Annotated in this window: 51 protein-coding genes (2 of these 51 cut by a window edge); 31 read left to right on the forward strand and 20 right to left on the reverse strand. The window is 64.8% G+C overall.

Annotated features, from left to right (window positions below):
- Together N0K08_RS14805 and N0K08_RS14810 are read left to right on the forward strand one after the other, a co-directional pair.
- A protein-coding gene (locus N0K08_RS14805) for a CMD domain-containing protein (protein WP_261501161.1) crosses the window boundary here: on the forward strand, window positions 1-947 show its 3' portion. Its footprint begins 184 nt before the window's first position; 947 of the gene's 1,131 nt are visible here — the last part of the coding sequence; its start codon lies off the left edge, out of view; it ends in the stop codon at window positions 945-947.
- Between the two features lie 61 nt (window positions 948-1,008).
- Window positions 1,009-1,509 carry a GNAT family N-acetyltransferase gene (locus tag N0K08_RS14810; RefSeq protein WP_261501162.1) on the forward strand — a complete coding sequence of 167 codons (501 nt, stop codon included), beginning with the start codon at window positions 1,009-1,011 and terminating at the stop codon, window positions 1,507-1,509.
- Window positions 1,510-1,521: 12 nt separating this feature from the next.
- Here the strand turns inward: N0K08_RS14810 and N0K08_RS14815 are convergent, their stop codons facing one another.
- The 4 genes from N0K08_RS14815 to N0K08_RS14830 all read right to left on the reverse strand — a co-directional run bounded on the left by N0K08_RS14815 (window position 1,522) and on the right by N0K08_RS14830 (window position 4,205).
- Window positions 1,522-2,355 carry a GNAT family N-acetyltransferase gene (locus tag N0K08_RS14815; protein ID WP_261501163.1) on the reverse strand — a complete coding sequence of 278 codons (834 nt, stop codon included), beginning with the start codon at window positions 2,353-2,355 and terminating at the stop codon, window positions 1,522-1,524.
- A gap of 87 nt (window positions 2,356-2,442) precedes the next feature.
- The gene (locus N0K08_RS14820) at window positions 2,443-2,691 is read right to left on the reverse strand and encodes a hypothetical protein (RefSeq protein ID WP_261501164.1); all 249 of its coding nucleotides are present in this window, start codon (window positions 2,689-2,691) and stop codon (window positions 2,443-2,445) included.
- Window positions 2,692-2,700: 9 nt separating this feature from the next.
- The gene (locus tag N0K08_RS14825) at window positions 2,701-3,333 is read right to left on the reverse strand and encodes a DsbA family protein (RefSeq protein ID WP_261501165.1); all 633 of its coding nucleotides are present in this window, start codon (window positions 3,331-3,333) and stop codon (window positions 2,701-2,703) included.
- Between the two features lie 5 nt (window positions 3,334-3,338).
- Entirely contained in the window at window positions 3,339-4,205 is an 867-nt protein-coding gene (locus N0K08_RS14830) for an MBL fold metallo-hydrolase (protein WP_261501166.1), read from the reverse strand.
- A gap of 119 nt (window positions 4,206-4,324) precedes the next feature.
- Between N0K08_RS14830 and N0K08_RS14835 the strand changes: the two genes are divergently transcribed.
- Window positions 4,325-5,218 (forward strand): LysR family transcriptional regulator, encoded by an 894-nt coding sequence (locus N0K08_RS14835; protein ID WP_261501167.1) that lies wholly within the window; start codon window positions 4,325-4,327, stop codon window positions 5,216-5,218.
- A 69-nt stretch (window positions 5,219-5,287) separates the two neighbouring features.
- Here N0K08_RS14835 and N0K08_RS14840 read toward each other — a convergent pair whose 3' ends face one another.
- Complete coding sequence (locus N0K08_RS14840) at window positions 5,288-6,178, reverse strand: LysR family transcriptional regulator (protein ID WP_261501168.1); 891 nt, start codon at window positions 6,176-6,178, stop codon at window positions 5,288-5,290.
- A 126-nt stretch (window positions 6,179-6,304) separates the two neighbouring features.
- Here N0K08_RS14840 and N0K08_RS14845 point away from each other — a divergent pair, with 126 nt between their 5' ends.
- The 23 genes from N0K08_RS14845 to N0K08_RS14955 all read left to right on the forward strand — a co-directional run bounded on the left by N0K08_RS14845 (window position 6,305) and on the right by N0K08_RS14955 (window position 32,122).
- The gene (locus N0K08_RS14845; protein WP_408642958.1) at window positions 6,305-7,270 is read left to right on the forward strand and encodes a tripartite tricarboxylate transporter substrate binding protein; all 966 of its coding nucleotides are present in this window, start codon (window positions 6,305-6,307) and stop codon (window positions 7,268-7,270) included.
- 46 nt (window positions 7,271-7,316) lie between these two features.
- On the forward strand, window positions 7,317-8,378 hold the full coding sequence (locus tag N0K08_RS14850) for an isocitrate/isopropylmalate dehydrogenase family protein (protein ID WP_261501169.1): 1,062 nt from the start codon (window positions 7,317-7,319) through the stop codon (window positions 8,376-8,378).
- A gap of 44 nt (window positions 8,379-8,422) precedes the next feature.
- Window positions 8,423-8,863, forward strand: coding sequence for a ribonuclease HI family protein (locus N0K08_RS14855; protein WP_261501170.1), 441 nt, complete (start codon window positions 8,423-8,425; stop codon window positions 8,861-8,863).
- A gap of 432 nt (window positions 8,864-9,295) precedes the next feature.
- Window positions 9,296-10,024 (forward strand): hypothetical protein, encoded by a 729-nt coding sequence (locus tag N0K08_RS14860; protein ID WP_408642964.1) that lies wholly within the window; start codon window positions 9,296-9,298, stop codon window positions 10,022-10,024.
- Window positions 10,025-10,133: 109 nt separating this feature from the next.
- Window positions 10,134-12,899 carry a magnesium-translocating P-type ATPase gene (mgtA, locus tag N0K08_RS14865; RefSeq protein ID WP_261501171.1) on the forward strand — a complete coding sequence of 922 codons (2,766 nt, stop codon included), beginning with the start codon at window positions 10,134-10,136 and terminating at the stop codon, window positions 12,897-12,899.
- An 87-nt stretch (window positions 12,900-12,986) separates the two neighbouring features.
- Window positions 12,987-13,625, forward strand: a complete 639-nt coding sequence (locus N0K08_RS14870) for a DUF4124 domain-containing protein (protein ID WP_261501172.1) — start codon at window positions 12,987-12,989, stop codon at window positions 13,623-13,625.
- 177 nt (window positions 13,626-13,802) lie between these two features.
- A complete protein-coding gene (locus N0K08_RS14875) occupies window positions 13,803-14,696 on the forward strand; it encodes a phosphatase PAP2 family protein (RefSeq protein WP_261501173.1) in 894 nt (297 codons plus the stop codon).
- Between the two features lie 273 nt (window positions 14,697-14,969).
- Entirely contained in the window at window positions 14,970-15,482 is a 513-nt protein-coding gene (locus N0K08_RS14880; protein ID WP_261501174.1) for a GlsB/YeaQ/YmgE family stress response membrane protein, read from the forward strand.
- A 66-nt stretch (window positions 15,483-15,548) separates the two neighbouring features.
- On the forward strand, window positions 15,549-16,040 hold the full coding sequence (locus N0K08_RS14885) for a hypothetical protein (protein WP_261501175.1): 492 nt from the start codon (window positions 15,549-15,551) through the stop codon (window positions 16,038-16,040).
- A gap of 53 nt (window positions 16,041-16,093) precedes the next feature.
- Window positions 16,094-17,257, forward strand: coding sequence for a cytochrome c oxidase subunit II (locus tag N0K08_RS14890; RefSeq protein ID WP_261501536.1), 1,164 nt, complete (start codon window positions 16,094-16,096; stop codon window positions 17,255-17,257).
- 27 nt (window positions 17,258-17,284) lie between these two features.
- On the forward strand, window positions 17,285-19,042 hold the full coding sequence (gene ctaD / locus N0K08_RS14895) for a cytochrome c oxidase subunit I (RefSeq protein WP_261501176.1): 1,758 nt from the start codon (window positions 17,285-17,287) through the stop codon (window positions 19,040-19,042).
- Window positions 19,039-19,677 carry a cytochrome c oxidase subunit 3 gene (locus tag N0K08_RS14900; protein ID WP_261501177.1) on the forward strand — a complete coding sequence of 213 codons (639 nt, stop codon included), beginning with the start codon at window positions 19,039-19,041 and terminating at the stop codon, window positions 19,675-19,677. Before ctaD ends, N0K08_RS14900 begins: the two co-directional genes overlap by 4 nt.
- Before the next feature lie 13 nt (window positions 19,678-19,690).
- Complete coding sequence (locus N0K08_RS14905) at window positions 19,691-20,404, forward strand: heme-copper oxidase subunit III family protein (RefSeq protein WP_261501178.1); 714 nt, start codon at window positions 19,691-19,693, stop codon at window positions 20,402-20,404.
- An 8-nt stretch (window positions 20,405-20,412) separates the two neighbouring features.
- On the forward strand, window positions 20,413-20,724 hold the full coding sequence (locus N0K08_RS14910) for a cytochrome C oxidase subunit IV family protein (RefSeq protein ID WP_261501179.1): 312 nt from the start codon (window positions 20,413-20,415) through the stop codon (window positions 20,722-20,724).
- Between the two features lie 152 nt (window positions 20,725-20,876).
- Complete coding sequence (dusA, locus tag N0K08_RS14915) at window positions 20,877-21,899, forward strand: tRNA dihydrouridine(20/20a) synthase DusA (protein ID WP_261501180.1); 1,023 nt, start codon at window positions 20,877-20,879, stop codon at window positions 21,897-21,899.
- Window positions 21,900-22,047: 148 nt separating this feature from the next.
- Window positions 22,048-23,514: a polyhydroxyalkanoate depolymerase gene (locus tag N0K08_RS14920; RefSeq protein ID WP_261501181.1), complete on the forward strand. Its 1,467-nt coding sequence runs from the start codon at window positions 22,048-22,050 to the stop codon at window positions 23,512-23,514.
- 13 nt (window positions 23,515-23,527) lie between these two features.
- Complete coding sequence (gene rsxB / locus N0K08_RS14925) at window positions 23,528-24,214, forward strand: electron transport complex subunit RsxB (RefSeq protein ID WP_261501182.1); 687 nt, start codon at window positions 23,528-23,530, stop codon at window positions 24,212-24,214.
- Window positions 24,215-24,449: 235 nt separating this feature from the next.
- A complete protein-coding gene (gene dapC, locus N0K08_RS14930; RefSeq protein WP_261501183.1) occupies window positions 24,450-25,655 on the forward strand; it encodes a succinyldiaminopimelate transaminase in 1,206 nt (401 codons plus the stop codon).
- 7 nt (window positions 25,656-25,662) lie between these two features.
- On the forward strand, window positions 25,663-26,487 hold the full coding sequence (dapD, locus tag N0K08_RS14935; RefSeq protein ID WP_261501184.1) for a 2,3,4,5-tetrahydropyridine-2,6-dicarboxylate N-succinyltransferase: 825 nt from the start codon (window positions 25,663-25,665) through the stop codon (window positions 26,485-26,487).
- A gap of 139 nt (window positions 26,488-26,626) precedes the next feature.
- The gene (locus N0K08_RS14940; protein WP_261501185.1) at window positions 26,627-27,805 is read left to right on the forward strand and encodes a PilT/PilU family type 4a pilus ATPase; all 1,179 of its coding nucleotides are present in this window, start codon (window positions 26,627-26,629) and stop codon (window positions 27,803-27,805) included.
- A gap of 39 nt (window positions 27,806-27,844) precedes the next feature.
- A complete protein-coding gene (dapE, locus tag N0K08_RS14945; protein ID WP_261501186.1) occupies window positions 27,845-29,041 on the forward strand; it encodes a succinyl-diaminopimelate desuccinylase in 1,197 nt (398 codons plus the stop codon).
- An 11-nt stretch (window positions 29,042-29,052) separates the two neighbouring features.
- Window positions 29,053-29,970 (forward strand): 50S ribosomal protein L3 N(5)-glutamine methyltransferase, encoded by a 918-nt coding sequence (prmB, locus tag N0K08_RS14950; RefSeq protein ID WP_261501187.1) that lies wholly within the window; start codon window positions 29,053-29,055, stop codon window positions 29,968-29,970.
- A gap of 112 nt (window positions 29,971-30,082) precedes the next feature.
- The gene (locus tag N0K08_RS14955) at window positions 30,083-32,122 is read left to right on the forward strand and encodes an ABC-F family ATP-binding cassette domain-containing protein (protein ID WP_261501188.1); all 2,040 of its coding nucleotides are present in this window, start codon (window positions 30,083-30,085) and stop codon (window positions 32,120-32,122) included.
- A 424-nt stretch (window positions 32,123-32,546) separates the two neighbouring features.
- Here N0K08_RS14955 and phbB read toward each other — a convergent pair whose 3' ends face one another.
- The 3 genes from phbB to N0K08_RS14970 all read right to left on the reverse strand — a co-directional run bounded on the left by phbB (window position 32,547) and on the right by N0K08_RS14970 (window position 36,423).
- The gene (gene phbB, locus N0K08_RS14960) at window positions 32,547-33,284 is read right to left on the reverse strand and encodes an acetoacetyl-CoA reductase (RefSeq protein ID WP_261501189.1); all 738 of its coding nucleotides are present in this window, start codon (window positions 33,282-33,284) and stop codon (window positions 32,547-32,549) included.
- 149 nt (window positions 33,285-33,433) lie between these two features.
- On the reverse strand, window positions 33,434-34,615 hold the full coding sequence (locus tag N0K08_RS14965; RefSeq protein WP_261501190.1) for an acetyl-CoA C-acetyltransferase: 1,182 nt from the start codon (window positions 34,613-34,615) through the stop codon (window positions 33,434-33,436).
- A 101-nt stretch (window positions 34,616-34,716) separates the two neighbouring features.
- Complete coding sequence (locus N0K08_RS14970; protein ID WP_261501191.1) at window positions 34,717-36,423, reverse strand: PHA/PHB synthase family protein; 1,707 nt, start codon at window positions 36,421-36,423, stop codon at window positions 34,717-34,719.
- Window positions 36,424-36,604: 181 nt separating this feature from the next.
- Here N0K08_RS14970 and N0K08_RS14975 point away from each other — a divergent pair, with 181 nt between their 5' ends.
- Complete coding sequence (locus N0K08_RS14975; RefSeq protein WP_261501192.1) at window positions 36,605-36,931, forward strand: hypothetical protein; 327 nt, start codon at window positions 36,605-36,607, stop codon at window positions 36,929-36,931.
- On the opposite strand, the gene N0K08_RS14980 is transcribed toward N0K08_RS14975, so the two are convergent.
- Window positions 36,845-37,750, reverse strand: coding sequence for a polyphenol oxidase family protein (locus N0K08_RS14980; protein ID WP_261501193.1), 906 nt, complete (start codon window positions 37,748-37,750; stop codon window positions 36,845-36,847). The genes N0K08_RS14975 and N0K08_RS14980 overlap by 87 nt on opposite strands.
- Window positions 37,750-38,415, reverse strand: a complete 666-nt coding sequence (gene maiA / locus N0K08_RS14985; RefSeq protein ID WP_261501194.1) for a maleylacetoacetate isomerase — start codon at window positions 38,413-38,415, stop codon at window positions 37,750-37,752. The genes N0K08_RS14980 and maiA overlap by 1 nt, the downstream gene beginning before the upstream one ends.
- A 184-nt stretch (window positions 38,416-38,599) precedes the next feature.
- Between maiA and N0K08_RS14990 the strand changes: the two genes are divergently transcribed.
- The 3 genes from N0K08_RS14990 to N0K08_RS15000 all read left to right on the forward strand — a co-directional run bounded on the left by N0K08_RS14990 (window position 38,600) and on the right by N0K08_RS15000 (window position 42,839).
- Window positions 38,600-39,295 carry a fumarylacetoacetate hydrolase family protein gene (locus N0K08_RS14990; protein WP_261501195.1) on the forward strand — a complete coding sequence of 232 codons (696 nt, stop codon included), beginning with the start codon at window positions 38,600-38,602 and terminating at the stop codon, window positions 39,293-39,295.
- Window positions 39,296-39,525: 230 nt separating this feature from the next.
- Window positions 39,526-40,077 (forward strand): NUDIX hydrolase, encoded by a 552-nt coding sequence (locus N0K08_RS14995; RefSeq protein WP_261501196.1) that lies wholly within the window; start codon window positions 39,526-39,528, stop codon window positions 40,075-40,077.
- Window positions 40,078-40,205: 128 nt separating this feature from the next.
- Window positions 40,206-42,839, forward strand: a complete 2,634-nt coding sequence (locus N0K08_RS15000; protein WP_261501197.1) for a chemotaxis protein CheW — start codon at window positions 40,206-40,208, stop codon at window positions 42,837-42,839.
- A 159-nt stretch (window positions 42,840-42,998) separates the two neighbouring features.
- On the opposite strand, the gene N0K08_RS15005 is transcribed toward N0K08_RS15000, so the two are convergent.
- From N0K08_RS15005 to N0K08_RS15035, 7 genes are all read right to left on the reverse strand, one after another.
- Window positions 42,999-43,811 carry an SOS response-associated peptidase gene (locus tag N0K08_RS15005; RefSeq protein WP_261501198.1) on the reverse strand — a complete coding sequence of 271 codons (813 nt, stop codon included), beginning with the start codon at window positions 43,809-43,811 and terminating at the stop codon, window positions 42,999-43,001.
- A gap of 65 nt (window positions 43,812-43,876) precedes the next feature.
- The gene (gene ligA / locus N0K08_RS15010; protein ID WP_261501537.1) at window positions 43,877-46,036 is read right to left on the reverse strand and encodes an NAD-dependent DNA ligase LigA; all 2,160 of its coding nucleotides are present in this window, start codon (window positions 46,034-46,036) and stop codon (window positions 43,877-43,879) included.
- A gap of 26 nt (window positions 46,037-46,062) precedes the next feature.
- Window positions 46,063-47,277, reverse strand: coding sequence for a cell division protein FtsZ (locus N0K08_RS15015; protein ID WP_261501199.1), 1,215 nt, complete (start codon window positions 47,275-47,277; stop codon window positions 46,063-46,065).
- Window positions 47,278-47,302: 25 nt separating this feature from the next.
- The gene (gene smc / locus N0K08_RS15020) at window positions 47,303-50,845 is read right to left on the reverse strand and encodes a chromosome segregation protein SMC (RefSeq protein WP_261501200.1); all 3,543 of its coding nucleotides are present in this window, start codon (window positions 50,843-50,845) and stop codon (window positions 47,303-47,305) included.
- A 104-nt stretch (window positions 50,846-50,949) separates the two neighbouring features.
- A complete protein-coding gene (locus tag N0K08_RS15025) occupies window positions 50,950-51,282 on the reverse strand; it encodes a YnfA family protein (RefSeq protein WP_261501201.1) in 333 nt (110 codons plus the stop codon).
- A 15-nt stretch (window positions 51,283-51,297) separates the two neighbouring features.
- On the reverse strand, window positions 51,298-53,595 hold the full coding sequence (locus N0K08_RS15030) for a putative bifunctional diguanylate cyclase/phosphodiesterase (protein WP_261501202.1): 2,298 nt from the start codon (window positions 53,593-53,595) through the stop codon (window positions 51,298-51,300).
- A 198-nt stretch (window positions 53,596-53,793) separates the two neighbouring features.
- Complete coding sequence (locus N0K08_RS15035; RefSeq protein ID WP_261501203.1) at window positions 53,794-54,486, reverse strand: ABC transporter ATP-binding protein; 693 nt, start codon at window positions 54,484-54,486, stop codon at window positions 53,794-53,796.
- Between the two features lie 20 nt (window positions 54,487-54,506).
- Here N0K08_RS15035 and N0K08_RS15040 point away from each other — a divergent pair, with 20 nt between their 5' ends.
- Window positions 54,507-55,166, forward strand: coding sequence for an arylesterase (locus tag N0K08_RS15040; RefSeq protein ID WP_408642959.1), 660 nt, complete (start codon window positions 54,507-54,509; stop codon window positions 55,164-55,166).
- Between the two features lie 88 nt (window positions 55,167-55,254).
- On the opposite strand, the gene N0K08_RS15045 is transcribed toward N0K08_RS15040, so the two are convergent.
- The 3 genes from N0K08_RS15045 to N0K08_RS15055 all read right to left on the reverse strand — a co-directional run.
- Entirely contained in the window at window positions 55,255-55,443 is a 189-nt protein-coding gene (locus tag N0K08_RS15045; RefSeq protein WP_261501204.1) for a hypothetical protein, read from the reverse strand.
- 46 nt (window positions 55,444-55,489) lie between these two features.
- Entirely contained in the window at window positions 55,490-56,296 is an 807-nt protein-coding gene (locus N0K08_RS15050) for a DUF2189 domain-containing protein (RefSeq protein WP_261501205.1), read from the reverse strand.
- Between the two features lie 111 nt (window positions 56,297-56,407).
- On the reverse strand, window positions 56,408-57,466 hold the 3' portion of the coding sequence (locus N0K08_RS15055; RefSeq protein WP_261501206.1) for a PLP-dependent transferase. It continues 174 nt past the right edge of the window; the window shows 1,059 of its 1,233 coding nt (coding positions 175-1,233); the start codon falls outside the window, past its right edge; the stop codon is at window positions 56,408-56,410.

Raw genomic sequence — 57,466 nt, forward strand, 5'->3', positions numbered from 1 at the left:
TGGCACAGACCATCTGCGAACTCAGCGGCAGCACCGCCTTGCAGCAGCACTATGCGCAGCAACTGGCGCAGCTGGCCGACAAGGCCCCGTCCAACCCCGCGCGCGAAGCCGCGCTGCAGCACTTCGCCACCCTGCTGACGAACAAGCCCGTGGAAGGCGACCGCCACAGCATCGACGCCCTGCTCGCCGCCGGCCTGCAGCCGCCCGAAATCATCGCCCTGGCCCAGCTGATTGCCTTCCTCAGCTTCCAGGTCCGCGTGGTCGCCGGTCTCAAGGCCCTCACGGACCTGGGCGACGACCTGCTGGCAGCGCCAGCCGCCACGGCCGCCGGCGAGACTTTTGTCCACCCCCACCTGCTGCCCAAGCCCGGTGAAGTGCTGCGCATCAATGGCTTCACCAGCGAAACGCTGGGCTGGAAAGCCTGGGTGCCGGTGCTCCAGCTCGAACAAGCCACGCCCGAGCAGTTGGCCATCCTCGAAGCCAGCCATCCTTCGGCCAAGACCAGCGACTACTACCTGGCGCTGATCCACCAGCCGCAAATCCTGCAGGAGCGTTCGGTGGTGTTCAACGCCATCATGTACGCCCCTGGCGGCCTGTCGCGCGCCGAGCGCGAGCTGGTCAGCGCCGTGGTTTCGTGCATCAACGGCTGCGTCTACTGCGCTTCGGTCCACGCCCAGCGCTTCGAGCAGCTGGCCAAGCGCAACGACGTGATCGCCCAGGTGTTCGAAAACCCCCATACGGCGGGCACCAACGCGCGCGAAAAGGCCCTGGTCCAGTTCGCCATCGATCTGACCGAAGCCCCGAACCAGCTCAGCGGCGAGCGCCTGCAAGCCCTGCGCGCAGCCGGCCTGAGCCACCAGGAAATCCTCGACGCCCTGCACGCCGCGGCGATCTTTGCCTGGGCCAACCGTCTGATGCTGAACCTGGGCGAAGCCGTCCACCCCTGAAGAAGCGCCGGCGCGCTTGCATACCGTGCAAGCGCGCCGCCATCCGCAGACTGGAAACACCGTGATCTCCGTACGCCCTATCACTCCCCAGGAATGGTCCACGTACCGTGATCTGCGCCTGCGCGCACTGCGTGATGCGCCGGACGCGTTTGGCAGCACCTATGCCGCGGAGGTCAGCAGGACGGACGAAGCCTGGGCCGAGCGGATCGCTGGCGCCACCTCATCCGGCAAGGACCAGGTCTTCTTCGCGCTCCACGGCGATCAGGCATGCGGCCTGGTCTGGTGCCAGCAGTCCGCCGCCGAACCCGGCATGGCCGACCTCTATCAGATGTGGGTCGCACCCGAGGCGCGTGGCCTCGGCGCCGGCCAGGCCCTGCTCCAGGCGGCGCTGGCCTGGGCACGCCAGACCGGCATGCGCCATGTGCGCCTGGGCGTCACCGCGGCAGACAGCCCCGCCATGCGCTTGTACCGGTCCCAGGGCTTTGTCCCTGCCGGCCCCCTGGCACCCTTGCGCGAAGACTCCCCACTCATGGCCCAGGCCATGGCGCTGAAACTGGGCTGACCGGACCTCGAACTACGCGCTCGCCAAAGCCTGTCTTACCCGGTAGTGGTAGCCGTATACAGGCTCGAAGCCCAGGCTCGCATAGAGCTGCTGCGCGGGCAGATTGCCGCCGCGCACTTGCAGATCGGCATGGGTGGCGCCTTGTTGCGCAGCCCATCGCAGCAGCGCCTGCAGCATCTGCCGCCCCAGCCCCTGGCCCCGGTATGCGGGGTGTACCAGCACTTCATAAATCCCCACCGCCTCACGCTCCAGCACGGCCAAGCCCCAGGCGCGGACCTGGCCTTCGCGCACCAGGCAGGCATAGGCGCATGGCATGCCTATGGACTGCAGAATCAGCCCGTGGGCGCGCTGCTGGTGGGGAGTGTGCTCGCTGGCCACGCAATAGCCTTGCAGCCACTGCGCCTGCAATGACTGGGCCAGTTGCAGGCCCTGCGCCGACTGCCGCGCGCCATCGTCGGCCTGCATGACGCGTTGCATGAACACCGAAGGCTCCACGACCTGATAGCCATGCGCGTGCAGCAGGGCATCCACCGCATCATCCGCCAGCGGGCTCAGACGGAAGATGCTGGGCAGTCCCTGGCGCGCATAGAAGGCCTCGATATGCCGCAACAACGGCGCGTTCAATGGCGCCGCGGCTTGCAAGGCGTTGGCGGAATTGGCGCGCTTGGTATAGCCTTGCGTGCTGCGCAGCAGCCAGTCGCCCACGACGGCGCAGCGCGGTGCGGGCCAGGCATTGAAACTGCGGTGTTCCAGCTGTTGCACGCTGGCCGCGCCTTGGTGCGGGCCAGCGCTGTGCAAAGGCAGCGTGGTCGCTGGATGGGGTACGGAGCGAAAGGCGGTTTCCATGGGCGTTGGCCTGCCGGTCAAGAGTTGCTGACACGCCATGGTATGACGGCCGGCATGCAGGCACGGCGAAAGAAGGCTAGGTCTTCTTCATGGACCCTCGGCTTGGGACAGCTTTTCCTCAAAGCGCTCAAGCTCCTGGGCCAGCGAACCTCGGCCGCGGAAGCTCTGATTCGCCTTGCCGTACCAGTACTCGGCATCTTCGAGATCACCTTCCTGGATATGCAGGATGCCATGCAGCCAGGCGGCCAGCTCCGACCCGTCGTCTTGCACCAGGTCGAGGGCCTCGCGCCAACGGCCCGCACGCATATGGGCCAGGACTTGGTGCAGCAAATGCATGGCGTTCTCCTATGAAATCTGTTGGAGCAGCTGATCCAAACTGCCGTACAAGGCATTGCCGCGCAGCAGCCGACTGCCATTGTCGTCCGTGACGACCAGCGCGGGCACTCCTTGCGCGCCAAAGGCCTGCATCAGCCCCTGAGCCGACTGCATGCGCGCAGCGTTGGCCTCCATCAGCTCCGCGTCGCCAGCGACAAGGCGATCCGCGGCGGCCGTCAGCCCCTGCGCTCGCAGCAACTGCGCGACCACCGATAGGGCCGTGGTGTCCAGTGCGTGCACATAGCGGGCCTCCTGCAAGATCTTCAGGGCTTCGAGTTCGCTTTGCGGCGCGGTCAACGCCACGGCAGTCAGCGCCAGCGTCATATGGGCCGAGTCGAAGCGGCTGCCCAGCTTGCCCAGCACCTGCACGCGGTAGTCTTCGGTGAAGCGCTGGCCCGTGATCTTTTCGATACGCATATCGTTCGACCAGGCGTATTGGGCAAATGCAGCGTCCAGGGTGCGCCCACCCGGTCCCGCAAACAGGCCCGTGGGGGCCAGCTCCAGACGGATGGCTGCGTGCCGGCCCAGCTGCTGGAGCACGGGTGAAGCCCCGTAGCACCAGCCGCACAGCGGGTCGAACAGATAAGTGACGGTCGTATGCATGCTGCTCACCATTTCATTTCGCCCTTGTTGACCTTGGCGCCGATGTCCAGCGACATCGCACCGCTTGTCAGCTTTGGGTACGCCTTCTTCATCGCGGCAATCAATTCCGCGCTGTTGCTGCTCGCCGCAAGCTGTTTCTCGAACGTCTGCAGGTAGTCCTTGGTGAAAGTGATGCTGCTCGCGTCCACCGGCGTGCTGGCGCTCATATGGCCGGGAACCACCAGCGCGGGTTGCAGCGCGGCCATCTCGTCCAGCTGTGCAATCCATGCGGCACGCTCGGCCTTGCTTTGGGTATCCGCGGTCCAGACATGCATGTTGCCGAACACGCCGATGTTGCCGACGATGGCATGGATGGATGGAATCCACGCGTACGGGCGGTGCGCGAGAACGCCCTGGGTGCCGCGGATCTCTATGGTTTGGCCCTCCAGCGTCAAGGTATTGCCTTCCAGGGCGCGTGGCAGCACCGGCTGGCGCGGCGCATTGGCGCCCATCTTCGGGCCCCAGAAAGCCAGCTTGCCGGCCATCTTGGGCGCGAGCTTGCCCAGCACGGCAGGCGTGGTCACCACATCGGCCTGGGGGAAAATTTCCTTGAGCGCTTCCACGCCGAAGTAATAGTCGGGGTCGGCCTGGCTCACATAGATGGTGGTGAGCTTCTTGCCGCTGTCCAGCACGTTGGCTGCAATGCGCAGCGCATCCGCACGGGTAAAGCCCGCATCGATGACCATGGCCTCCTTTTCACCGACGACCAGGGTGGAGTTGACGTTGAAACTGTTGCCGTCCGCGTTGTAGACCTTGACGCTCAGCGGCTGGGCAGCCTGGGCGCTGGTGAAGGCAATGGCGAGGGAGGCGGCGAGAAGCGTTGTGCGGATCATGGTGAAACTCCAGGTGGTTGCGGCGGGTGCTCTATGGCGTTGGCATCCACTTTAGTTTCAATATCCGCGCAGATAAACGCGATAATCCGCGCATAACTGTTTCATAAAACGATCAAATCATGGACAGATTGACCGCAATGCAGGTGTTCGTCGAAGTCGCGCGCAGCGGCAGCTTCAGCGCCACGGCCGACAAGCTCGACATGTCGCGGGCCATGGTCACGCGCTATGTGGGCACGCTGGAGCAGTGGCTGGGCGCGCGCCTGTTGCAGCGCACCACGCGCAGCGTCACGCTCACCGACGCAGGTGAAAGCTGCCTGCGCCGCAGCCAGCAGATGCTGGCCTTGATGGACAACGTGCAAGAGGAGACCCACCGCCACGACGGCGTGTTGCGCGGGCAGCTGCGCATCACCTGCAGCGTCTCCTTCGCCTATGCGCAGATGGCCGCGGCCGTGGTCGACTTCCTGCAGCTGTACCCCGCGCTCAAGATCGATCTGAATGCCAGCGAGGGCGCGCTCAACCTGGTCGAAGCGCGCATCGACCTGGCCATACGCATCAGCGCCGAGCCCGACCCCACGCTGATAGGCCGGGTGCTCGCGCCCTGCAGCTCGGTGCTGGTCGCCTCGCCCGCCTACCTGCGCGCGCACGGCGTGCCGCAACTGCCAGCCGACCTCGCCGCGCACCGCTGCCTGAGCTATGCCAACTTCGGCAAAAGCCTCTGGAAGCTGCAGCGCCGCGATGCCTACGAGGAAGTCAGCGTCGGCAGCCACTTCAGCGGCAACGAAGCCACGGCCATGCTGCAAGCTGCACTCGCCGGCGGCGGTATCGCCATGCAGCCCACCTATCTGGCCAATCCCCATCTGCGGCAGGGCAGCCTCGAAGCGGTCTTGCCGCAGTGGGCCTTGCCCAGCATGGACATCTATGCGCTCTACCCCTCGCGCAAGCACCTGTCCCCTGCGGTACGTGCCCTGCTCGACTTTCTGGTCGAACGCTTCGCGCAAATTCCCTGGGCGTGACCACACCGATCAGGTCGAGCACATGGAACTCGACCACGCACCAAGCCGTTTGCCCCTGGGGCAGCTAGCTCAATGGCGTTGCGCCGCCACCAACAGGTCATGGAACGCCTGGGCCGCGGGCATCAGCGGGTAGCCGCGCCGCCGGATCGCACCAATGGTGCGCGTGATTTTCGGCTCGACCAGCGGCACGCTGACCAGCGTTGCCTGCTGACCGCTGCGCAGCGCCAGATGCGGGACCGCTCCCACGCCGACGCCGGCTTCGATCAGGCTCACCAGCGCGGGCACATGCCGAACCTCACAGCTCCAGCTGGGCCGCTGCGACACGCCCGCCAGCGCCTGTTCGATCAGCACGCGGTTGCCCGTGCCGGGGGCCAGCGTCACGCATTCATACTGCGCCAGCTCGGCCCAGCCGACGCTGCTGCGCCCCGCCAGGGGATGGTCGGGAAGGCAGGCGAGCACGAAGCTCTCCTCCACCAGCGCCTGAAACTCCAGATCGGGCTCCTGCGTGCCCCAGTAGCTCACACCGAAATCCGCCTCCGCGCGTGAGACGGCCAACAGGATCTCGGCCGCGGTTTCGTCGATGAGCCGAACGCGGATGCGCGGAAACTGCCGGTGGAACTCGCGCACCGCGCCCGCCAGGAAGTTTGTCACTGCCGACGGCACGCAGGCCACCGTGACCTGCCCGTGAAGGCGGTCCGACAGGTCGGTCATGCCGAGCAAGGCGCTTTCCAGTTCCGCCAGCACATGCCGTGCCTTGGGAACAAAGCTACGCCCCATGGCATTGAGCTCGACCTTGCGCGTGGTGCGCTCGAGCAGGCGAAAGCCCAGCGCCTGTTCGAGCTTGTCGACACGGCGCGAAAGCGCGGGCTGCGACAGGTGCAAGGCGTCCGCCGCTGCCCGGAAGCTGCCGAGGTCAGCCACCGCCACAAAGGCGCGGAGATCGGAAAGATCGAAATTCATGCGTGCATCGTATCAATTAATCGGATTAATGCAATTTACAGAAATTCGCCCGAACTTCATGATGCAGCCTCAACCATGACACCGGAACCCGCAAGCGCCCGGAACGACAACAAAGAGAGACATAACATGAAAAACTGCTTCCTTGGCGCCTGCGTTGCGCTGACTGCCTTGCCCTGGTCGGTGCTGGCCCAGCCCGCCTATCCCTCACGCCCGATCACCATGGTCGTGCCCTTCGTCGCGGGTGGGGGCACTGACAGCATCGCTCGCGACATTGCCAAGTCCATGACGGATAGGCTGGGCCAGCCCGTGGTGATCGACAACCGCGGCGGCGCGGGCGGTGCCATCGGAGCCGATATCGTCGCCAAGGCCAGGCCCGACGGCTACACCCTGCTTTTCGCGACCTCGACCTTCGCCACCAACGCGGCGGTGGAGCCCAAGCTGCCGTATGACCCGCAACGCTCCTTTGCGCCGGTCGCCATGATCGGTCGGGGCCCGCTGCTGGTGGTGGCCTCACCGCAACTCGGGGCGAAAAACATCGCCGAAGTGATCGCCGCTGCGCAATCGCGGCCCCACGGCCTCAATTTCTGCTCGGCGGGCAATGGCAGTATCAACCACCTCTCCGGCGAGATGTTCCGCCAGAAGACCCGGTCCAACATGACCCACATTCCGTTCAAGGGCAGCGGTCCGGCCACGGTCGAATTGTTGTCCGGTCGCGTGGATCTGTTCTTCACCACGGTGCCGACCATCCTGCCGTTCCTGCGCGACGGCAAGGTGCAGGCGCTCGCCGTGACGAGTGCCAAACGCTCGCCGCTTTTCCCCACGGTGCCCACGCTGACCGAAGCCGGCGTTGCCGGATTCGACATCACCACCTGGTGGGGCGTGCTCGCGCCGGGCGGGACCCCTCCGGCGATCATCGATGCCCTGAACCGGGCCATCAACGACGCCGCGGCCGCCGAGCCCGTGAAGGGACGGCTGGTGCACGAAGGCGCCGACCCGGTGCATACCACCCCCGCTGCGTTCGGTATCGAGCTCGGCAAGGAGCTCGCGCTCTGGCGCAAGGTCGCGAGCAATCCGACGATGCAACTGCGCTAGTCCGTACCGACACCTGTTCTTTTATCCATTAGCCATATCCCAAATTATGAAAATCGTTGTTCTGCCTGGTGACGGTATCGGCCCCGAGACCATGGACGCCACTGTCAAGGTGCTTGAGACCGCTTCGCAGCGTTTTCACCTCGACCTGGAACTGGACTTTGACGTGGCGGGCCACGAAAGCCTGCGCAGCCATGGCGCGACCGTCACACCCGCCCTGCTGCACAAAGTCAAGATGGCCGACGGCCTCATGCTGGGCCCGATGGCCACCTACGACTTCAAGGACGAGTCCAAGGGCGAGATCAATCCATCGAAGTTCTTCCGCAAGGAACTGGACCTGTTCGCCAACATTCGTCCCGCGCGCACCTTTGCAGGCCTGCCGCTGCGCTTCGGGGCGTTCGACCTGGTGGTCGTGCGCGAGAACACCGAGGGCTTTTATGCCGACCGCAACCTGGAGTCCGGCGGCAGTGAAATGCAGGTCACGGCCGAGGTCGTGATCTCGCTGCGCCGCATCACCCGCCTGTGCTGCGAACGCATCGCCCGCTCGGCCTTCGAGCTGGCGATGACACGCAACCGGCATGTGAGCATCGTGCACAAGGCCAACGTACTCAAGCTCGGCGACGGCATGTTCATCGACATCTGCCATCAGGTGGCCAAGGATTTCCCCGAGGTCACCGTCGACGACTTCATCGTCGACGCGATGATGGCGCACGTGGTGCGCGCACCGCAGCGTTTCGATGTCATCGTGACGACGAACATGTTCGGCGACATCCTGTCCGACCTCACCGCGGAACTGTCCGGCAGCCTGGGCCTGGGCGGCTCGCTGAATGCCGGCACGCATTACGCCATGGGCCAGGCAGCCCACGGCTCAGCCCCCGATATCGCGGGGAAAGACATCGCCAACCCCTTCTCCCTGATCCTGTCCGCCGGCCAACTGCTGGGCTGGCACGGACAACGCAAGGGCCTACCGGCGTTCACTGCAGCAGCCCGCGCGATCGACGCGGCCGCGACCGCTGCGGTGGCCGCCGGGGAATGCACGCGCGACGTCGGCGGGCGATTGGGGACTTCGGAGACGGGCCAGGCCTTTGCCCAGCGGCTGGGCCTGCATTGAACAGGACTGGCGCAACCTGCCCCGCATGGGTAAGCTAGGAGCCCATGCATTCGCAACTCTGGACGGTCTACATCGATGGCAGCGCGATCCCCAACCCCGGGCACATCCGCATTGGCGGCATCGCCTACGCACCTGACGGGGGCTCCAGCCACTTCAGCCTGCCATCCAACCGCATAGGCTGCAACAACGAAGCCGAAGCGCTGGCCGCCATCCACGCCCTGCAGTGGCTGAGCGCACGGCAGGTACGCCAGCTCGTGCTCTACACGGACAACAGCATCCTGGCCGAGCAGATGACCCACCCCAATCCCAAGCCCATAGCGCGCTTGCTCCCCTTGTACGAGCAGGCGCGCAGCCTGTCGCGCCTGTTCGACAGCGTGCAGGTGCGCTGGATTCCGCGCCACAAGAACGCCATCGCCGATGCCTTGGCGCGGGGGGATGGAGTTGCGGTGGACGATCCATCCGAGAAGGCGAACTTCATGTATTGAGGCGCAGGCCGCATGATTCCATGCGCGTGCAATCCGCCTGAAAAACAGCCGCAATCGGCGGTTGTCCTGCCAACGCAAGCGCAGTAGAATCCCGCCATTCATCAACTGCGGAGTTCCCAAGTGGACACTTGTTCGAGTGACAGTAGTCAGCCGGTTCCTATGACCGGCACCCCCTCGGCAAGATAACGCGCAGCCTTCCCTGCCGCTGTTTCGCCGAGCGCGAGAGGCGGCCCTCGTGTCGCAGCCATAGGCTGCGAACGACTTCCCCTCCCCATGACCACTGGATGGCCGATCGCCTGGCTGTGATCGGCTGCGAACAGCGCTTGTCGCCAGCGACAAGCGGACCCGTCGCGCGCGCCGACCCAGGTAGCTCGCGACCCGTCGTGCGCACACCAAGACTTCGCTGCTATCCAAGGGGAGAGCGCTGTGCGCATTGTTCGTTTTCAACACCCCGGCCGCTTCGGCGCCGCCTATCCACCTCTGCGCCTGGCGCTGTGCGGCGCAGCCCTGCTGGCCGCCAACATCGCCCACGCCGCACGCCCCATGATCACCGACGATGCGCGCATCGTCGATGCCAAGGCATGCCAGCTCGAAAGCTGGGCCAAGAAGAACCAGGGCAGCACCGAATTCTGGGCACTGCCCGCCTGCAACTTCACCGGCAACCTGGAGCTGTCCCTGGGCGGGGCCGTCACCCGTGAGGGCGGCCACGCCCGCAACACCGACGTCATGGTGCAGGGCAAGACGCTTTTCAAACCCATGGACACCAACGGCTGGGGCATAGGACTGGCCGTGGGCTCCGTGCAGCATCCGCAAGCGCACACGCGCGATTGGTACGCCTATGTGCCGACCAGCTTCTCGTTTCGCAATGACCAGCTGTTCTTCCACACCAACATCGGCTGGCTGCGCGAGGGCGAGACCGGGCGCAATCGCCTGACCTGGGGCCTGAGCACCGAGGCCCGCCTCGCGGAACGCACCTGGCTGATCGCCGAGACGTTCGGCCAGAATCAAGGCAAGCCTTTTCATCAGATCGGCCTGCGCCAGTGGCTGGTGCCGGATCGCGTCCAGATCGATGCAACCTATGGCGACCGCAATGGCGCGGGAACCGGCGAGCGATGGTTTTCCATTGGCCTGCGCCTGCTCTCCGTGCCCTTCCTGCCGTGATACCCAAGCCATCACAGAACTTCCAAGATATGCCTGACCCTGAATATTACTGGCCTTCCTGAACACCCTTTCAAAGCGTGAAACAGGCAGGTTCCAGCGGAGAACATGAATGAATTTCACGCCTTTGAAAGAGTTTTTCGCAGGCTTTCTGCGCACTCGCCACGTGGCCCGGCATTTCCGCCGCCTGGCCTTGCTCGAAACACTGGTCCAGACTGGCGTCAACCGCGAGATGCCGCCAGGCCTGACCCAGACGCTGGTCAGGGCCGCAACCAGCGATACCGGCGCTTTGCTCCACCGACTGGACAGCCGGGTCGAAGGTCTGTCCGAAGAACAAGCCGAGTCCGTTCGCGCGCTGGTCGGCTTGAACGAGGTCGAACATGAGAAGCCGCTGCCCTGGTGGATGCACCTGTGGCACTGCTACAAGAACCCGTTCAACCTGCTGCTGACGCTGCTGGCCGCCATCTCCTATCTGACCGAGGACATGAAAGCCGCCGTCGTGATTGGCGCGATGGTGGTGCTTTCCACCCTGCTGCGCTTCTGGCAGGAAACCAAGTCCAACCAGGCCGCCGACGAGCTCAAGGCCATGGTGAGCAACACGGCCACCGTCATCCGCCCTGAGATGTCCGAAACCGCTGCCGCGGACTTCGGGCCGAAGGACGACGCACACCAGTCGGCAAGAGAGACCCGGCGCATCGAACTGCCGATCACGCTGCTGGTGCCTGGCGATGTGATCGTCCTGTCGGCGGGCGACATGATTCCGGCCGACTGCCGGGCGCTCTTCGCCAAGGATTTGTTCGTGGCCCAGGCGGCGATGACCGGTGAATCCATGCCGGTGGAGAAATTCGCCGTCCAGCGCGACGCCAATGCTATCAACCCGCTGGAGCTGGACAACATTCTGTTCATGGGCACCAACGTGGTGTCGGGCGCCGCCACGGCCGTCGTGCTCGGCACCGGCAACAGCACCTACTTTGGCGCGCTGGCCGCCCGTGTCACCACCACCGACCGCGGGCCCACGGCCTTCCAGTCCGGCGTCAACAAGGTCAGCTGGCTGCTGATCCGCTTCATGTTCGTGATGGCCCCGTTGGTGCTCTTCATCAACGGCTTCACCAAGGGCGACTGGATGCAGGCCCTGCTGTTCGCCCTGTCCGTGGCCGTGGGCCTCACGCCCGAAATGCTGCCGATGATCGTGACCTCGACGCTGGCCAAGGGGGCCGTGTTCCTGTCGCGCAAGAAAGTCATCGTCAAGCGCCTGGACGCCATCCAGAACTTCGGCGCCATGGATGTGCTGTGCACCGACAAGACCGGCACGCTGACCCAGGACAAGATTTTCCTCGCGCGGCATGCCGACATCTGGGGCCGGGAGTCGGACGAGGTGCTGGAGATGGCCTACCTCAACAGCTACTACCAGACCGGCCTGAAAAACCTGCTGGACGTGGCCGTGCTGGAGCATGCCGAGCTGCTGCTGGAGCTCGAACCCGCCAGGAACTACCGCAAGGTCGACGAGATTCCATTCGACTTCACCCGCCGCCGCATGTCGGTGGTGGTGAGCGAGCGCGAAGACCACCACGAACTCATCACCAAGGGCGCGGTGGAGGAAATCCTCGGTGTCTGCACCCATGTGCACCACGACGGCACCGTGGAGCCGCTCACCGCCGAACTGCTGGCACGTATCCGCGAAGTCACCGCGGACCTCAATGAAGAGGGCTTGCGGGTGGTCGCCGTGGCCGCCAAGGAAGTGCCGCCGAGCAAGGAGACCTACGGGGTGGCCGACGAGTCGGCACTCACGCTGATGGGCTATGTGGCTTTCCTGGATCCACCGAAGGAATCGACGGCCCCGGCGCTCAAGGCACTGGCCGAGCACGGAGTTTCGGTCAAGGTGCTGACCGGCGACAACGAGCGGGTCACGGCCAAGATCTGCCGCGAAGTCGGGCTGGAGCAAAAAGGCATGCTGCTGGGCGGCGACGTCGAGCGCATGAGCGACGCGCAGCTGGCGCAAGCCGTCGAGGCGAACAACGTGTTCGCCCGGCTGACGCCGGCGCACAAGGAGCGCATCGTGCGCCTCTTGAAGGCCAACGGCCATGTGGTGGGCTTCATGGGCGACGGCATCAACGACGCCCCGGCGCTGCGTACGGCCGACATCGGTATTTCGGTGGACACCGCCGTGGACATCGCCAAGGAAGCGGCCGACATCATCCTGCTGGAAAAGAGCCTGATGGTGCTGGAGGAAGGCGTGCTCGAAGGCCGCCGCACCTTCGCCAACATGCTCAAGTACATCAAGATGACGGCCAGCTCCAACTTCGGCAACGTCTTCTCGGTGCTGGTTGCCTCGGCCTTCATCCCCTTCCTGCCCATGCTGCCCATGCACCTACTGGTGCAGAACCTGCTGTACGACATCTCGCAGATCGCCATCCCGTTCGACAACGTGGACGAGGAACTGCTGAAGAAACCCCAGCGCTGGCAGCCCGCCGATGTGGGCCGCTTCATGGTCTTCTTCGGGCCGATCAGCTCGGTCTTCGACATCCTCACTTTCGCCATGATGTGGTTCGTCTTCAGTGCCAACACGCCGGAAAAGCAAACCCTGTTCCAGTCGGGCTGGTTCATCGTCGGCCTGCTGACGCAGACCTTGATCGTGCACATGATTCGCACGCCCAAGATCCCCTTCATCCAGAGCCGGGCAGCCATACCGCTGATGGTGATGACGGCGGTGATCATGGCCGCAGGCATCTTCCTGCCGATGGGGCCGCTGGCGCACTACTTCAAGCTGCAGGCACTGCCGCCGCTGTATTTCGTGTTCCTGCCGGTGATCCTGCTGGCCTACATGGCACTGACCCAGGCCATGAAGAAGTTCTATTTCCGCCGATACGGCTGGCAATGAGCGGCCGTTTCCTGCGCAGGCCCATGGTAAGCAGCCGTCCCTTTGGGGTGAGCATGTACGATTGCTCATTCGTCTATGGAGACCTCTATGCACTGGATTCCTGTCGCCGCCCTGCTCGCCATTTCAAGCCTGGCTCTGCCCGTCACAGCGCAGGTGCACAAATGCAAGGATGCGAGCGGGAAGACGATTTACGCCGATGCGCCCTGCGCTGCCGACCAATCGGGCGGTCTGATCGAGCGCAAGCGCACACAAGGTGAGATCGACGAGGAACGCATGCAGGCAGCCGAAGCGAACGAGCGTAAGTACCGCGCCCAGGCAGCCAGGCAAGAAGCGCAGGCGTTCGAGCAGCAGCAACAGCGCCAAGCCATCCCCGCTGGCGGCCAGCCAGTTGTGCAAGACAAATCCTCGTCGCCCGAATGCAAGGAAGCCACAAAGGAGCTGGAGTTCGTGAGCAGCATCCGCACAGTCACGCAAGACGAGAAACGCATGCGCACCAACGCCGCCATCGCACAAGTCAACGCACACTGCGGCTCAAACACCCAACTGATGCAGGAGCCGGCTAAGGTGATCGTGAGACCTGCACCTCATCCCGTCAACATCACCCACTGCAACACGGGCTTCTGTTACGACGACCGGGGCGGCGTTTACAACCGATCCGGTAATTTCATGACCGGCCCCAGCGGTCGCTCTTGCCATTGCGCTGGCACCACCTGGAACTGCAACTGACCGGTGCGTCGACTGCTTGACGCGCTCCGGAACCTCGCATATCTTTTGACTGCCCCTGGCAAGGCGCAGGCCAGGAAAATGGTTTGAACGGCTGGGGGGACGGGCCATGACGCCAGCCATGCAAAGCCACGGACAAGCTGTTCGATACCCAGGCCGAATTGACCAGTGGGGAGCGCAATGAACTTGATGCAGGGGACGGCCCAAGGCTGGCAATTCATCAACGCCAGAAAGCTCGCTCCCATTCTTTTTCTCGCCGCCCTGGCCGGGGGCGAGGCGGCATGGCTATATGCCCACAAATTTTCAGTCCTGGGCACTGAACCCGTCTTGTGGGCAACGCTCGTTCTGAGCGCCATCAGTTTGATCTACGGCTTGTCCGGCAGAAGCCAGAAACTCGCGGATATTTCCTACTACGCAGCCCTATGGATTGTTGCCGCGTTGCTCTGCACGCTGTTGACCTATATTTTTGCCACCCTGAATCTGCCCTTGCTGGATGAACTATTCCTGCGCGCCGATCTCGCCATGGGATTTCATTGGTTGAATTTCTATACGTTCATTCGATCCAATCAATTTGTCAGCATATTCTTCACTACAGCATATTTCAGTGCGCTACCGCAAGTTTTCTTTTCCATCATCTACCTTTCGCTCACCGGAAGAACCGATAGAAACGACGAGTTGTGGTGGTCGTCTTCCATCGCCCTGGTGCTGACGTCCTTGCTGTCAGGGCTATTCCCCGCCGGAGGCACCCTGTTCTACTATTCCATGGGTCTGGAAAACGCAGTCCACTTGCCGCATTTTCTGGCACTGCGGGATGGGAGCCTGACCAGGCTCGCATTCGACGAAATGAAGGGCATTGTGACTTTCCCTTCGTACCATACGACGATTGCCTTTCAGCTCATTTATGCGTACCGGCAGCTCAAGTTATTCAAATGGGTTCTCGCATTGAACGTCTTCATGCTGATTTCCACGCCCATCAATGGCGGGCACTATCTGGTCGACATGATCGGCGGCGGCGCTGTTTTCGTCATTTCCATCTATCTGATGAAACGCGTCAGGCTTTTGTTGGGCAGATGAATTTCACCCGTCCCCAGTACTTTCGCGAAGTGGGTACGGCAGTGAATTCCGCCCCATGGGGCGCAGTAGCCTGAGCAAAGACACCCGTCTGCTTTCGAGACGGCTCCAACGGCGTTTGCGGAACGTCGGCACTTCCAAGGCCAGCCCGCAATGAAGCACCGCCAGCAGGGCTGATGGGGCGCATGAATTTGCACTTGCTGGTGCGCAGGCGTATAAAAGAATTCGAGGGGGTTGCTAGTCCTTAAGCCGCTTGGCGTGGTTGAAGGAGGGTTTATGAGGCGAATTTACTGGCTGATACCCGATGTGGCGAGTGCTCGGCGGACGGTCGACGAATTGCTGCTGGCACGCATACCGGTGAAAAGAATCCACTGCGTTGGACGGGAAGGCATGAGCCTCTCGGATCTGCACCCCGCCAATGTTCTACAGGCGACGGACGTGATTTATGCGGCCGAATTGGGGCTCCTGGTCGGCGGCACGATTGGTGTCGTCGCCGGCCTGCTGGTGGCCATGTACTACCCCCTTGGATTCCAGTCGATGGGATGGGGCGTGGTGGCCATCCTTGGCGTGCTGGGGGCCTTGATGGGCGCCTGGTCGTCCAGCCTGATCGGCATTTCTGTTCCCAGCCGCCGACTCAAACGCTTCAAGGCCGCCATCGAGCGGGGCGAAATCCTGTTGATGGTGGATGTGCCTGGTTTGCAGGTCAAGAGAGTCGAAGCCCTGTTGCAGGCATCGCACCCCGAAGCCCGCTTTGAAGGAGAGGATCCGGACACCCCTATCTTCCCCTGACGTACCCGGACCAGGGCTCCCGTTTCCATGAACGCGGGGCCCGTTTCCTGTTTTGCGGAGGTGATCATGGACCTTCATCTGCACTCATACCCCCACCTGCGGCTGCCCGACTGGTCAGCCGCAGCCACTGCTGGCTTTGCGGCAGGCGCCGTCGTGATGGTGCTCGAATTTTTTTGGTCGCTCCTGGTCTACAGCGCCAGCCCCTGGGCGATTTCGCACCTGATCGCCGCCATCGTGATGGGGCCGGCGGTTCTGCAGTCGAACGAATTCAGCGCAGCCGTGGTGACCGTGGCACTGCTGGCCCACTATGCTCTGGGTATCGTCTTTGGCTTGCTGCTCGCGTTCGCCATCGCGTCACTGTCGCTGGATTCGAGCGTGGGCATGGTGTCTGTGGCTGGCATGGTGTTTGGCGCTTCTCTGTACCTGCTGAACTTTCACGGCATGACCCACTTCTTTCCTTGGTTCATCAATCTGCGGGGCACTGAAACCCTGTGGATACACCTGATCTTTGGTGTGACGGCGGCGCTGTTGTACTGGAAGCTCAATCGCCGGGCTTGACGCTGGCCGCCGACTGCCAAGCTGCCACGGCCGGTGGGATTACGGGGAGGCACATGCACTTTGCCGTTGTACTCATTGCCATCGTCTTAGCGTCGGTGCTGTTTCACCTTGTCAGCCCCTGGTGGACTACGCCGCTGGCATCGAACTGGCAGTCCATGGACGATACGCTGACGATCACGCTGCTGGTCACCGGCGTCTTTTTCGTCGTCATCAACCTTTTCCTCGCCTACACGCTGCTGCGTTTTCGCCACCGCGATGGCGCCCGTGCCGCCTATGAGCCCGAGAACAAGCGCTTGGAACGTTGGCTGATTGGGATTACCACGCTCGGCATCGTGGCCCTGCTGGCACCTGGCCTGCTGGTTTACGCCAACTATGTCAGCGCGCCGCGCGATGCCCTCGTGCTGGAGGTGCTGGGCCAGCAATGGCAATGGCGCTACCGCTTTCCCGGTACCAGCGGCAAGCTGGGTTTCAGCGATCCCCGCTTCGTCAGCGCAAGCAACCCCTTCGGCCTGGATGCCACCGACCCGGCCAGCCAGGCCAACATTCTGGTCAACAGCAACGAGGTGCATCTGCCTCTGGGCAAACCGGTGAAAGTGCTGCTGCGCTCACACGATGTACTGCATGACTTCTACGTCCCTCCCATTCGGGCCCGCATGAACATGGTGCCGGGCATGGTCACCTCATTCTGGTTCACGCCCACCCTGGCCGGCCGCTACGAGGTGCTGTGCGCCCAACTCTGCGGTGTGGGGCACAGCCAAATGCGCGGCGCCATGGTGGTGGAAGATGAGGCCCAATTCCAGGCCTGGCTGAAGGCCCAGCCCACTTTTGCCATGACATTGGTCGGGCCGGCGTCTACGGCATCGACATCGGCGGGGTCCGTGGGTAGCGACGCCACGAAGGTTTCCCAGGGCCAGGCGCTGTACCAATCCAAGGGCTGCGTGGCCTGCCACACCGTGGATGGCAGTCCGCGGCTAGGGCCGACCTGGAAGGGGCTGTACGGCAAGCAGGAAACCATGCAGGACGGCTCCACCGCGCTGGTGGACGAAGCCTATCTGCGAAGTTTCATCCTCGACCCGCAGGCCCGTAGCGTGAAAGGCTTTCAGCCCATCATGCCCAAGATCGAGTTGAGCGACGAAGAGCTGGCCGCACTGCTGACCTATATCCAGTCGCTCGGCGGACCGGTCCCGGCCGACACCGCGCAAAAGGCACAGCGATGAAAACCCAGCTGCCCCCAAAGGAATGCCATGGCCTATGCTGACGACACCCGGCATCACCCGCCGCAAAGCTTCTGGAGCCGCTATGTGTGGAGCCAGGACCACAAGGTGATCGCCATCCAGTACGCCATGACCGCCATTGCGGTCGGGCTGGTCGGCCTGGTGCTGTCGAATCTGATGCGCCTGCAACTGGGCTTTCCGGGCCGGTTTGAATTCATCAGCGTCGATCGCTACTACCAGTTCGTCACCATGCACGGCATGATCATGGTGATCTATCTGCTCACAGCGCTCTTTCTGGGCGGTTTCGGCAACTACCTGATTCCCTTGATGGTGGGCGCGCGCGACATGGTGTTTCCCTTCCTCAACATGCTGAGCTACTGGGTCTACCTGCTGGCAGTCGTGGTGCTGCTGTCGAGCTTCTTCGTGACCGGTGGACCCACCGGCGCGGGCTGGACGCTGTACCCGCCGCAGGCCATCCTGCCGGGAACGCCAGGCCACGACGGCGGCATCATCCTGATGCTGGTGTCGCTGCTGATCTTCATCGTCGCGGCGACCATGGGCGGCCTCAACTACGTGACCACGGTGCTGCAGGCGCGCTGCGAGGGCATGACGCTGATGCGCATGCCGCTCACGGTCTGGGGCATCTTCGTCGCTTCCATTCTGGCCCTGGTCGGGTTTCCAGCGTTGTTCGTCAGTGGCGTGATGATGCTGCTCGACAAGACCCTGGGCACCAGTTTCTTCATACCGGCACTGCTGTCCATGGGCCAGGCAACGACCTACAAGGGCGGCAGCCCCCTGCTGTTCCAGCACCTGTTCTGGTTCTTCGGCCACCCCGAGGTCTACATCGTGGCGCTGCCGGCTTTCGGCATCGTTTCCGACCTGATCAGCGTGCATGCGCGCAAAAGCATCTTCGGCTACCGCACCATGGTCTGGGCCATTCTGGCCATCGGCGTGCTCAGCGTACTGGTCTGGGCGCACCACATGTTCATCAGCGGCATGAACCCGTATTTCGGCTTCTTCTTCGCCACCACCACGCTGATCATCGCCGTGCCGACGGCGCTCAAGGTCTACAACTGGCTGCTGACCTTGTGGCGCGGCGACATACACCTGTCGGTGCCCATGCTGTTTGCGCTGGCCTTCATCAGCACCTTTGTCATCGGCGGCTTGACCGGGCTGTTTCTGGGCAATGTCAGCGTGAACATTCCCCTGTCGGGCACCTATTTCGTGGTGGCGCACTTTCACATGGTGATGGGCGTGGCGCCGCTGCTGGTGGTGTTCGGCGGCATCTACCACTGGTTTCCGAAAATCACCGGTCGCATGCTCGACGACCGGCTGGGCCGGGTGCATTTCTGGATCACCTTCCTGGGCACCTACGCGATCTACTTCCCCATGCACTACCTCGGCGTGCTTGGCATGCCGCGGCGCTATTACAACTACGACAACTACCAGTTCATCCCGGCGTCGGCACACGCGCTCAATGCCTTTATCACCGTCGCCGCGATCATCGTCGGGGTGGCGCAACTGCTGTTCATCTTCAACCTGGCTTGGAGTGCCTGGCGTGGCCGGCGGGCCGATGCCAACCCTTGGCGCGCCGCGTCGCTCGAATGGCAGCCCCCCGAAACGCCTCCAGGCCATGGCAATTGGGGGGAACACGTGCCAGTGGCCTACCGCGGGGCCTATGCCTACAGCGTGCCGGGTGCGGCGCAGGACTTCATTGCACAAAACGCGCCACCCACGGCTGGCGAGTTGAAGCCCGAAGCCCCGACCGCGAAAGGAGTGTTGACATGAATTCCACCACCCTGCCCCGGCCTTCTGCCATCCAGGCGCGCGGCCTGGACCCGCGCCTCGACATTGCCAGCCCTGCCGCAGGTATCGGCCTGTGGGTCTTCATGGGAACGGCCGGCACCCTGTTCCTGCTGTTCATTGCCGCCTATCTGATGCGCATGGAAGGCGACGACTGGTCGTCCCTCGCCATGCCGTGGCAGCTATGGCTCAGCACGGCCTTGCTGGTGGCGGGCAGCGCAGCCATGCAGTGGTCCTATGGGAGCGCGCGGCGCGGACGCTGGCGCGAGGCCCGTGGCCGGCTGTGGGCCGGCGGCGCCTGCGCCTGGGCGTTCCTGGGTGTTCAGCTGTGGGCCTGGCAGGTGTTGTCCGCCGGGCATGTGGTGCTGGCCAGCAACCCCGCCGCGAGTTTTTTCTACCTGCTGACGGCCTTGCATGGCCTGCATGTAGCGGGAGGCCTCATCGCCTGGAGCGTGACGGCCACCGGCCTGTGGCGGCAGGCGGCTCCGGTGCGTGCGCAGCAACGCATCAGGCTGTGCGCACGTTACTGGCATTTTTTGCTGCTCATCTGGATGGCACTGTTCGCCACGCTGGCTGGGCTGACGCCGCAAGTGGTACGTTTCATCTGTGGCACCGCCTGAAAGAGGCCTGATCATGAGCCTTGTCACCAACGCTCCCACCGTAGCTCTGGCACCCACGCCGGACATAGCCGCTGCGCCCGATGGTTGGCGCGGGCTTGTGGCGGACTGGTCATCCGACCGCGAAGCCTTCCGCGTGTCCTGGGGCAAGGCAATGATGTGGATCTTCCTGCTCTCGGACACTTTCGTTTTCAGCTGCTTTCTCACCGGCTACATGGCAGTGCGTGGCGCGACCACCGTGCCCTGGCCCAACCCCAGCGAGGTGTTCGCTCTGCACGTCGCGGGCGCGGACGTGCCGCTGCTGCTGATCGCGTTAATGACCTTCGTGCTCATCACCAGCAGCGGCACCATGGCGATGGCGGTGAACTTCGCTTATCGCCGCGACCGTGTGAACGCCGTCACGCTGATGGTGTTGACCGGCGCGTTGGGCGAGTTATTCGTGGGGATGCAGGCCTTTGAATGGACCAAGCTGATCCTGGAGGAAGGCGTGCGGCCCTGGGGCAACCCGATGGGGGCGGCGCAGTTCGGCTCGGCCTTCTTCATGATCACCGGCTTTCACGGCCTGCATGTGACCATCGGCGTGATCTACCTGTTCACCGTGGCCTTCAAGCTGTGGCGCGGCGACTATGAAAAGAGCGGCAATTACCAGATTGTCGAGATCGCGGGCCTGTACTGGCACTTCGTCGATCTGGTCTGGGTGTTCATTTTTGCGCTGTTCTACCTCTGGTGAGGTCTGCCATGCCATCCTCCGGCCAACAACATCCGATCAGCCTTTACCTCAAGGTATGGGGTCTGCTGTTCGTGCTCAGCACACTGTCCTATATGGTCGACTATTTCCGCTTCACGGGCTATCTGCGCTGGGGCTTGATTGTGGCGCTCATGCTGATGAAGGCCGGCTTGATCGTGGCGGTCTTCATGCACATGGCCTGGGAACGGCTGGCGCTGGTCTGCGCGATCCTGCTGCCACCGCTATGCCTTCTGGTGCTGGTGGCCCTGATGGCACTGGAGGCCGAACACACGTTTGCCATCCGCTCGCTGTTTTTCCGCTGAAAGTGGCTAAAGCCTTCCTCATGAAGGTTTGCGCCCGCATGTGCACAATACTGCCCTGATCTTTTAGACGTATCTGTGCTGTGTCCGCAGTGGTTCCGCCCGCGCGCTTCCCGGGTGCTACAGCCAGTGCCACAAGCACCCAATACCGCCCCATGAATTCGCAGATTTCCCCACAGAATCAACAAGTTGCACTGAATTGGCGCCTGTCCGTTGCGCCGATGATGGACTGGACCGACCGACATTGCCGGTATCTGCACCGGCTGCTGACGCGCCACACCTTGCTGTACACCGAAATGGTGACCACCGGCGCCCTGCTGCACGGCGATGTGCCGCGGCATCTGCGCTTCAATGCAGAGGAACACCCCTTGGCCTTGCAGTTGGGCGGCAGCGAGCCTGCTGATCTGGCGCGCAGCGCGTTGCTCGGGGCGCAATGGGGCTATGACGAAATCAACCTCAACTGCGGCTGCCCCAGCGAGCGCGTGCAGCGCGGTGCGTTTGGCGCCTGCCTGATGAACGAGGCGCCGCTGGTGGCCGACTGCGTCAAGGCCATGCGGGATGCGGTGCAGATTCCCGTCACCGTCAAACACCGCATCGGTATCGACAAAAGCGAAAGCTACGAGTTTGTGCGCGACTTCATCGGCACCGTGGCCGAAGCCGGCTGCGAAGTGTTCATCGTGCACGCGCGCAACGCCTGGCTCAAAGGCTTGTCGCCCAAGGAAAACCGGGAAGTGCCGCCGCTGCGCTACGACGTCGTGGCCCAGCTCAAGCGCGATTTCCCGCAGCTCACGCTGGCCATCAACGGAGGCTTCAAGGACAACCAGTCCGTCGCCGAGCAGCTCGAGCAGGTCGATGGCGTGATGGTCGGCCGCGAGGCCTATCACAACCCCTGGTGGCTGGCCAGTTGGGATGCGCAGTTCTATGGCGACGCGCCATCGGAGCTGACTCGCGAAGCGGTGGAAGAACAGATGGTGGACTATATGGAACGCGAAGCGCTGGCGCACGGCACCCATTGGTACAGCATCGCGCGCCACATGCTGGGCCTGCGCCATGGTCTGCCCGGCGCACGCCGCTGGCGCCAGGTCTGGAGCGACCACCGTCTCAAAGTGCTGCCGGCCCGTGAAGTCATGGCCCTGGCGCGTGCGCCGCGGTCTGAGGACGCTGGCACCCCCAACTAAAGCCCTGGTCGGCAAATAGTCAAGCAAAGTCAATAAAGGCTTTTTTGCATCCGTTTCCCCATGACGCGAGAGGCAGTTACGCAAATGCCCTGCCCCGGCTCGTCAGACAACTGCTATATTGCACTGCAACATAGCGAGGTCTTACCCCATGCTTTATCAGATGTACGAAACCCAGCGCTCCCTTGTGGAGCCCTTTGCCGACTTTGCGCTGGCAGCGGCCAAGCTTTACAGCAACCCATCGTCGCCATTCAGCCAAGCACCGCTGTCGCAGCGCATTTCGGCGGGGTTTGAGCTGTTTTATCGCCTGGGCAAGGACTACGAAAAACCACAGTTCGGCATCCCTTCGGTGACGGTGGGCGATATCACCGTGAACATCATGGAGCGTGTCGAGATCGACAAGCCATTTTGCGAGCTGCGCCGCTTCAAGCGTTTCACCGACGACCTGGAGACGCTGCAAACCATGGCCGCGCAGCCCGCGGTGCTCATCGTCGCGCCTCTGTCGGGCCACTACGCCACGCTGCTGCGTGACACGGTGAACAGCATGCTGTCGGACCACAAGGTCTACATCACCGACTGGAAGAATGCGCGCATGGTGCCGCTCGACCAGGGCGTGTTCCACCTCGATGACTATGTCAACTACGTGCAGGAGTTCATCCGCCATCTGCAGAGCCAATACGGCCACTGCCATGTGGTGAGCGTCTGTCAACCCACGGTGCCCGTGCTCGCGGCCGTGTCCCTGATGGCCAGCCGCGGCGAAGCCACGCCGCAGACCCTGACCATGATGGGCGGCCCTATCGACGCGCGCCGCTCGCCCACGGCCGTCAACAACCTGGCGACGACCCACAGCTACGAGTGGTTCGAGACCAATGTGATCCACCAGGTGCCGTCCAACTACCCCGGCGCGGGCCGCCGCGTCTATCCGGGCTTCCTGCAGCACACGGGCTTCGTGGCCATGAACCCCGACCGGCATGCCACCAGCCACTTCGACTACTTCAAGAACCTGCTCAAGGGCGATGATGCAAGCGCAGAGGCACACCGCAAGTTCTATGACGAGTACAACGCCGTGCTCGACATGGACGCGGCCTACTACCTGGAAACGATTTACACCGTATTCCAGGACTATTCGCTGATCAAGGGCACCTGGGATGTGAAGTCGGTCGACGGCCAGCCCGAGCGCGTGCGCCCGCAGGACATCACCACCAGCGCAGTGCTCACGGTGGAAGGCGAGCTGGACGATATTTCAGGCTCCGGCCAGACCCGCGCCGCGCACGATCTGTGCACCGGTATTGCGCCCGAAAATCACAAACACCTTGAAGTGCAAGGCGCAGGCCACTACGGCATTTTCAGCGGCCGCCGCTGGCGCGAGACGGTGTATCCGCAGGTGCGGGAATTCATCCTCCAGCATGCCGTGCCCAGCGTAACACCCGAGATCGTCGGCGATGACGATGGTCCCGTGCTTCAGGCCAAGACCGAAGTTGCAGTGGCAGCGCCGGCCCCGGTCGAGGAGGCTGCCCCGGCGCCCGTCGCAGCCCAAGCCGCCACGCCGCCCGCTACCGCCAAGAGCCCGGCCAAGAGCAGCAAGTCCCGCGCAACACGCGGGTCACGCCGCACATAAAGGAGGAAGCGTCATGCCCGCCTCCGCCCTACAAGGCCTGGCGGCTCGCATCGACGCCGCCTTGCCGCAAACCCAGTGCACGCGCTGCGGCTATCCGGACTGCGCCGCCTATGCGCAGGCGATTGCCGACGGCGCGGCCGCCATCAACCAATGCCCGCCCGGCGGCGCGCAAGGCATTGAGCGACTGTCCGCCATCACCGGCCTGCCGGCGCTGCCCCTGTCGGCCGAGCACGGCGTGGAAGCCCCACGCACGCTGGCCCTGATCGACGAGGCCTGGTGCATTGGCTGCACGCTGTGCATCAAGGCCTGCCCCACCGACGCCATCTTCGGTGCCAACAAGCGCATGCACACCGTGATCGCGCCGCATTGCACGGGCTGCGAGCTGTGCATTCCCGTCTGTCCCGTGGACTGTATTTCACTGATCCCGGCCAGCGGCGACGCCACCGGCTGGTCCGCCTGGTCCGAGGAACAGGCCCAGCACGCCTTGCAGCGCTACACGCGCCGCCAGGGACGACTGACCGCCAGCGGCCAGGCGGTTGCGCCCAAGGCGGCCATGGCCGCCGGATTGGGTGCGGCGCTCGCACCCAGCCCAGCGCCGGCCCCATTGCAGACAGACGCGGCCGCCCCCGTCGACGCCAAGAAGGCCGCCATCGCCGCCGCCCTGGCCCGGGCGCGGGCACGGATCAAAAGCACCCCCTGAGCCGCTTCGCGTCTTCCCCCTCTCAGCCTTCGGTGGAGGGGGACGGCACCTTCGCTGCGCGACGGCGCTTGCTCGGTGCCACTCGCTTGGGACACGCCAGTTTCAAAGGCCGTGGCCGATGACCGCGCCACCCCGCCCTATTTGCACCTCAGTCGAAGAATGAGTGAGCACCAGGCCTTATCTTCCGCTGCATTTTTTTGTTGGCGCAGCGCAGCATTCCACGATAATGTGCGCAATGAATCCCCTGCTTTCTCAACTGCAGCCTTATCCGTTTGAACGGCTGCGACAGCTTTTCGCGGGGGTTACGCCCTCGGCCTCCTATCGTCCCATCAGCCTGGGCATTGGCGAGCCTCGCCATCCCACGCCGCCGTTCATCGAAGAAGTGCTGGGCAATACGCCCGGCAGCCTGGCCAAGTACCCGGCCACGGGCGGTGATCCGCGCCTGCGCCAGGCCTGCGCGCAGTGGATGGAACGCCGCTACGGCCTGAAGCTTGATGCGGCCACCCAGGTGCTGCCCGTCAATGGCTCGCGCGAAGCGCTGTTTGCGTTTGCGCAGACCGTGATCGATCCGACCCAGGCCGGCGTCACCGTGGTCTGCCCCAATCCTTTCTACCAAATCTACGAAGGCGCGGCCCTGCTGGCCGGCGCCCAGCCGGTCTACGTGCCCAGCGATCCAGCGCGCAACTTCGCCGTGGACTGGGACAGCGTGCCCGAGTCCGTCTGGCAGACCACGCAGCTGATGTATGTGTGCTCGCCGGGCAATCCCACGGGCGCGGTCATGCCCCTGTCCGAATGGGAGAAGCTGTTTGCCCTGTCCGATCGCCACGGCTTCGTGATCGCTTCGGACGAGTGCTACAGCGAAATCTATTTCCGCGAAGAGGCCCCCTTGGGCGGCCTCGAAGCCGCGGTCAAGCTCGGTCGCAAGGATTTCAAGAACCTGGTCGCGTTCACCAGCCTGTCCAAGCGCAGCAATGTGCCTGGCCTGCGCAGCGGTTTTGTCGCCGGCGACGCGGAGCTGCTCAAGGCCTTTCTGCTCTACCGCACCTACCATGGCGGCGCCATGGGCCCGGCCGTGCAGGAGGCCAGCATCGCGGCCTGGAACGACGAGCAGCATGTGATCGAGAACCGCCGCCAGTATCGGCAGAAGTTTGCTGAAGTCACGCCGGTTCTGGCCAGCGTGATGGATGTGCGCCTGCCCGACGCGGGCTTTTATCTGTGGGCCGGCATTCCCCCTGCGCTGGGCATGGACGATGTCCAGTTCGCGCGCGATTTGTACGCTCAATACAATGTCACGGTGCTGCCCGGCAGCTATCTGGCGCGGGACGTGGCAGGCCACAACCCCGGCGCCAATCGCGTGCGCATGGCCCTGGTCGCGGAGACCGCCGAATGCCTCGAAGCCGCCCAGCGCATTGTCCAATTCATTCAAACCCCAAAGAAGTAAAGCTTCCATGACACAGCAATTGCAATCCATCATCGACGCCGCCTGGGACAACCGTGCCAACCTGAGCCCGGCCAGCGCCCCCAAGGAAATCGTCGACGCTGTCGAACATGTCATCGCCCAGCTCAACGACGGCCATCTGCGCGTCGCCACCCAGCAAGGCGTGGGCCAGTGGACTGTCCACCAGTGGATCAAGAAGGCCGTGCTGCTGTCCTTCCGCCTCAAGGACAACGTGCTGATGAGCTCCGGCAGCCTGAACTTCTTCGACAAGGTCCCCACCAAGTACGAAGGCATGTCCGAAGCCGACATCGCCGCCACCGGCGTGCGCGTCGTCCCGCCTGCCGTGGCGCGCCGCGGCTCCTTCATCGCCAAGGGCGCGATCCTGATGCCTTCCTATGTGAACATCGGCGCCTATGTGGGCGAAGGCACCATGGTCGACACCTGGGCCACGGTCGGCTCCTGCGCGCAAGTGGGCAAGAACGTCCACCTGTCGGGCGGCGTGGGCCTGGGCGGCGTGCTCGAGCCTCTGCAGGCCAACCCCACCATCATCGAAGACAACTGCTTCATCGGCGCACGCTCGGAAGTGGTCGAAGGCGTGATCGTGGAAGAGAACTCGGTGATCTCCATGGGCGTTTATATCGGCCAGAGCACCCCCATCTATGACCGCGCTACCGGCGAGATCACCTACGGCCGCGTGCCCGCGGGCTCGGTGGTGGTGTCGGGCAACCTGCCCAAGGACAATGGACGCTACAGCATGTACGCCGCCATCATCGTCAAGAAGGTCGATGCAAAGACCCGTTCGACGACCAGCCTCAACGACCTGCTGCGGGATTGAGGTGAAGCACCCCCTGAGCGACTTCGTCGCTCAGGGACGGCAGCCTCGCTGCGGGGCGGCCCTTGCTCGCTGCCCCAGGTTGAGGCACGCCAGTTTCATAGGCCGTGAGCCTTGCACACCAAACACAGAGGAAGATGTCATGAGCACCATGGAGCGAATCCTGCGCCTGATGGGCGAAAAACAGGCCTCGGACGTCTACCTCTCGGCCAACGCCCCGGCGCTGATCAAGATCCATGGCGAATGCGTGCCAATCAACAACCAGTTGCTGCCGCCCGACGCGCCGCGCAGCCTGCTGGCCGAAATCGTGCCCCCGGAGCGCATGGCCGAACTCGAGGCCACCGGCGAACTCAATATGGGCGTGCCGCTGCGCGGCGTGGGACGCTTTCGCGTCAGCGCCATGCGCCAGCGCGGCACCTATGCGGTAGTGATTCGCTTCATTGCCCAGCACATTCCAGCGATGGCCTCGCTGAACCTGCCGCCCGTGCTCAGCGAGCTGATCCTGCAAAAACGCGGCCTGCTGCTGGTCGTGGGCGCCACGGGCTCGGGCAAGAGCACCACACTGGCGTCGATGATCGACGAGCGCAACCAGAACGTCACCGGCCACATCCTCACCATCGAGGACCCGATCGAGTACCAGTTCCGCAACCAGCGCTCCATCGTCAACCAGCGCGAAATCGGCAGCGATACCGACTCCTTGCAGACGGCGCTGAGAAACGCGCTGCGCCAGGCCCCGGACGTGATCCTGATCGGCGAAATCCGCGACCGCGAAACCATGTCGGCCGCCCTGGCCTATGCCCAGTCGGGCCATCTGTGCCTGGCCACGCTGCATGCCAACAACAGCTACCACGCGCTCGGCCGCATCCTGAGCTTCTACCCCGTGGAAGTACGCGACACCATGCTCGGCGACCTGGCCGCGGCCATGCGTGCCATCGTCTCGCAGCGGCTGGTACGCACGCCCGCGGGCACACGCACACCCGCCGTCGAAGTGATGCTCAACACCAAGCTGATCGCCGATCTGATTGAAAAAGGCGACTTCTCGGGCGTGCGCGACGCCATGGAAAAGTCCATGGCCGAAGGCTCGCAGACTTTCGAGGAAGCGCTGGCCGCGCTGATCCACGCCGGCAAGATCGAGCGCAAGGAAGGCCTGGCCCATGCCGACTCGCCCACCAATCTGATGTGGCGCCTGCAAAACGATTTTTCGCCCTCGGCCAAAACGCCGGCGCCACCGCCCAGCACGGACAGCAGCGCCGCGACAAAGGCCGAAGACGACCGACCTTCATTTACAGAAATCGTGCTGGACATCGGCGCGGGCGGCTGACGCCCCTGCTGCCCCGCACACCCAACTCCCCCATTTCCCATGTCCCGCACCCTGCAACTGGCCGAGCAACTCATCAGCCTTCCTTCCGTCACCCCCGAAGATGCGGGTTGCCTGGACCTCATCGCCGCGCGCCTGGCACCGCTGGGCTTTGCCTGCGAGCGTCTGGACAGCGGCCCGGACAGCTTTCGCGTGCAAAACCTCTGGGCCAAGCGCCAGTCGGCGCGCCCTGACGGCGCAATGCCCCGCAAGACCCTGGTGTTTGCCGGCCACACCGACGTCGTGCCCACGGGTCCGCTCGAACAGTGGAGCAGCCCGCCGTTCACGCCCACCCACCGCGACGGCCGGCTGTTCGGGCGCGGCGCCAGCGACATGAAGACCTCGATCGCCGCCTTTGTCGTGGCCGTCGAAGAGTTTCTGGCCGCGACGCCCGAGCCCATGATCGATATCGCCTTTTTGCTGACCAGCGACGAGGAAGGTCCGTCGATCGACGGCACCAAGGTGGTGGTGGAGCAGTTCCGCGCACGCGGCGAACGGCTCGATTACTGCATCGTCGGTGAACCCACGGCCGTGGAGCGCACGGGCGACATGATCAAGAACGGCCGGCGCGGCACCATGAGCGGCAAACTCACGGTGCTGGGCATCCAGGGCCATATCGCCTACCCCCAACTGGCGCGCAACCCCATCCACCAGGCCGTACCGGCGCTGACCGAGCTGGCCGCCACCGTCTGGGACCAGGGCAATGCCTTTTTCCCGCCCACCAGCTGGCAGATCAGCAACATCCACGGCGGCACGGGCGCGAGCAATGTGATTCCCGGCAGCGTGGTGATCGATTTCAATTTCCGCTTCTGCACCGAATCCACGGCCGAAAGCCTGCAAGCCCGGGTCCATGCCCTGCTCGATCGCCATGGCCTCGAGTACAGCCTCGACTGGACCGTGGGCGGCCTGCCGTTTCTCACCACGCCCGGCAGCCTGGTGGCGGCCGTGCAACAGGCCATCCTGCAAGAGACCGGCCTGACGACCGAACTGTCGACCACGGGCGGCACCAGCGACGGGCGTTTCATCGCCCAAATCTGCGATCAGGTCATAGAAATGGGCCCACCCAACGCGAGTATCCACAAGATCGACGAAAATGTGGCATTGGCCGATATCGCGCCCTTGACCAACATCTACCGCCGCACGCTGGAGAACCTGCATGCCCAAGCCCTTGTGGGCTCGGCAGCATCCGCTGTGGCGTGACCGAAAGCCTCATGACAGAACCCCAAGCCGTGCACGGCACGACCATTGGCGCACTCATCGCGTCCGGTGCCAGCGCACTCACCGCCGCTGGCGTGGCCTTTGGCCACGGAACGACCAACGCCCATGACGAAGCCTCCTGGCTGGTGCTGTGGCGCCTGGGCCTGCCCCTGGACAGCGATCTGGACGATGCCACACTGGCCAGCCAGGCTGTGGACGCCGCACAGCAAGCCCTCGTGGCCGCGCTGTTCGACGAGCGCATCCGCACGCGCAAGCCCGCCGCCTACCTGACCCAGGAAGCCTGGCTGCAAGGCGTGCCGTTCTACATCGACGAGCGCTCCATCGTGCCGCGCAGCTTCATCGCCGAATTGCTGGCCGATGGCTCCGTTGACGAGTGGCTCAGCGACGAGACCCGCGACGTGCTTGACCTGTGCACCGGCAACGGCAGCCTGGCCTGCCTGGCCGCCATGGCCTACCCCGACGTACTGGTCACGGGCGCCGACCTGTCGCCCGACGCCCTGGCCGTGGCCCGCATCAATGTAGCCCGCCACGACCTGCAGGAGCGCGTGCAACTGGTCGAATCCGACGGCATGGCCGCCACGCCCGGCCCCTGGGACCTGATTCTGTGCAATCCGCCCTACGTCAACGCCGAGAGCATGGCCAAGCTGCCGGCCGAGTACCAGGCCGAGCCGGTGCTGGCCCTGGCTGGCGGCGAAGACGGCATGGACTTCATCACCCAGTTACTGCGCGACGCGCCCAGCCGCATGCGTGAGAATGCCGTGCTGATCCTGGAAATCGGCAATGAGCGCCCATATTTCGAAGCAGCCTTCCCCGGACTGCTGGTGTTCTGGCTGGAGACTTCCTCGGGTGACGAGCAGGTGCTGCTGATCACCCGCCAGGCGCTGGTGCGCTACGCGCTCGCCAACCCCTGAACGCCCGCCCGCTCCCGCTTTGCGAAGCGGCGGCGGACACCAGACCTCTTTTCTTGGCGGGCCCGCAGCGCCTGCTTACGTGGCTTTGCCACGCCCTGGACACTGAATACCCATGATTACCCTCAAGAACGTCACCTTGCGCCGATCGGCCAAAGTACTGCTCAACCAAGTCACAGCCACTATCAACCCCGGCGAAAAAGTCGGTCTGGTGGGCCGCAACGGCGCGGGCAAGTCCACCTTGTTTGCCCTGTTCACCGGCGAGCTGACCGAAGACGGCGGCGAATTCTCCAAGCCGCGCCAGTGGCGCATGGCCCAGGTCGCGCAGAACATGCCCGAAACCGACGAGCCGGCCACGCAATTCGTGCTCGCCGGCGACACCCGCCTGGCCGAAGCCCAGCAAGTGCTGGAAGAAGCCGAAGCCGGTGAAGACGGCATGGCCATTGCCCAGGCCTATTGCGACCTCGCCGATGCCGGCGCCCATGACGCCGAAGCCCGCGCCCAGGCGCTGATCCTGGGCCTGGGTTTCAAGTCCTCCGAGCTCAACAACCCCGTGGACAGCTTCTCGGGCGGCTGGCGCATGCGCCTGCAGCTCGCCCGCGCGCTGATGTGCCCGTCCGATCTGCTGCTGCTCGACGAGCCTACCAACCACTTGGACTTGGACGCCCTGGTCTGGCTGGAAGCCTGGCTCAAGCGCTACACCGGCACCATGATCGTGATCAGCCATGACCGCGAATTCCTCGATGCCGTGACCACGGTCACGCTGCAGATCAACGCGGCCCAGCTCAACCGCTACGGCGGCAACTACAGCAAGTTCGAAGAACTGCGCGCCCAGCAGCTGGAACTGCAAGGCGCGAGCTTTGCCAAGCAGCAGGAAAAGATCGCCCACCTGCAGAAGTTCATCGACCGCTTCAAGGCCCAGGCTTCCAAGGCCAAGCAGGCACAAAGCCGGGTCAAGGCGCTCGAGCGCATGGAAAAGATCGGCCCGGTGCTGGCCGAGGCGGACTTCACTTTCGAGTTCAAGGAACCGCTCAACCTGCCCAACCCCATGCTGGCGATCTCGGACGCTTCGTTCGGCTACCGCAGCGAAGACGGCAGCGAGACCACCATCCTGCGCAACGTCAGCCGCTCGGTGCTGGCCGGCCAGCGCATCGGCATTCTGGGTGCCAACGGCCAGGGCAAGTCCACGCTGGTCAAGACCATTGCCCACGAAATGGGCGCCCTGGGCGGCCAGGTCACCGAAGGCAAGGGCCTGAACATCGGCTACTTCGCCCAGCAGGAGCTGGACGTTCTGCAGCCCGCCGACAGCCCGCTGGAGCACATGATCCGTCTGGCCCGCGAGCAAGGCCCGAACAGCCGCGAGCCTTCGCGCGAGCAGGACCTGCGCAGCTACCTGGGCACTTTCAATTTCACGGGCGACATGGTCAAGCAGGCCGTGGGCACCATGAGCGGCGGCGAAAAGGCGCGGCTGGTGCTGGCCATGATCGTCTGGCAGCGCCCCAACCTGCTGCTGCTCGATGAGCCAACCAACCACTTGGATCTGGCCACGCGCGAAGCGCTGTCGATGGCGCTCAACGAGTTCGAAGGCACCGTGATGCTGGTCAGCCACGACCGGGCCCTGCTGCGCGCCGTCTGCGACGAGTTCTGGATGGTCGGTCGCGGCGCCGTGGGCCCGTTCGACGGCGACCTGGACGACTACCAGCGCTACCTGCTCGACGAGTCCAAGCGCCTGCGCGAGGAAGCCAAGCGCGACGAACTGAAGGAAGCGGCCAACCCGGCCACCACGCCGCCCCCGGCCCTGGCGCCCGTCGCCGCCCCGGTGGTCAAAGCCGCGCCTGCGCCTGCACCTGCCGTGTCGACCGTGGACCAGAAGGAGCAGCGCCGCCTGGCCGCCCTGGCCCGCCAGGAGCTGGCCGACAGCATCCGTCCTTTCAAGAAGGAACTCGAAGCCAACGACAAGAAGCTGGCTTTGCTGACGGCCGAACGCGCGGCGCTGGAAAAGCGCCTGAGCGAGCCTTTGCCTGCCGCGGAGATTGCCGAATCGGGCAAACGCCTCAAGGCCTGCAATGACGAGATCGAAGCCCTGGAAGAACGCTGGCTCGAACTCAACGACATGATCGAAGGTTTGACGGCCCAGGTTGGCAACGAAGCGTAAGCACCGCGCCCTCGACTAAAACCCTTTAAAACGCAGGCCTGGCCTGCGTTTTTTGCTATCTATTTTGATATTTTCGGGAATTCGGGCGCGAAATACGCGTTTTCGTTTCATTTATTTGCGTTTGCCTGTCAACGCCTGCTCAAGCCGTCGCGTTGTAGAAGCATTACAGGAGCTTTTTACATGAACTTGACTGCCCAAACGTCTGCCTGGCCCGAAGACGAACGCGACCGCAAACGCGCCCCCGCCCGCTACTGAGCCGGCCGCCCTGAGAAGGGGGTCCTGCTGCGCCGGCCACGCTGCCGCCAGCACATGCCCCTCACACTGGTCTGCATTCTGCTACCAGAGAGCCCCATTTCTAGAACCTGCCGTTCTTGCGGCATAAAAAAAACCCGCCTCAGCGGGTTTTTTTTCGAACTACACCGTTTTAGTGCATGTGCAGGCCGCCGTTGACCGAGAAGTCGGCGCCGGTGGAGTAGCCGCCGTCTTCCGATGCCAGCCAGGCGATGATGGACGCGATCTCGCTGGGCTCGCCCAGACGGCGCACGGGAATCGTGCTCACGATCTTGTCCAGCACTTCGGGACGAATGGCCTTGACCATGTCGGTACCGATGTAGCCTGGGCTCACGGTGTTCACCGTGACGCCCTTGGAGGCCAGTTCCTGGGCCAGGGCCATGGTGAAGCCGTGCATGCCGGCCTTGGCTGCCGAGTAATTGGTCTGGCCCGCCTGGCCCTTGACGCCGTTGACCGAGCTGATGTTGATGACCCGGCCCCAGCCTTGTTCCACCATGTCGCCAATCACCTGCTTGGTGACGTTGAACATCGAGGTCAGGTTGGTTTCGATGACGGCATCCCAGTCCTCGCGCGTCATCTTGAGGAACATGCGGTCACGCGTGATGCCCGCATTGTTGATCAGCACATCGATCTTGCCGTGCGCGGCCTTGGCGCTGCTGAAAGCATCGACCGTTGATTGCCAGTCTCCGACGTTGCCCACCGAAGCGTAAAACTCGAAGCCCAGTGCCTTTTGCTCATCAAGCCATTTCTTGAAGTCGCGGGTCGGACCGCAACCCGCGATCACCTTGAAGCCATCATTGTGAAGACGTTGGCAGATCGACGTGCCAATGCCGCCCATGCCCCCCGTGACGTACGCTACTTTTTGACTCATTGAAGTTCTCCTGGACAAACCATCTCAACCACTCAGACACTTTATCGAAGATCGGCTGCAGCACTGCGGAGGTAACTACCGATTTATTGTAAAAATCGGGGCCCATCGCAGCGCGGCGCAGTCCTTCACGCTCTCGAATTCCTGCTTGCTCAGACCCGTTCCAGCGCCATGGCCACACCCATGCCGCCACCGATGCACAGACCGGCCAGACCCTTGCGGGCGCCGCGGCGCTGCATTTCATGCAGCAGCGTCACCAGCACGCGGCAACCGGACGCCCCGATGGGGTGACCCAGGGCAATCGCGCCGCCGTTGACATTGACTTTGGCCGGATCGATGTCCAGCACCTGGTTCACCGCGCAGGCCTGGGCCGCGAACGCTTCGTTGAGCTCGAACAAATCCACGTCCTGCGCACTCCAGCCGGCACGGGCCAGGGCCTTGCGGCTGGCAAACACCGGGCCCATGCCCATGGTGGCCGGGTCCAGCCCCGAGGTCGCGTAGGAGACGATGCGCGCCAGCGGCGTCAGGCCCAGGGCCTTGGCCTTGCTGGCGGACATCACCACCACGGCCGCCGCGCCGTCGTTCAGACCCGAGGCATTGCCCGCGGTCACCGAGCCGGCCTTGTCGAAAGCCGGACGCAATCCGCTCAGCGCTTCGGCGCTGGTCTTGCGGTTGATGTATTCGTCGGCCGCGAACTGCAGGGGCTCGCCCTTGCGCTGGGGAATCGCCACGGGCACGATTTCAGCGACGAACTTGCCCGCGTCTTGGGCAGCCGCCGCTTTTTGCTGGCTGGCCAGCGCCAGCGCATCCTGCATTTCGCGGCTGATGCCGTTTTCCTTGGCCACGTTCTCGGCGGTGATGCCCATGTGGTACTGGTGGTAGACGTCCCACAGACCGTCGACGATCATGGTGTCCGTCATTTTCCAGTCGCCCATGCGCTGGCCGTCGCGCGAGCCGTTGAGCACGTGGGGCGACAGGCTCATGTTTTCCTGGCCGCCGGCGACCACGATTTCGCTATCCCCCGTGGCCACGGCCTGGGCCGCCAGCATCACGGCCTTGAGGCCGGAGCCGCAGACCGCGTTGATGGTCAGTGCGGGCGTTTCCTTGGCCACACCGGCCTTCATCATGGCCTGGCGTGCGGGGTTCTGGCCTACGCCAGCCGCCAGCACCTGGCCCATGATGACTTCCCCCACCTGGTCCAGCGGCACCTGGGCCCGGGCCAGGGCTTCGCGGATGACCAGGGCACCCAGGTCGGTCGCAGGTACTTTGGCGAGCGCGCCGCCGAATTTACCTACCGGCGTACGAACAGCAGAAACGATGACGATGTCTTCCATGACGGTCCTTTAATGACTCTGATTTCGGCGATCGGGCCCGTCAACGCGGGGCCACTGACCACCACATGCTACCAATATTGCACCGCAGCATTGTCAACGATTTATGCCGCTTTTTGCAGAACATAACGGCCCGGTGCCGCTTCAATGGCCTGGAAGGCGCTGCCCCGTCCATAGCGCTTTGGCGCCGCCACCTGCTTGCCGCCATGCTGCGCCAGCCACTGCGACCAGTCGTCCCACCAGCTGCCCGCATGCTCGCTGGCACCGGCGACCCAGGCATCATGGCTGGCCGGCAGTGCGCCGTCTTCGCGGATCCAATGGCTGCGGCGCTTCTTGGCCGGGGGGTTGATGACACCGGCGATATGGCCCGAGGCGCCCATCACGAAGCGCACGTCGCCGAGCTTCTGCGTCGAGGCATAGGCGGCCTGGATGGGCACGATGTGGTCTTCTCGCGAGCCGTAGACATATACGGGCAAGTCCACCTGACCCAGGTCCAGACTGGCGCCGCAGACCTTGAGTCCGCCCGGCTGCACCAGCCGGTTTTCCAGATAGAGGTTGCGCAGATACCAGGCGTAGAACGGCCCGGGCAGATTGGTCGAGTCGTTGTTCCAGTACAGCAGGTCGAACGGCGGTGGCGTCTCGCCTTGCAGGTAGTTGGCCACGACGTAGTTCCAGACCAGCTCATTGGGACGCAGGAAACTGAAGGTCGACGACAGTTCCGTCCCTTTGAGCAGGCCGCCCTGGCCCATTTGCATTTCACGCAGGCGCACCATGGACTCGTCGATGAAGACATCGAGAATGCCGGTGTCGCTGAAGTCCAGCAGCGTGGTCAGCAAAGTGGCACTGGCCACGGACGAATCGCCCCGCGCGGCCAGCACGGCCAGCGCCGTCATCAGCATGGTGCCGCCGACGCAAAAACCGAGGGTATTGATCTGCTCGGCCTGGGTGATCTGGCGCACGGTGTCGATGGCGGTGATCACTGCGTCCTGGATGTACTCATCCCAGGTCGACTGGGCCAGCGAGGCATCGGGATTGCGCCAGCTGACCACAAAAGTGCGCTGGCCCTGGGCTATCGCATGGCGGATCAGCGAGCTCTCGGCCTGCATGTCGAGGATGTAGAACTTGTTGATGCAGGGCGGCACCATCAGCAGCGGGCGCTCCCAGACCTTGGCCGTCAAGGGCTTGTATTCGATCAGCTGGAACAATGCGTTCTCGAACACCACGGCGCCTTCGGTGGTCGCCAGATTCACACCGACTTCGAACAGGCTTTCGTCGGTCATCGACATATGGCCCTGGCGCATGTCGTCCAGCAGATTGCCTATGCCTTTGGCCAGACTGGCGCCTTTGCTGTCTATCAGTTTTTGCTGCGCTTGCGGATTGAACGCCAGGCAGTTGCTGGGCGACAGCGCCGCCGTCCACTGCTCCACCGCGAAACGGATGCGGCGGCGCGTCTTCTCGTCGCCCTGCACGGCATCGGCCAGGCCCAGCAGGGTCTGGGATTGCAGCAGATAGACTGCAGCTGTCAGCGCGGTCGCCGGATTGCTGCGCCAGCTGTCGGCGGAAAATCGCTTGTCCTTCAAGGGCGCGGCCGACTGCCCCACCCCGCTCCACAGACGCGCGGCCTCCTCCTGGTAGGTCTGCTGCAACTGCTGGAGCTTTTGCGGATCGAACGACAGTGCGACCGGCGCGGGAGCGCTGGCAGCGGCCGCCGGGACCTGGGATTGCAACATGCTCAGGACCTGGGCCCATTGCTGACTGAAAATCTGCGGGATTGGCGGGATGCCAAAGCCCCCGAGTGGGTCAAAATTCATGCTGTAGTCCTAGGAAGGCAGGATGGCGGATGCGTCAAGCGTGCAGGACACGCCATGGGCCAGGATTGTGCCCAGCGTCCACCCGGATCAACCCTGTTGAGTCCAATTTTTTCGAACCACGTGATGATCTGTTGTTTTCGCACTCCCAACTAACGTTATTCACTATTGACTGCCGCTATTTATGTATCTTGTAGTTATCGCCTGGTTGTACGTCACCGTCATGATGGCGATCGCCGAAGCCACCAGCCCCGTGGGCAGCCTGCTGGGCGCCCTCGTGACCTTTGTCCTCTACGGCCTGCTGCCACTGAGCATCCTGGTCTACATTCTGGGCACACCCGGACGCAAGCGCAAGATCCACCGGCGCGAGCAGGCCGAGCGCGCCGCCTGGCTGGCCGCCCAGGCCGATAAAGCAGCCCCGCCTTCAGACGCTGTCGCGCCAGATGCAGGCAGCGAAACGACCGCTGCTGCCGTCGCGCCCGGCGTCACGCCGGTGCGAGAAGAACGCTGAAGGATTGGCCACCGTGCACCAGCGCTCGCTGCTGTCGTTGCCGTAAATCGCCGTAATGCCCAGGGCCTGCAGGCGCTGGCGTGCCAAGCCCGCGAGGTCGGCCAGGTATTTGCCGGGCTGCGCTCCCGGCTGGAAATGCCGCGCGGCCTCGGGACGCCCCTGACACAGGGCGGCGCGCACCTCCTCGCCGACTTCAAACGCCGCGGGACCTATGCAAGGGCCCAACCAGGCCAGCGTCTGGCCCGCCACCCAGGCCTGGGCATCGCGCAGCGATTCCTGCGCCAGTTGCGCCGGCGCGCCTGCCTGGGCCGTGACCTGCTGCGCAAAATGCGCGAACACGCTTTCCAGCACCCCTTCACCCGGACCGCCGCCGCGTGCGGTCCCGGCCAGGCCGCGCCAACCCGCATGGGCTCCCGCGACCACGCTGCCGCTGCGCTCGGTCAACAGCACCGGCAGGCAGTCGGCGACCATGATGGTGCAGGCCACGCCGGGCGTTGCCGTCAGGCAGGCGTCAGCGGCCAGGCCCTGGGGCGTGGCCGCGTCCAGCGCCAGCACATCGCTGCCATGCACCTGGCGCAGGAACACCGCGCGCGCGTCGGGCGTGCGGCTGCGCAAGGCCGCTTGCAGGCGCCCACGGTTCTCGTACACCGCCAGGGCGGAATCACCGACATGGTCCCCCAGATTGAGCGTGTCCCAGGGAGGCACGCTGACGCCGCCTTCGCGCGTGGTGCACAGCGCATGCACGCCCGGCGGAGCCGGCCAGTCAGGCTGCAGCCAATGATCGGTCACGCCGGGCAGGGAAGAAACAAAGGGGCGCATCAGGGGGCATCCGGACAGGCATCGGGGTGGGCCAGCGCGAAGGCCGGCAAGGCCCGGCAACGTTCGACGATGGCCTGGATACGCGGCAGCGTGTCCAGCGACATCTCGAAGCGCTGGGCGTTGTAGACCTGGGGCACCAGGCAGCAATCCGCCAGGCCTGGCGTATCACCCCAGCAATAAAGCGATTCGGCCAGGCCCGCGGCGCGGCGCTCGTCGGCCAGCAGCGCCAGTTGCCGCTCCACGGCAGCCAGTCCGGAGCCGGCCCAGTGCCGGTACCAGGCCAGCTTGGCGTCTTCGGACACTTTCAGTTCGTGCACCAGGTACTTGAGCACGCGCAAATTGTTCAGCGGATGGATCTCGCAGGCCACCATTTGCGCCAGCGCGCGCACCTGCGCCCGGCCCAGGGGCGTCGCCGGCAGCAAGGCAGGCGCGGGATGGGTTTCATCCAGGTATTCGATGATGGCCATGGACTGGGTCAGCCAGTGACCGTCGCCCGTTTCGAGTGCCGGCACCAGACCGTCACCCAGATGGCTCACATAGTCGGCGGCCCGCTGCTCGCCGCGCAGCAGGTTCACCGGAACATAGTCGAAAGACAGGCCTTTGAGTTGCAGCGCAATGCGTACCCGATATGCGGCCGAAGAGCGGAAATAGGAGTGGAGCTTCATATGCTCACAAGCATACAGCGGCCCTGCCGGGCTGCAAATGCCTGGGCCGCGCACGCCGGGGTGCGGTCGGGAAAAATCACAACTCTTATAGAAGAATTGGCGTGATAGCCCACGGCCCGTGGCACACTTCTGCGCGCGGACCTGCACAGTGCAGGCCCTGGCATTTCCTCTCTCTAGGATTCCCATGCGCTATGTATTCACTCCTCCCGCCGTAGCCAGCCTGCCCGTGGTCGGCAGCCCCGAGCGTTTCCCCGTGCACCGCATCTACTGCGTAGGCCGCAACTACGAAGAGCACGCCAAGGAAATGGGCTTTACCGGCCGCGAGCCACCGTTCTTCTTCATCAAGCCCGCCAGCACGCTGCTGCCCGTGGAAGCCGGCGCTACCGCCGAGATGCCCTACCCCAGCCTGACCAGCAACCTGCACCATGAGATCGAACTGGTCGTGGCGATTGGCAAGGCCGGCAAGAACATTCGCGCCGCCGACGCTGCCGAGTACATCTACGGTTACGCCGTGGGCCTGGACATGACGCGGCGCGATCTGCAAAACGAAATGAAGAAGCAGGGCCGCCCCTGGTGCATCGGCAAGGCTTTCGAGCATTCCGCGCCCATCGCCGCCATCACGCCCGCGGCCCAGGCCGGCGATGTGGCCAAGGCAGAAATTGCCCTGCAGGTCAACGGCACGGACCGCCAGCGCAGCCATGTCTCGCAATTGATCTGGAACATCGCCGAGACCATAGAGCATCTGTCGGCCGCCTGGGAGCTGCAGCCCGGCGACCTGATCATGACCGGCACGCCCGAAGGCGTGAGCGCCGTGGTGCGCGGCGATCTGCTCGAAGGCTCGGTCGCGGGCCTGACGCCTTTGTCCGTAAAGATCGTCTAAAAAAGAAGCACCCCCTGAGCCGCTTCGCGTCTTCCCCCTCTCAACCTTCGGTGGAGGGGGACGGCAGCCTCGCTGCGCGACGGCGCTTGCTCGCTGCCCCCTTGCTGGGACACGCCAGTTTCACAGGCAGTGGTCGATGTGAACGTTGGAAAATGCGCCTGAGCGGCTTACGCCCTAGGCGGGCCCCGCTTCGCACTCGCAGCACCTGATTTTTTGCTTATAGTCGCAGGATGACGTTTCGCAGCCCCATCCAGTTTTGCCGCGCCTGCGGTACCGCCGTGGTCTACCGCATTCCCGACGACGGCGACACCCGAGAGCGCGCCGTCTGTCCCCGGTGCCACACCATCCACTATGAAAACCCGCTGAATGTCGTCGGCACCATCCCGGTGATGGACGACGGCCGTGTGCTGCTGTGCAAGCGCAACATCGAGCCGCGCCGGGGCCTGTGGACCTTGCCCGCGGGCTTCATGGAGCTGGGTGAAACCACGGCCCAGGGCGCGCGCCGCGAAACCGACGAGGAAGCCGGCGCGGACATAGAAATGGGCCCGCTGTTCACGCTGATCAGCGTGCCGCGCGTAGGCCAGGTGCATTTGTTCTACCGCGCCCACCTGCGCGACGAAAAATGCTATCCCGGCCCCGAAACCATGGAAGTGCAGCTGTTCTCCGAGCAGAACATTCCCTGGGAAGAGCTGGCTTTTCGCACCGTGAAGGAAACGCTGCAGCACTACTACGCCGACCGCGAACGCGGCAGCTTCGGCATGCACTGCATCGATCTGGTCTAGGGCCTGTTCGCCCCCCCGGCCTGCCACAGACTCCTGGCCCGCCTTTTGCTTCAGTTTGTAACAAACACCCCGGTGGATGCCGCAAGGTGTGCTGACAAAAGCAATTCCAACAGGCTACAGGAGATGCCATGCCAGGCGAACATGACGATGCAACGGACAGTTTCATTCCTTTCATGCGCAAGGTCGCACGCTGCGAGGATTCGCTGCGTGAACTGCGGCTGATGTGGCGACTGATAGAGTCCTCGGCCAAGATGAACTGCCCCGACGAGGCGCTGAGCATCCTGCCGATGATGGCGGCCACGCGTGAGAGCTTCCAGCAGCTTGAAGCCGATCTGGTGCAGTCGCTGGTGGCCGAGTCGCTGGGCGAAGTGATGCGCGAAATCGGCACCCAGGCCAAGCATGTGATCGACATCCTGGTGCGCAACCTGTACGAGCGCACGGCCGACGTGGGCTTTCTGGCCACCGATGCGGCGCTGTGCCGGCTGGCCGCCGGGCTGGACCAGGATGCAGAGGCCGTGCGCGCGCGCCTGCGCCAGTACCGCAACAAGTACACGGTCTACGATGACATTCTGGTGCTCGACGTGCAAGGCCAGGTGCTGGCGCAGATCGATGAGGACGCGCCCCTGGCCCACAGCCGCGATCCGCTGATCGTCCAGACGCTGCGCAGCCCGCGCCATGTGGAGACTTTCCGTGCCAGCGACCTGCGCCCGGGCAAACGCCATGCGCTGCTGTATTCGCAGCGGCTGCTGCACCCGCTCACGGGCGAGACCGTGGGCGTGCTGTGCCTGAGCTTTGCCTTCGACGACGAGTTGCAGGGCATTTTCCACGCCCACGCGCCGCAGGACTGCCGCAGCCTGCGCCTGCTGGTCGACGCCCGGCAGCAGGTGCTGGCCAGCAGCGACCCGCAATGGTTGCCGCCTGGCGTGCGCGTGCCGGTGAACCCTTCTGGTGCAGCGCAGCTGTGGACGCACTCGGGGCGCACTTATCTGGTGCAAACCGCCCACGCCGCGGACTACCAAGGCTACCCCGGCCCGCCAGGCTGGCAGGGCCAGGTGATGGTGCCGGTGGAGCAGGCCTTCCTGGCCAAGGCCAGCCGCAGCGCCGACGGCGTGCCGCCCCACATCCTCCAAGGTCTGCTGGGCCATGCCCGGCACTTCTGCGCGCCGCTGCACGACATCGTCACCGCCGCCGACACCATACGCCGCGTGGTCTGGAACGGCCAGGTCATGACGGCCGGCCAACGCGATGGCGCCCAGCGCCTGGCGGCCGTGCTCGAGCAGATCAGCGAGACCGGCGCGCGCACCAATGAAGTCTTCGGCCAGGCGATTGGCGACCTGTGCCACACCGTGCTGAGCAGCGCCATGCGCGACGGCGAGTTTCTCAGCCAACTGCTGGTCGACCTGCTGGACCGCAACCTGTATGAGCGCGCCAACGATTGCCGCTGGTGGGCGCTGACACCCGAACTGCGCAGCCTGCTCACGGATGCACACGGCGATGAAGAAGTGGCGCGGGCCCAGGCCGTGCTGGAGCAGATCAACGCGCTGTACACCGTCTATTCCCGGCTGGTGGTCTACGACACCCACGGCCGCATCATCGCCGCCAGCCACCCGCAGCTGGCCGACGGCAGCAGCGCCCTGGGCCAGCAGGTGGAGGCGGATGCGCTCGCGGCAGTGCTGGCCTTGCCCGACACGCAGGCCTACTACGCCAGCCCCTGGCGCGCGAGCGCCTTGAGCGACGGTGCCGCGACCTATATTTTCCACGCGGCCATCCGCGCGTCCGACAGTGCGCAGACCGTGGGCGGCATAGGCATCGTCTTCAACGCGGCCGACGAACTCACGGCCATGCTGGCCAGCACGGCCAGCGGCGGCCAGCACTGCGCCAGCGTCTTTGTCGACCGCAGCGGTCGCGTGCTGGCCAGCAGCCCTGCCCCCGGCGCGGCGGGTGCCGGCCTGCCCGCCATGCCTGTAGGCGCCCGCCTGGCGCTGCCCGCCGACATGCTGCAGCTGCCGGTGGGCAAAAGCCTGTCACGCGCCATGGTGCACGACGGCCATTACTGCATCGTCGGCTGCTCGGTCACGCAGGGCTACCGCGAGTTTCGCGCGGACGACGACGCGCCCCAGGCCGTGCTGGCCCTGTCCTTCGCATCGTTTGGTGCCCAACTGGACCATGCCGATGCCGCCGTGCAGCGCCGCGACACCAGCGTGCTTGGCGACAGCAGCGCAACGCCCCAGGGAACGGGGCGCGAAATGGCGACCTTCTTTGTCGACACCCGCCCTTTCGCGCTCGACGCGGCCTGCGTGCTCGAAGCCTTGCCCGCCAGCGCCATCACGCCCGTCTCGGCCGGGCGCATGCCCTATTGCCTGGGCACGCTGGCGCGGCGCACGCAAGGCGCCGTGACGGGCTATGTCTGGGTCTTCGATCTGGGCCAGCTGCTGCGCGGTACGCCCTCGACGCTCACGGCGCAAAGCCAGGTGATCGTGGTCGAGGCAGGCGGGCGGCGCATAGGCCTGCTGGTCAGCGACCTGCTGGGCGTGCAGCATTTCTCCAGCCAGCGATTCTTTGCCGCGCCCCATCTGGGCGGCGCCGGATCCGCCGTGGTCGGCGAAATCATCCAGGCCCGGCAAGCCGATGGCACGGGCGTGTTGGTGCAATGCCTCGACGTGGAGGCCCTGGTGCGGCAGTTGCAAACCAGCGCGGCGGGCCAGCGCAGCCTGCACGACGCACTGCAGGCTGCGCCACAAGAGGCCGCCATGGAGGCCTAGGAGACTCCCCCTTTGGCAGCGCAAGCGACGGGCGCCGGTCTATCTGGCGGAGCGCCCGAAAAGGAACCCACCCGCCGCCGCCGGGCCGCCCCAAGGCGGCGGACGGCCCCCTTGGGGGGCAGCGCAGCTACGCGCAGCGAGCAAGCGTGGGGGCCAGTTTCACCTTGCGCCTGACTCGCGCCAATCCTTGGGAATCTTGTCCTTCTTGTTTTCCACGGGATTGGCCGTGAGCCAATTGGCCGCGTACTGGCGCATGAACTCCCGCGCCTTGTCCTGGCGCACGCTCAGCCAGGCATCGTAGGCACCTTCGCTGAGCACGGCCGGCATGCGCCGCTCGTTGCCCGGCGGCTGGTAACGGTGCAGCAAACCGTGCGTGTTGGCACTGATGTTGAGCACCGCGAAGCTCAGGATGTCCTCGCCTTCGGGCCCCTGCCAGCGCGCCCACAAAGCGGCCAGGCCCATGGGCTTGCCGTCGATGCGCGAAATACGCGTGGACACGGGCTTGCCGCTGCGGTGGTCGTCTTCGAAGAAGGCCATCACCGGAACGATGCAGCGCTGGTTGTTGAGCCAGGCATCGCGAAAGGCCTGGGCCGTGGACGCGGTTTCATTGCGGGCGTGCAGCAGCTTGATGGCGCGCAGGCGCGCGTCCGAAGCCGTCTTCACCCAATGCGGCACCAGGCCCCACTGGGCCGTGACCAGTTCACGCACCACGGGTGGTGCCGGCTTGCGCGCGGGTTTGACAGCGTCCGCCGATGCCGTGGCCTCGACAGGTGGCACGACCTCGGGGGCTGGGGCTGCATCAGCCTCGGGCGCATTTTCAGGTACTGCCTCAGGCGCGGCGGCCACGGCGCGGATGATGAAGCCCGGCCGGCGGGCGCGCAAATAGCGCTCACCCACGGCCTCGGGAGGGGCTACTTTGAAAAATTCTTGGTAGGCGTCTGCCTTTTGCAGCGTTTCGTAATGGGAACTCATGCGCGGATGGTAACTGCAGGCGCCGCCACCACGGCACAAAAGGGCCGTTTTGTCACGCCCGCCCCTTAATCCGCGCCGGCCGGCCCTTTGAGCAGCGCCAGCAGTCCGGCCTCGTCGAGCACGGGCACGCCCAGTTCCTCGGCCTTGGCGAGCTTGCTGCCGGCGTCGGCGCCCGCCACCACATAGCTGGTCTTCTTGCTGACCGAGCCCGCCACCTTGGCGCCCGCGGCTTCGAGCAAGTCCTTGGCCTCGTCGCGGCCCATGGTCGGCAGCGTGCCGGTCAGCACCACGGTCTTGCCGGCCAGCAGCTGGGGCGGCTTCTCGGCCGGTGGGCCTTCGGGCCAGTGGATGCCGCACTCGACGCGCAATTGCCTGAGCACTTCGAGGTTGTGCGACTGGTCCAGGAAGGTGCGAATGCTGTGGGCGACGATGGGGCCGACGTCGTTGACTTCCAGCAACTGCTCTTCGCTCGCGGCGATGATGGCGTCCAGCGTGCCGAAATGCTTGGCCAGGTCTTTGGCCGTGGCTTCGCCGATCTGGCGAATCCCCAGGCCGAACAGAAAGCGGGCCAGCGTGGTGGACTTGGACTTCTCCAACGCGGCCAGCAGATTGAGCGCCGATTTCTCGGCCATGCGGTCCAGGCCGGACAACTGCTCCAGCGTCAAGCGGTACAGGTCCGGCAGCGTGCGCACCAGTTGCGCTTCGACCAGCTGGTCGACCAGCTTGTCGCCCAGGCCTTCGATGTCCATGGCGCGGCGGTGGGCGAAGTGCAGCAGCGCTTCCTTGCGCTGAGCCGCGCAGAACAGGCCGCCCGTGCAGCGGTGGTTGACCTGGCCTTTTTCGCGCTGCACGTCGCTGCCGCAGACCGGGCACTGGCGCGGCATGTGGAAATTGGGCACATAGGGCGAGCGCGGCAGCACCTGGGCGGGCTGCGCGGCGGCGTCGAGCAGCGCGTCGCTGGCTTCGATGCCCACCGGCAGCTGGGCCACATGCGGCACCACGCCGACCACTTCGGGAATCACGTCGCCCGCGCGGCGCACGATGACTTCATCGCCCACGCGCACGCGCTTGCGGCGCAACTCGAAAAGATTGTGCAGCGTGGCATTGGTGACGGTGACGCCGCCCACAAAGACTGGCGCCAGCCGCGCCACGGGCGTGATCTTGCCCGTGCGTCCGACCTGCACATCGATGGCTTCGACGCGTGTGATCATCTCCTGCGCCGGGTATTTGTGGGCCACGGCCCAGCGCGGCTCGCGCGTGACAAAACCCAGCTCGCGCTGCAGGGCCAGCGAATTCACCTTGTAGACCACGCCGTCGATGTCGTAAGGCAGGCTGTCGCGCGAGGCGCCTATGCGCTCATGGAACGCCACCAGCTCATCGGCGCCACGGGCCAGGCTCACCTGCTCGGCCACCGGGAAGCCCCAGGACTTGAGCTGCTGCAGCATGCCGTAATGCGTGGCGAACGCCGGCCCGCCTTGCGCGGCCGGCGTGATGTCGCCCAGGCCATAGGCAAAGAAGGACAGCGGCCGCTGGGCCGTGATGGACGAATCGAGCTGGCGCACCGCGCCAGCGGCCGCGTTGCGCGGATTGACAAAGGTCTTGCCGCCTTCGGCGCGCTGGCGTTCGTTGAGCGCTTCGAAATCGGCGCGGCCCATATAGACTTCGCCGCGCACTTCCAGCACCGGCGGCACGCCGGCCGGCAGCACCTGGGGAATCTGGCGGATGGTGCGGATGTTGTGCGTGACGTCTTCGCCCACGCTGCCGTCGCCGCGCGTCGCGGCCTGCACCAGCAGCCCGTTTTCGTAGCGCAGGCTCATGGCCAGGCCGTCGAACTTGGGCTCGGCCACGTATTCCACGGCCGGGTCGCTGTCGTCCAGGCCCAGCTCGCGGCGGATGCGGCCGTCGAAGGCCTGGGCGCCGCTGGCTTCGGTGTCGGTTTCGGTGCGGATGCTGAGCATGGGCACGACATGGGACACGGACGCCAGTCCGTCCATCACCGTGCCGATCACGCGTTGCGTGGGCGAGTCGGGCGTGACCAGTTCGGGGTGCAGGGCTTCAAGCGCCTGCAGCTTCTGGTAGAGCTTGTCGTACTCGGCGTCGGGCACGGTAGGCGCATCCTGCACGTAGTACTGGTGCGCCCAGACGCGCAGTTGCGCGCGCAGGGCTTTGATTTCAACCGCGGCAGCGTCGGACGGCTCGTCCTGTGGCTGCCCAAAAAGTTCCAGATTCACCATGCACTCACTAATTCACACTAACTGAACAAACGCCGCGCCAGCATGGACCCGGCCGACAGCTCACGGCTGTCGAGCTGGTCATACAGGTGCTCGAGGTCGGCGGCGATGGGCTCGACCACGCTCACGGGCAAGGCTTGGCCATTCTGGTCACACAGCACGCCGTCCATGGCGCCGCACAGGCCATCGGCGGCTTCGCGCAGGCGCGCGAAAGGCTGCTCGCTGCGGTGCACCTGGGGCACATCCAGGCTCAGCAACAGCTCGCGGATTGCCGATTGGTCCAGGTCGTCGGCCATGGCGGCCTGCGCGTCATAAGTCAGCACCAGCAGGGGCTGGCCGCCAGCGGCCGAAGGCAAGGCCATGCGTCCGGGCATGGACAAAGGCACAAAGCCCAGGCGAGCCGCGTTCTGCATCACATAGCCGGGACTCCAGGCGGCCTGGCGCGCGCGCAGCATGAACGTGAGCTGGGCATCGTGCTCGCTGGCGAACTGGTCGAGCTCGCGCGCCCGGGCCACCTCCTGCAGCATGTCGGGCAGGTCCACGGACGCGTTGACGGCGTCGGAAAACACCTGCACCTTGGCGACAAACTCGGAAAACTCGATTTCATTGAGCGCACCGACACGGTTGGCCAATTGCACGCCGGCCTGGAAAGCCGTGTAGCGCGATCCCGCCTGCAGCGGCTCCCACTGGCGCGAAGCCTGGTTCAGGCCTTCAATGCGAAACGGCTTGCTGCCCGCGCGACGCGTCGTCGGCTGGACCTGCAAGGCGCCTTCGCCGGGAATCACATGTTCGGGCTGGATGGGCGCGATGGCATCGATCAGGCTGTCCAGGCTGGGACGGCGCTCGAAAGGCACGGCAGGCGCTTGCGGTACGGCAAAGGCCGGCTCGGTGGCATGGGCAGCCTCCCCCATGCTGTCGGCTTCCGCCGCAGCAGCGCTTCCGTCGAGCGCCGGCTCGGTGCGGGCGGCAGGCTGGGCATGGTCGGCATGCTCCTGGGCCTGGGCCGGAGGCATGGTTTGCGGGCCCACGGGTTCGAGCCGCTGGCCGCCTTGCGACAGGTCCAGCGCCGGCTCATGGCGCTCGGTCAGGTTGTGCCCCGGGTCACGCGGCGGCTCGTCTTCCGCGGGTTGGGCGCGCTTGGGCGCGTTGCGCCGGGCCGTCCAGGCGTTGTAGGCGACGATCAATGCCAACAGCACGCCGCCCAGAATGGCCAAACTGATTTGCAAGGTACTCATGTGGATCCGTCAAGGAAAAATGTGGTCAAACCGCTTCGGCCATGTGCAAGGCAGACTCCATGTCCACGGCCACGATGCGCGAAACGCCCTGCTCCTGCATGGTCACGCCAATCAGCTGCTGGGCCATCTCCATGGCAATCTTGTTGTGACTGATGAACAGGAATTGGGTTCCGCGGCTCATGCTCGACACCAGCTTGGCATAGCGCTCGGTGTTGGCGTCGTCCAGCGGCGCATCGACTTCGTCGAGCAGGCAAAACGGTGCGGGGTTGAGCTGGAAAATGGCGAACACCAGCGCAATCGCCGTCAGCGCCTTTTCGCCGCCCGACAGCAGGTGGATGGTCTGGTTCTTCTTGCCTGGCGGCTGGGCAATCACCTGCACGCCGGAATCGAGGATTTCGTCGCCGGTGATGACCAGCTTGGCCTGTCCGCCGCCAAACAGCTCGGGGAACATGGTGCCGAAATGCCGGTTGACGGTGTCGAAGGTGCCCGACAGCAGCTCGCGCGTTTCGGCGTCGATCTTGCGGATCGCATCTTCCAGCGTGTTCATGGCCGAGGTCAGATCTTCCATCTGCGCATCGAGGAACAGCTTGCGCTCGCTGGCCGCGTTCAATTCGTCCAGCGCGGCCAGGTTGACCGCGCCCAGGCCCGCGATGTCGCGGTGCAGCCGGTCGATTTCGCCCTGCATGCCGGGGATGCGCACATTGCCTTCGGCAATCGACTGGGCCACGGCGGCCAGATCGGCCTGGGCGTCGGTCAGCAGGCTGTTGTACTGCTCCAATCCCAGGCGCGCGGCCTGTTCCTTGAGCTGGAATTCGGTGATGCGCTGGCGCAGCGGCTCCATGGCCTTTTCCAGCTGCTGGCGGCGCTCGTCGCTGCCGCGCAGGCGGTTGGTGAGCTCGTCGTATTCGCTGCGCCGCTCGCCCACGGCTTTTTCGCGCTCCATCTTGAGCGTCAGCGCATCCTGCAAGCCGCCCTGGGCCGCGGCGTCGTTCAAGCGGGTCTGCTCTTCCTGCGCGCGCTGCTGCTCGTCGGACAGCGAACGCACCTGCTGCACCGCGGTGTCTATGCTGCGGCTCAATTCGCCGCGCCGCGCCTGCAAGCTGCGCTGCGAGAACGTCGCTTCCTGGGCCTGGCGCTCCAGGGCGCGCAGCTGCTCGCGTGATTCGTTCAGGCGGCGCTCGGCTTCGAGCACCTTGTCGCCCAGTTGGGCATGGCGCTCCTGGCTGTCGGCCAGCTGCATGTCCAGCTCTTCGAAGCGGGCTTCGGCCGACATGCGGCGCTCTTCGATGTCGCCCAGCTGGGCTTCGACTTCGGCCAGATCCGACGCGATCTGCGCATTGCGCGCGCGCGCCTGATCGGCCAGCTGGCCCAGGCGCAAGGCTTCGACCTGCAATCCATGGGCTTCATTCTTGGCCTCGACGGCTTCGCGGCGCGCGCTGATCAGGCGCTGGGAGGCATCGGCGTAAGCCGTCTCGGCCCGCACCAGGGCCGTGCGCGACTCTTCGCTGATCAAGGCCTGGGCCCGGGTTTCCTTTTCCAGGTGTTCGATTTCCTGGGCCCGCGCCAACAGGCCCGACTGCTCGGAGTCCTGGGCGTAAAAGCCCACGCTATGGGCCGTGACGGCGTGGCCGCTGGGCACGTAAATCACTTCGCCAGCCGCCAGCGCCGCGCGGCGGTCCAGGGCCGCGTCCAGCGTGGGCGCGGTGTAACAGCCTTCCAGCCAGTCGGTGAGCACCGCCAGCAGGCCTGCATCGCTCACGCGCAGCAGTGCCGACAGGCGTGTCAATCCTGAGGCGCTGGCCTCGGCCGCAGCGCTGGCGGGCACGGCGTTGGCGGTGCTGTAGAACGCCAGCCGGGCCGGTGGCGCATCCTGGGCGCCCGCGCCCAGAAAGCCGCGCACCATGTCGAGTCGACCCACGGACAGCGCGCCCATGCGTTCGCGCAAGGCCGCTTCCAGGGCGTTTTCCCAGCCGGGCTCGACGGCCAGGCGGGTCCACAGGCCGGGCATGCTGTCCAGGCCGTGCTTGGCCAGCCAGGGCTGGAGCTTGCCGTCGGTCTTGACTTTCTCCTGCAAGGCCTTGAGGGCCTCCATGCGCGCAGCCAGTTCGGCCTGGCGCGCGCCTTCGGTGTTCACGGCCTGCTGGCGCGTGCGACGTTCCTCGTCGAGCTGGGGCACGCTGTCCTGCAGTTCCTGCAGCACGGCTTCGGCCATTTCGGCCGCCTCTTGCGCCGTTTCCAGCTGGGCGCGCAGCTGCTGCAGCCGCTCTTCATCGGGCACGACCAGCGCATTGCGGTCGGCGCGCAGCCGTTCGTCGCGCGCCTGATGCTGGCGTTCCTGCTCGCTCAGGCTGCGCTGCTCGGCGGCCAGCACCTGGATCTGCTGCTGCACCTGCACCACCTGGGCGCGCTGATCGCTGTCGTTTTTCTGCGCCTGGCGCAGCGCATCTTCGAGGTCGGGCAGGCGCTGCGACTGCTCTTCGAGCTGGGCCGCGAGCATTTCGGCCTGCTCTTCGGCATTCATGCCCGCGCCTTCGAGGTTCTCGATCTCGATTTCGGCCTCTTCGCGGCGCCGCGCCCAGTCGGCGATCTGTTCGGCCAGCTGCGCCAGGCGCTGCTGCACGCGCTGGCGGCCTTCGACCACGTAGCGAATTTCGGCTTCGAGCTTGCCCACTTCGGCAGTGGCCTCGTAGAGCTGGCCCTGGGCCTGGTTGACGGCGTCGCCGGCGGTGTAATGCGCCTGGCGTATGGTTTCGAGTTCAGCTTCGATATTGCGCAACTCGGCCAGGCGTGCCTCGAGGTCATTGACCGCCTGCAGGCCTTCGATGCGTACCTTGTCCTGTTCGGCTTCGGATTCGGCGCGCTTGAGGAACCACAGCTGCTGCTGCTTGAGCGTGACGCTGGCCTGCAGCCGGTTGTACTGGGCCGCGACCTCGGCCTGCTTTTCGAGCTTGTCGAGGTTGGCGTTGAGTTCGCGCAGGATGTCTTCGACCCGCGTCAGGTTCTCGCGCGTGTCGGACAGCCGGTTTTCCGTCTCGCGCCGGCGTTCCTTGTACTTGGACACGCCGGCGGCTTCCTCGAGGAACAGGCGCAGCTCTTCGGGGCGCGACTCGATGATGCGGCTGATCGTGCCCTGGCCGATGATGGCGTAGGCGCGCGGCCCCAGGCCCGTGCCCAGGAACACGTCCTGCACGTCGCGGCGGCGCACCGGCTGGTTGTTGATGAAATAGCTGCTGTTGCCGTCGCGCGTGAGCACGCGCTTGACGGCGATTTCGCCGTACTGGCCCCATTGGCCGCCGGCGCGGTGGTCGCTGTTGTCGAACACCAGCTCCACGCTGGCGCGGCTGGCGGGCTTGCGGTGGGTCGTGCCGTTGAAGATCACGTCCTGCATGGACTCGCCACGCAATTCGCTGGCGCGGCTTTCGCCCAGCACCCAGCGCACGGCATCCATGATGTTGGATTTGCCGCAGCCATTGGGACCCACAACCCCGACCAGTTGGCCCGGCAGCAGGAAATTGGTGGGCTCGGCGAAGGACTTGAAGCCTGAAAGCTTGATCGAATTAAGGCGCACGGCGTGGGTGGGGGGCTTTAAACAGCAGCGTCAGTGAACAGCCCCGCATGATACCGCGCCCATTCTGGTCCAAAGCCTGTTCCAAGGCTTTGCCGCCAGCGCCATCAAGCGTTGCGCGGCGCAAAGGCAATGATGGCCATTCCGGTCAGGGCCACGGCCGCGCCCAGCAAGTCCCACAGCGTGGGGCGAATGCCGTCGACCAGCCACAGCCAGACCAGGGCCATGGCCACATACATGCCGCCATAGGCCGCATACACCCGGCCCGAGGCATCGGGGTGCAGCGTCAGCAGCCAGACGAACAGCGCCAGGCTGAGCGCGGCCGGCAGCAGCAGCCAGGCGCTCATGCCCTGGCGCAGCCACATCCAGGGCAGGTAGCAGCCCACGATTTCGGCGACGGCGGTCGCGGCGAACAGCAGAAAAGTCTTGATTTCGGGCACGGGACGAGAAAGTGATCAAGCGCTCAGGTCGGCCAGACCCGGCAGACTGGCGCGGCTGCGCACCAGGGCTTCGAACTGTGCCACCGGCACGGGTGGGCTCAGCAAATAGCCCTGCCAGGCATGGCAGTTGTTGTCCTGCAGGAACATGCGCTGCGCTTCGGTTTCCACCCCTTCGGCAATCACCCGCAAGCCCAGGCTGGTGCCCAGGGCCACGATGGTCCGGGCAATGGCGGCATCGTTGGGATCGGTGAGCACATCGTGCACAAAGCTCTTGTCGATCTTGAGCTGGTCCAGCGGCAGGCGCTTGAGGTAGGCCAGCGAGGAATAACCGGTGCCGAAATCGTCGAGCGAAAAGCCCACGCCGTGCTGCTTGAGCTGCACCATCTTGGCGATGGTGTCGTCCACGTCGGTCAGCAGCAGGCCTTCGGTCAACTCCAGCTTGAGCCGCTTGGCCGGAGCGCCGCTGTGCGCCAGCGCCTGGAGCACCTGGGTGACGAACTGCGCCTGGTGAAACTGGCGCGGACTGACATTCACGGCCAGCACCAGCCCGGCCATGTCGGGCTGCCCGGCCCAGAGCGCGAGCTGCGCGCAGGCCGCTTGCAGCACCCACTCGCCCAGCGGCACGATCAGGCCGCTTTCCTCGGCCAGCGGAATGAAGGCGGCCGGCGAAACAAAGCCCTGCAGGGGATGGAGCCAGCGCAGCAGGCCTTCGGCGCCACTGATTTTCCCGTCTTCGACCTGGGGCTGATAGAACAGCTCGAACTGCTGCTGGGCCAGGCCCGTGCGCAAGTCCTGCTCCAGCGTGGCGCGTTCGCGCACCACCTGCTGCATGCGCGGGTCAAAGAACTGCAAAGTGTCGCGCCCGGCATTCTTGGCCTGGTACATGGCCAGGTCGGCACGGCGCAGCAACTCGTCCACGGTGTCGTCCAGTCCCTGAAAAATCGTGGCCCCCATGCTCACGGTGGCATGGCATTTCTGGCCGTCCAGAAGATAGGGCTGGCGCAGCGCATGCAGTATGGCCTGCCCCACTTCCTGCGCCATGGCCGCGGCATGCACGGGATCGTCGCCCAGGTCTTCGAGCACCACCACGAATTCGTCGCCGCCCTGGCGGCCCACGGTATGGGTGGTACCCACGCTGTCGCGCAAGCGGGTCGCGACCTGGCACAGCAAGGCATCGCCCTGATCGTGGCCGCGGGTTTCATTGAGCGTCTTGAAGTCGTCCACGTCCAGCATCAACAGGGCGCCGCAGCGCTGGCGCCGCGCGCCCGCCACCAGCGCCTGCTGCAGCCGGTCCAGCAGCAGCCGGCGGTTGGGCAGCTGGGTCAGCAGGTCGTAGAACGCCAGGTAGCGGATTTCTTCCTCGGCGGCCTTGCGCTGGCTCAGATCCTGCAGCGTGATCAGGTATTGGCCGTCCATCACCACCCCACCGATTTCCACCGTGCGGGTCGTACCGTCGCGGCACACGATGCGGTATTCGGACGGCTCTATGTTGCCGTCCAGCGCCTGCGCACGCATCTTGGCCTGGTGCAGCCGCTCGAACGCCTTGGTGCGCTGATTTTCATCGGGATAGGCCAAGGCCCACCAGCCATCGGAGGTGGCGGCATGCTCTTCACGGTAGCCGCAGATGAACACAAAGCGGTCGTTGCGGTAGAGGATGTCCCCCTCATCGCTGAGAATGGCCAGGCCCACGGGCAGGCGCTGCATGACGATGCGGATGCGCTCTTCGTTGTCACGCTGGCGCTGCTCCAGGCGGCGGCGCTCGGTCACATCCTGCACCACGCCCAGGTTCAGCGCCTGGCCTTGCACGCCCTGTCCTATCGGCGACGTGGTTTCCTCGACCCAGATGATGGCGCCGTCGCTGCGAATCAGGCGCAGCTCCAGCTGGTATTCCTGCACGTCTCCCAGGCCCAGGCGATGCTTGAGCGCGGCATGCTGGGCGCGGTCGTTGGGATGGATGAATTCACTGAATTTTCGACCCCGCAGCGCGTCCATGGGCAGGCCGAGAATATTGGCATAGCGCTGGTTGACCTGCTCGAAGGCCCCGGTCACCGCGTCGACCTGGACCACGCCCACGGCCGCCTGGTTGAACAGGGCCTGGATGCGCTGGTTGCTGTCGCGCGTAGCGGCCAGCGCGCGCGCGCGCGCGCGCCGCCAGCGCAACTGCCAGACCACGCCCACGGCCAGCAGCAGTAAAAGCAGCACACCGCCGAGCACCGCGAGTACGGACGACCGCGGCTGCAAACCGGGCAGCGGCGCCGTTCCCAGCCAGCGGCCCAAGGCCAAGCCGACGACGAAGACCGCTATGCCTGGCAAAAAAATGCGATGCCTTTTTGGCGGGCGCGGGGCACGAAAGGTCATGGGAACGTGAGCACGCCGTGGAAACACCGAAAGCGCACAGCGAAGGTAAAGCGATGGATCCAATAATCCATCAGCATAGCTGCTTTTTTGTAGGCCTTTGGCAATCTAGCGGGCAATTTTCGACTCTTTAGCGCGCGGTTCAACACCGACCGTTCATACGGCAGGTGCCAGCATGCGCCCGGCTTCAATCGTCAGGCAACGGTCGCAACGCGCGGCGATGGCGCGGTCATGGGTGACCAGTACCAGCGTGGTGCCACGCTCCCGGTTGAGATCGAACATCAGTTCCATGATAGATGCTCCGGTGGCGAAATCCAGACTGCCCGTGGGCTCATCGGCCAGCAGCAAAGCCGGTTGCACGACAAACGCCCGCGCCAGGGCCACGCGCTGCTGCTCCCCGCCCGACAGCAGCCGCGGGTAATGCCCCAGCCGCTGCCCCAGCCCCACTCGCTCGAGCATCTCGCGTGCCAGCTTGCGCGCGGCGCCATGACCGGCGAGCTCCAGTGGCAACATCACGTTCTCCAGCGCCGTCAGATTGCCCATCAGCTGGAAGCTCTGGAACACAAAGCCCAGCTTTTGCGCGCGCAGCGCAGCCCGGTCGTCCTCGCTCAAGGCAAACAAGTCCCGGCCTTCGAGATGCACCGTGCCCGAGCTCGGGGTATCGAGTCCGGCGAGAATGGACAGCAAGGTACTCTTGCCCGACCCGGACGCGCCCACGATGGCCACCGTTTCGGCACGTGCGAAACTGGCGTTGATGTCCCGCAAGATATCAAGTGACCCGGTGGAGTCCGTGACCGACTTGGAAAGGCGCTCGACTTGGAGCAAAGGGGATGCAAGGGATGCTGGCATATCAATCCGAAATGGGGACTATGAAATTAAAACCATCTCAAGGGCGCTCGCGCCGCTGGCTGCTGGCTGCGCTGGCGACTGCGGCCGTCACCCTGGGGGCGCCCGCCATGTCTGCCGCCAAGGATCCACTCATCCTGGTGCTGGGCGACTCGCTGAGCGCTGAATACGGCCTGGCCCGGGGCCAGGGCTGGGTCGCCCTGCTGCAGCAACGGCTGGAAAAGAACCTGCCGCAAGCACGCGTGGTGAATGCCAGCGTCAGCGGCGACACCAGTGCGGGCGGTCGCGCCCGGCTGCCGGGGCTGCTCGCGCGGCACCAGCCGACGGTGGTGGTAATCGAGCTCGGTGCGAATGACGCGCTGCGCGGTCTGCCGCTGCAAAGCACGCAGGCCAATCTGCAGGCCATGGTCCAGGCCAGCCAGGCCGCAGGCGCCAAGGTCCTGCTGCTGGGCATGCAGGTGCCGCCCAACTATGGCAGCGCCTATGGTCGCGACTTCGCCGCTGTTTTTTCCGTCGTCGCACGCCAGAACAAAACAGCCTTGTTGCCGTTCTTGCTGGCCGGCATCGCCGATGCGCCCGATCCGCTCGCGTGGTTCCAGAGCGACCGCATCCATCCGACGGCCAAAGCCCATCCACGGATGCTGGACAACGTCTGGCCCCACCTGCAGCCCTTGCTGCGCTGAGCGCGGGCGCGGCAGGCGACGGGAACGCGGGGCCGCAGTGGCCTTGCAGCCAGCGGCCGCATCACTTGCGCGCAATGCGGCCTGGATATCAGTTCGCGCTGGGCGGCACCGAATCCGCAGCAGGCGCTGGATCGTTGCCAGGGGCTACGTAGGTCGCACCTGAATGCTCAGGCACGTCGCTCTTGCGGTGCTCCTTGGCGCGCTCTTTGTCCTGCTTCTTTTGCTTCTTGGCAAGTTCGCGTTGCCGTTTTTCGTATCCGTAGTTGGGTGTTGCCAATGTTCTCTTTCGTTAGGTGAATGGTCCACTGTACCAGCCATGCGCCCTATGTTATCGCTTGCGGCACCGCCGCCGGCCCTGGTTGGACAGCAAAACGATAGGCGTGCCAACTTGCACAGCCCAGCAAAGGCCCTGTCAGCAATAACCCTAGGCCCCAGGCCCAGAGACTGAGACCGACCAGCAGCGTGATCAGCACACCCCACAGCAGCATGACGCCGGTCTGCGACGCCACTACCCGGAAGCTGGTGATGCAGGCCGTCAAGGCGTCGGTGTCCCGGTCGAGAATCATGGGCAGGGCAACCACCATGCCGGCAAAGGCCAGCACGGCAAATGTCCCTCCTACCAGCAGGTAAACGGCCAGAAATTCCCAGTTCTCCACGCTGAACACGGCTTGCATCACGCCCGCCGTGGTCGGCATGCCGGTATTGAAAAACACCGCGAACACTACCATCGAGGCCCGGCCCCAGAGCAATTCCAGCACCACCAGGACCAGCACCAGCATGGCCATGCTGGGAATGTGTGCATCCCAGGCCGTGATGGAGCGGCCCAGTTCGGGCGCCTGACCGGCTTCCAGGCGCCGGCTGGCATCGTACAGGCCCATGGCCAGAAAAGGCCCGAGCAGCAGACAGCCGCTGGCCAGCGACATCACATACTCCGGCCGGGAACGAAACAGCCAGCCGATCAGCAGGGCCATGCCCCAGAAGCATGTACCGTAAAACAGGGCGATGCCCGGCGCGGCGCGGACATCGCGCCAGCCCAGCGCCAGCCAGCGAAAAGGATCGGCCAGGCCCAGGGGCCGTATCTCCACCGGGGAGCTTGCGGCAGGCGTTTGCGGAATCGGCGAAATTTCCATGGCGATGAGGCCTCCGGCTGGAGCGCCCGGCCCGGCGGACCGCAGCGCTTCACGCCACCTTAGCGCGGCTGTACCTGCACGGCATCCAGACAAATACCAGGGGACAGCCCGCTAGGCTGGAAACGCCTTTTGCATGGCCTGGGCCAGATCGGCGCGCAAGTCCTGGACCGCTTCCAGGCCCACATTGAAGCGCACCACGATGCCGGGCAACAGGTGCGGCACGGGCCGGTCGCGCATGCTCTCGATTTCGTAGGGCACGACCAGGCTCACCGGCCCGCCCCAGCTATAGCCCAGCTTGAACAGGCGCAGACTGTCGCACAGCAGATCCACCTGCTGCTGACTGTGGCGCGCGTCTATCACCACGCTGAACAGGCCCGCCGCCGCGCCCTGTCCGCCGTTGGCCGGACCGCACAATGCCTGCCAATGGGCATGGCCGGGAGCGCCGGCAAGGGCCGGGTGCAGCACCTGGGCCACGGCCGGATGCTGCTGCAACCAGAGCGCAAGCTCGCGCGCCGCCACGTCGTGGGCGCGGTAACGCAGGGCGATGCTGGGCAAGGAGCGCAGCACGGTTTCGGCGTCGTTGCCGGAAACGCCAAAACCCAGGCGCATGTGGGTCAGCTTGAGCCGCAAATGCAAGGCCTGGTCGCGCGTGATCACGCTGCCCATGAGCACATCGCCGCCACCGCTGGGGTATTTGGTTAGGGCTTGCACGGAAATATCCACGCCCAGGCTGCCGCTGCCGTCACCATGCAGATCAAAGGGCTTGAAGGCCAGACCGGCGCCCCAGGTATTGTCCAGCGCCGAAATCACGCCACGCGCACGGCACAGCGCGACCATGGCCGGCAGGTCCGGGAATTCCATGCTGACCGAGCCCGGCGCTTCGAGCCAGACCAGGCGGGTGCGCTTGGATATCTTTTCAGCCAGATCGCCCACGTCCATGGGGTCGTAGAACACATGCTGTATGCCCCACTGCAGCAATTCGGCCTGGGCCAGCGACTTGTTCGGGCCATAGGCGTTGTCCGGAATCAGGACCTCGTCGCCGGCGTGCAGCAGGGACAGCGACACCGTGGCAATCGCCGCCAGGCCGCTGGGCACAAGCAGGCATTGCTTGCCGCCTTCGAGCGTGCAAAGCCGCTCTTCGAGCTGGTAGGTGGTGGGCGTGCCGTGCAG

The organism is Acidovorax bellezanensis (assembly GCF_025421555.1).
Taxonomy (GTDB): Bacteria; Pseudomonadota; Gammaproteobacteria; order Burkholderiales; family Burkholderiaceae_C; genus Comamonas; species Comamonas bellezanensis.

Bases quoted from the DNA above. Each gene is read 5' to 3' on its own strand.
- N0K08_RS14815 (WP_261501163.1), bottom strand. From the start codon at position 2,355: ATGGAAACCGCCTTTCGCTCCGTACCCCATCCAGCGACCACGCTGCCT.
- N0K08_RS14820 (WP_261501164.1), bottom strand. From the start codon at position 2,691: ATGCATTTGCTGCACCAAGTCCTGGCCCATATGCGTGCGGGCCGTTGG.
- N0K08_RS14825 (WP_261501165.1), bottom strand. From the start codon at position 3,333: ATGCATACGACCGTCACTTATCTGTTCGACCCGCTGTGCGGCTGGTGC.
- N0K08_RS14830 (WP_261501166.1), bottom strand. From the start codon at position 4,205: ATGATCCGCACAACGCTTCTCGCCGCCTCCCTCGCCATTGCCTTCACC.
- N0K08_RS14835 (WP_261501167.1), top strand. From the start codon at position 4,325: ATGGACAGATTGACCGCAATGCAGGTGTTCGTCGAAGTCGCGCGCAGC.
- N0K08_RS14840 (WP_261501168.1), bottom strand. From the start codon at position 6,178: ATGAATTTCGATCTTTCCGATCTCCGCGCCTTTGTGGCGGTGGCTGAC.
- N0K08_RS14845 (WP_408642958.1), top strand. From the start codon at position 6,305: ATGAAAAACTGCTTCCTTGGCGCCTGCGTTGCGCTGACTGCCTTGCCC.
- N0K08_RS14850 (WP_261501169.1), top strand. From the start codon at position 7,317: ATGAAAATCGTTGTTCTGCCTGGTGACGGTATCGGCCCCGAGACCATG.
- N0K08_RS14855 (WP_261501170.1), top strand. From the start codon at position 8,423: ATGCATTCGCAACTCTGGACGGTCTACATCGATGGCAGCGCGATCCCC.
- mgtA (WP_261501171.1), top strand. From the start codon at position 10,134: ATGAATTTCACGCCTTTGAAAGAGTTTTTCGCAGGCTTTCTGCGCACT.
- N0K08_RS14870 (WP_261501172.1), top strand. From the start codon at position 12,987: ATGCACTGGATTCCTGTCGCCGCCCTGCTCGCCATTTCAAGCCTGGCT.
- N0K08_RS14875 (WP_261501173.1), top strand. From the start codon at position 13,803: ATGAACTTGATGCAGGGGACGGCCCAAGGCTGGCAATTCATCAACGCC.
- N0K08_RS14880 (WP_261501174.1), top strand. From the start codon at position 14,970: ATGAGGCGAATTTACTGGCTGATACCCGATGTGGCGAGTGCTCGGCGG.
- N0K08_RS14885 (WP_261501175.1), top strand. From the start codon at position 15,549: ATGGACCTTCATCTGCACTCATACCCCCACCTGCGGCTGCCCGACTGG.
- N0K08_RS14890 (WP_261501536.1), top strand. From the start codon at position 16,094: ATGCACTTTGCCGTTGTACTCATTGCCATCGTCTTAGCGTCGGTGCTG.
- ctaD (WP_261501176.1), top strand. From the start codon at position 17,285: ATGGCCTATGCTGACGACACCCGGCATCACCCGCCGCAAAGCTTCTGG.
- N0K08_RS14900 (WP_261501177.1), top strand. From the start codon at position 19,039: ATGAATTCCACCACCCTGCCCCGGCCTTCTGCCATCCAGGCGCGCGGC.
- N0K08_RS14905 (WP_261501178.1), top strand. From the start codon at position 19,691: ATGAGCCTTGTCACCAACGCTCCCACCGTAGCTCTGGCACCCACGCCG.
- N0K08_RS14910 (WP_261501179.1), top strand. From the start codon at position 20,413: ATGCCATCCTCCGGCCAACAACATCCGATCAGCCTTTACCTCAAGGTA.
- dusA (WP_261501180.1), top strand. From the start codon at position 20,877: ATGAATTCGCAGATTTCCCCACAGAATCAACAAGTTGCACTGAATTGG.
- N0K08_RS14920 (WP_261501181.1), top strand. From the start codon at position 22,048: ATGCTTTATCAGATGTACGAAACCCAGCGCTCCCTTGTGGAGCCCTTT.
- rsxB (WP_261501182.1), top strand. From the start codon at position 23,528: ATGCCCGCCTCCGCCCTACAAGGCCTGGCGGCTCGCATCGACGCCGCC.
- dapC (WP_261501183.1), top strand. From the start codon at position 24,450: ATGAATCCCCTGCTTTCTCAACTGCAGCCTTATCCGTTTGAACGGCTG.
- dapD (WP_261501184.1), top strand. From the start codon at position 25,663: ATGACACAGCAATTGCAATCCATCATCGACGCCGCCTGGGACAACCGT.
- N0K08_RS14940 (WP_261501185.1), top strand. From the start codon at position 26,627: ATGAGCACCATGGAGCGAATCCTGCGCCTGATGGGCGAAAAACAGGCC.
- dapE (WP_261501186.1), top strand. From the start codon at position 27,845: ATGTCCCGCACCCTGCAACTGGCCGAGCAACTCATCAGCCTTCCTTCC.
- prmB (WP_261501187.1), top strand. From the start codon at position 29,053: ATGACAGAACCCCAAGCCGTGCACGGCACGACCATTGGCGCACTCATC.
- N0K08_RS14955 (WP_261501188.1), top strand. From the start codon at position 30,083: ATGATTACCCTCAAGAACGTCACCTTGCGCCGATCGGCCAAAGTACTG.
- phbB (WP_261501189.1), bottom strand. From the start codon at position 33,284: ATGAGTCAAAAAGTAGCGTACGTCACGGGGGGCATGGGCGGCATTGGC.
- N0K08_RS14965 (WP_261501190.1), bottom strand. From the start codon at position 34,615: ATGGAAGACATCGTCATCGTTTCTGCTGTTCGTACGCCGGTAGGTAAA.
- N0K08_RS14970 (WP_261501191.1), bottom strand. From the start codon at position 36,423: ATGAATTTTGACCCACTCGGGGGCTTTGGCATCCCGCCAATCCCGCAG.
- N0K08_RS14975 (WP_261501192.1), top strand. From the start codon at position 36,605: ATGTATCTTGTAGTTATCGCCTGGTTGTACGTCACCGTCATGATGGCG.
- N0K08_RS14980 (WP_261501193.1), bottom strand. From the start codon at position 37,750: ATGCGCCCCTTTGTTTCTTCCCTGCCCGGCGTGACCGATCATTGGCTG.
- maiA (WP_261501194.1), bottom strand. From the start codon at position 38,415: ATGAAGCTCCACTCCTATTTCCGCTCTTCGGCCGCATATCGGGTACGC.
- N0K08_RS14990 (WP_261501195.1), top strand. From the start codon at position 38,600: ATGCGCTATGTATTCACTCCTCCCGCCGTAGCCAGCCTGCCCGTGGTC.
- N0K08_RS14995 (WP_261501196.1), top strand. From the start codon at position 39,526: ATGACGTTTCGCAGCCCCATCCAGTTTTGCCGCGCCTGCGGTACCGCC.
- N0K08_RS15000 (WP_261501197.1), top strand. From the start codon at position 40,206: ATGCCAGGCGAACATGACGATGCAACGGACAGTTTCATTCCTTTCATG.
- N0K08_RS15005 (WP_261501198.1), bottom strand. From the start codon at position 43,811: ATGAGTTCCCATTACGAAACGCTGCAAAAGGCAGACGCCTACCAAGAA.
- N0K08_RS15015 (WP_261501199.1), bottom strand. From the start codon at position 47,277: ATGAGTACCTTGCAAATCAGTTTGGCCATTCTGGGCGGCGTGCTGTTG.
- N0K08_RS15035 (WP_261501203.1), bottom strand. From the start codon at position 54,486: ATGCCAGCATCCCTTGCATCCCCTTTGCTCCAAGTCGAGCGCCTTTCC.
- N0K08_RS15040 (WP_408642959.1), top strand. From the start codon at position 54,507: ATGAAATTAAAACCATCTCAAGGGCGCTCGCGCCGCTGGCTGCTGGCT.
- N0K08_RS15050 (WP_261501205.1), bottom strand. From the start codon at position 56,296: ATGGAAATTTCGCCGATTCCGCAAACGCCTGCCGCAAGCTCCCCGGTG.